Source organism: Actinomadura sp. RB99, assembly GCF_014706005.1.
In the GTDB taxonomy this organism is placed as follows: domain Bacteria; phylum Actinomycetota; class Actinomycetes; order Streptosporangiales; family Streptosporangiaceae; genus Spirillospora.
In genome coordinates this window covers 113,041-167,125 of sequence record NZ_JABMCA010000009.1, presented here as the reverse complement: position 1 = coordinate 167,125, position 54,085 = coordinate 113,041, and the positions used below count along the sequence as shown (strand labels likewise).

Genomic DNA, 54,085 nt, shown 5'->3' with positions numbered 1-54,085 from the left:
ATGTCAGTCATCTCAATCGGAGATAGGCGTGCAGGGTTCGTGCCGCCGGTGGGCTGGGGGCCTGTGGGGCTTCACGTCTGCCCGGCGCGCCGGGCGGACACGTGTTGCACACCGGGATCCGGTGGGAGTTCCTGCCCCGGGAACTGGGGTTCGGTTCGGGGATGACGTGCTGGCGGCGGCTGGGCGAATGGCACAGGCCCGGGGTGTGGGAACGTCTGCATCGGCTGCTGCTGGAGGAGCCGCATGCCGCCGGGCAGTTGGACTGGTCCAGGGCGCTGATCGACAGCTCCCACGTACGGGCTTTGAAGGGCGGCCCAAAAACGGGCCGAGCCCGGTCGACCGCGGCCGAGCGGGCTCCAAGCACCACCTGCTGATCGACGGCAACGGCACCCGCACGGGTCCGGGCTGGGCGTCCACCGCTACGTCGTCGAACGCACCATCGGCCTGCTGCACTGGTTCCGCCGCCTGCGCATCCGCTGGGAGATCCGCGACGACATCCATGAGGCCTTCATGACCATCGACGGCCGAGCCGGCGAGGAGGTGACCGGGGCGAGCCTGCTGGAGATCGGTCCGGGCCTCGCTGGCGCTGGGCTGCCGCAGGATCTGCCAGTGCTAGCACCGCAGGCGTGGCAGTGACGGACCTGACCAGGACTCCTGGTCGTCATCGGGCAGGGGCTTGCAGGTCCAGGAGGTACCAGTCGAAGCGTGTGCCGTGTTCGCGGTGCGTCGGGTCGCCGGGGGTGAATCCTGCCCGCTGCGCGACTGCGGCGGAGGCGGGATTCTCCGGTTCTACCTGGATCACCGCCTCCGCCGCGCCCTCGCTCGCCGCGTACTGGGACGCCAGCAGGACCGCGCGGGTGGCCAGGCCGCGTCCCCGCCAGGACGGGTAGAGGCCGTAGGCGATGTTCACCTGGCCGGGCGCCAGTTCTTCTCCCGCGAACCGCAGGTCGATCGTGCCTGCGAGCACCTCGTCAGCACCCGCCCGGATGCCGAACGCGCGGAGCGGTCCTGCGGTGTCCCACTGCTCCCGGCAGTGCCGGAAGTACGCTTCGATGCCCTCCCGCGTGCCGGGACCGCCGTTGAGCCACCGAACGAGTTGCTCGTCCTCCCCTGCGAGGTGCGCCTCCACATCGTCCGGCCGCAGGGGGGACAGGCTGATGATCCCGTCGGACGGCTTCACTTCGCGCATCCGATGATTCTTGACGCAAGAGCCGCGCCGCACCATCGGATTTCGCGTGACGTCCCGTGTCCGCCGTCAGGCCGTTTCAGCCGCCGCCACCGCCGCCACCGCCGCCGCCGGGCGAGACGCCGGTGATGGCCTGCATCTCCTGGCCGATCATCTCCTGGAGGGGCACGCCGTCGCGGTTGCCGAGGATGACGCCGACCCAGCCGGTGTACGGGTAGATGTCCCAGTTGGCGGCGACGCCGGGGTTGCCGCCGGCGCGCTGGTACATCCACTGGCCGCCGACGATGGAGACCGGGATCCCGTACGCCCCGAACGACGCCGCTTGGTGGGGGATCTTGGGCGCGGTGAGCACGTCGGCCCAGGGCCGGTCCAGCAGCGTGCCGTCGCCCAGCCCTTGCGCGAACCGGACGAGATCCGGCGCGGTGACGAAGCCGCCGTCTCCGGGGGCGTCGATGAAGGCGCGACCCGGGTTCTTGCCGAGGACCTCCCGGGCGGGGCTGCTCTTGTCCAGGTTGCGCACGGCGTCCACCTGGCTGCCGTCCGCCAGCGTCATGTACGGGTGCGCGATGTGCTCGTCGGTGAGCCACTGCGGCCGGGTGTAGAACGCCGAGCCGGTCATGCCGCAGCGCTTGAAGATGTTCTCCTGGACGTAGTCCCAGTACGTCGTGCCGGCCACGGCCTCCACGATCAGCGCGGAAATGGTGACCTCCGCCTCCGCGTGGGAAGTGTCGGGAACGCCCGGGACGCCGACCGGCTTCGCCTGCCGCGCCCGGTGCTCGTAATACCGGTGCACTTCCTTCCGGCTCCGGAAGACGTGTTGCACGTTCTCCTCCGGGCTGGCCAGCCCGGAGGTGCCGGACAACAGGTGGTGGATGGTCACCTTCTCGGCGACGTCCTTCGCGAAGCCTTTCAGGTGGGTGCCGACCGTGTCCGACAGATTCAGCTTGCCTTGCTGCGCCAGCTGCAAGATGGCCACCGCGTGGAACGGCTTGCCCGCCGAGCTGAGACTGAACGCGGTGCCTTCGTGATTGCGGATCCCTTTCTCCTCGTCGGCCATGCCGTAGCTGCGGGACAGCACCGTCCGGCCCTTGTGCGACAACAGGACCACGCCAGAGAACTTGCCCTCGGCGGCCAGCTTCGCCACGTACCGGTCGTAGGCGCCGCCGGGGCGGGTGGCCGGTGGGATGCCGGGGCCGGTCGAGGCCGGAAGGCGCTGTCCCGCGGCCACGGCATGCCCGGACGGGGAACCCACCAGCGACGCGCCGGCCGTCACGACGCCGGCGGCCGCCAACCCGCCGCCCCACCCGAGCAGCCGCCGCCGATCGACGCCACGCACGGAATCCGAGTCCATGATCACGGTCCTTTCCTGATCGATGAATCGACCGTTACGGGACCACCGGCGGGCACTATCGGTAACCGGTAGTGCCCGCCAATGCGGCCCCCGTGGCTCAAGTGAAGACGGAAGCCTGTTGTGGCGGCGTATGCGATTTTCGATACGCTCGCGATACACGGATCAGTGGTTCTGGGCCTTGAGCTGCTTGTTCTCCTTTTCGATGTAGGGGATCTGCTTGCTCCAGGGGACGATCCGCCCGGGCAGCGTGTCCGTCCAGCCGGACGCCGTCTGCGAGGGCCCGACGGGGACGCCGCCGTCCCCGAATCCGGCCCATCCCTCGACGCGGAACTGCGCGCTCTTCGGGTCGACGACGATCGTCTCGGTGCCGTCGACGCGCGTGCCGGCGTCGTTCATGTACGAGATCCTCAGCCGGTAACCGTCCGCCGCCCTGCCGAGGTTGTCGATGTGGGGCATCGCCGCGAGGGCGCGGTAGGCCGCGGCGCGGACCTTCGGCGGGGCGGGCACCGCGAAGAGCATCGACTCCAGCAGGCTCACGGTGCGCACCGGCTGATCACAGCCGCTCCGGACCGCGCAACTCTTGAGCAGCGCGGCCTTGAGCCCGTCGGGGTCGGTCGGCAGCCGCTGGACCCCCGCGAAGTCGAGGGTGCTGGTCCTGATCAGCGGACGCTTCTCGACGCGGCTGACCAGGCCGGGCGCGACGCTGAGCCAGGTGGCACCGTCGCGCCGCGTCCACGACTCGGAGACCTGGGTGACCTCGCCCAGCTTCTCGACCGATTTCGTGTGCCAGTACGTGCCGGAGCTCGCGGGCTTGGACTCCGCGGTGGTCGCGGCGGCGAGCATGACCTGACGTCCGGACAGGACCGGCTCCTTCTTCGCGTCCGGCGCCGACAGGTCGGAGACGACCACGGCCGCCGCCGCCGCTGCCGCGGCCGTGAGCCCGACTCCGGCGGCGATCCAGCGCTTCCTGCGCCTGGGCTTGGCGGGGCCGCCGCGCATCGTGTTCTGGAGCCGGTGGCGGCTGCGGTTCACGGTGTCGGTGGACGGTTCGGGCCCGGCCAGCGCGGCGCCGAGCATCGTCAGTTCATCCATGGAATGCCTCCGGCCGGATTGCGTCGTGGAGCTTCTTGCGGGCGCGGGAAAGCCGGGAGCCCACCGTGCCCTGGGGGATCCCCAGCGCGTCCGCGACCTCGTCGTAGCTGAGTTCGGCCAGCGCGACGAGGAGCACCACGTCGCGTTCACCGGGGGAGAGCGAGGCGAGCGCCTTGGCCAGCTGGGGCCGCATGCGCGAGGCGGCGGTCTCGGTGACGACGCGGTCCTCGTGGCTGCCGACCGTGGGGGCGTCGCCCGCGCTACGCGCCAGCGCCCGGTAGCGGCGCGCCTCCTTGCGGCGGTGCTGCGCGACGAGGTTCGTGGCGATCCCGAACAGCCAGGCGCGGAGGCTGCCGCGCCGCGGATCGAACCTGTCGCGCTTCCCGAACGCCAGGCAGAAGGTCTCGGCGGCGATGTCCTCGGCGGTCTGGGCGTCCAGACGGCCGGCGACGTACCGGTAGACGTCCCGGAAGTACCGGTCGTGGACGTCGGTGAACCGCTCCGGGTCCTGCCGGAACCCCGCCACGATGTCGAGGTCGGTCGGTGACTCGCCCACCTCGGCGGTCACGTACCTGTCCTGCTCATTGCGGAACCTTTCGAGTGCTCGGCCAACGATCACCCGTACTTCGCCGAACCCCGGCCCCGTCTTCCACCCGAGCGCCGCCGGAAGCGCTGAAGGTACTCTGCCGAGCGCCCGCACCCACTCCGACCGGAGGCGCCCCGAGCCATGCATGTGCTGACTCTGCCGTTGCCGTCCGGTGACACGTGGACTCGGGCAGACTACGAGGCGCTGCCGGAAGACCTGCCGGTGCGCGTGAGCCTCGTCCACGGTGAACTCGTCGTACGCCCACGCCCTCGTCCGATCCATCAGCGCATCGCGCGGCGGTTGGCGACGCGCATCGAGGACGCGGCTCCCGACGCCTGGCAGGTCGACACCGACGTGGACATCCTTCTCGACGACGACGAGGTGGAGCCGGTCGAGATCGCTCCCGGCATCGTGGTGTACTCCGCCGCCCATGACGTCTACGAACGTCCGATCCCGGCCGGGTTGGTGGTTCTCGTCGCCGAGGTCGTGTCGCCGTCCACCAGGCGCAAGGACCGGCGGACGCAGCCCGCTTTGTACGCGGAGGCGGGGATCCGGCACTACTGGCGTGTGGAGACCGACCAGACCGCGCCGGCGTTCGCCGTGTACACGTACGAGTTGGACGATGCCACCGGCGGGTACGTCGCGACCGGTGTGCATCATGACCGGATCACCCTCGCCGTGCCGGTCGCTCTCGACATCGAGCTCAAGGCCGTCCGCGAGCGGTGACCGCCCGGCCGTCCGCTGAGTACGTCGCCAGATAGACAAACATGTTTGTTTATTGTTGCTCGCGGCTCTAGTGTCGCCGCTCCGGCGTGTCCAGGATCGGGTTCGGGCGCTTCTGGGAGAGGGCGTGATCTGGTTGGCGAGTCGGTTGAAAGTCCTGGGCGCGGTGGTTGTGCTCGTTCTCGGTTTGGGGGCCGGGCCTGCGCGGGCCGCCTCGGCGACGTACTACCTGGCGCTGGGCGACTCGGGGGCCGTGGGTGTGCAGGCGGGGCGGGGGCCGACGGACGAGGGTTACACCGACGACCTGCACGCCGCCCTCAAAGCGCGGCGGCCCGGCCTGCGGCTGGTGAAGCTGGGATGCCCCGGCGAGACGACCACCACCATGCTCCGCGGCGGGATCTGCGCCTACGCCGCCGGTTCCCAGATGAACGCCGCGCTCGACTTCCTCAAGCGGCACCGCGGGCGCGTCCGGTACGTCACCTTGAGCATCGGGGTCAACAACACCGGCTGCCTGCTGGAAGGGGACGTGGCCTGCGGTCTCAAGGGCGTCGGGAGCCTGCTCGGCGAGCTGCCGCGGATCACCGGTGGGCTGCGGGCGGCGGGAGGCGGTACCCCGGTCTACGCCTCGATGACCTACTACGACCCGGGCCTGGCGTCCTGGGTGAAGGGCGACCGGGTCACCGCGATCGCCTCGGTGCCGCTGCTCGACGCGTTCAACGGCGTGCAGCGGGCGGCGGCGCTGGCGAGCGGCTTCAAGGTGGCCGACGTCAGCACCGCCTTCGCCGCGCACGACTTCGCCACCGAGGTCACGGTGGCGCCGTACGGGACCGTCCCGCTGAACGTGGCACGGATCTGCGCCTGGACCTCCCAGTGCACCGCCGGCGACGGGCACGCCAACGCGGCCGGGTACCGGACGATCGCCGGGGCGTTCCTGCGGGCCGTGTCCTGACCCTGCGGTCATTTGCCGCGGGCGCCGTCGATGCGTTCGCGCAGGAGGTCCGCGTGCCCGTTGTGCTGGGCGTACTCCTCGATCATGTGGATGAGCACCCAGCGCAGCGAGACCGTCCCGCGCCAGGCGTCCCGTCCCTCGACGTCGAGGTGGGGCGCGGCGGCCGCGAAGGCGTCGGCGAAGGCGACCTCGTCGCGCCAGGCGTCCCAGGCGGCGGCGATCACGCCGGGGTCCGGGACGGCGCCGTCGAAGTCGCCGTCCGGGTCGTCGGCGGACGAGAAGCGCGGCGGCGCGTCGTGCCCGGCCAGCACCTGCCGGAACCAGCGGCGCTCGACGTCGGCGAGGTGCCGGACGAGCCCGAGCAGCGACAGCGTCGACGGCTCGGCGGCCCGCAGCGCCAGCTCCTCGCCCAGACCGGCGCATTTCAGCTCCAGCGTCGCCCGCTGCGACCCGAGGACGTCGAGGAGCATGCGGCGCTCGTCGCCGACGGCCGGGAAGGCGAACCTGCTGCCGCCGCCGTCGGCCACGAAGAACTCGGCCCTTCTGGACCGCGTGATGTCGCTCACGCCGCCGCCTCGACGCGGCGGCGGGCGAGGGCGTCGGCGGCCTCGGCGGGGGTCCGGCCGAGACGGGACGCGGTGTCGAGCAGGCCGGTGACGGTGTCCTCGATGGCGGCGACGCGCGCCCGCGCCTCGTCGGGGCCGAGGCGGTGCAGCTCCGAGGTGACCGCGTGGATCACCCCGCCCGCGCCGGCGACGTAGTCGGGCACCCACAGGATCCCGCGCCGGTGCAGCAGGTCGGCGACGCCGGGGGCGGTGAGCTGGTTGTTCGCGGGTCCGACGACGGCCCGGCAGCGCAGCCGCGGCACGGTCCGCTCGGACAGGACGCCGCCGAGGGCGGCGGGGACGAGGACGTCGACGTCCGCGCCGAGGATCTCGCCGGGATCGGCCCAGGCGGCGCCGAGCGCTTCGGCCGCCCGCCGCCGGTCGGGGTCGATGTCGGCGACCGTGAGCTCGGCGCCCTCCGCCGCGAGCAGCCCAGCGAGGTGCGCGCCGACGCGGCCGAAGCCGATCAGGCCGAAGCGGCGGCCCGCCAGGCTCCGGGTGCCGTACAGGTGGCGGGTGGCGGCGCGCAGCGCGGCGAGCGTCCCGTCCGCGGTGTGCGGGGACGAGTCGCCGCTGCCGCCCGCCTCGGCGGGGCGGCAGAAGACGTGCGGCGTGATCTCGCCGATCACCGCCATGTCGGCGGGCGACGTGCCGACGTCGGGCCCGCCCGAGTACGCCCCGTCCAGCGCGGCGATCGCGTCGCCGACGTCGTGCAGCGCGTCGCGCCGCCGGGACGCGTCGAGCTCCGTCCCCTCGGGGAGGGCGACGACGGTCTTCCCGCCGCCGCTGGACAGCCCGGCCGCCGCCAACTTCGCGGTCATCGCGGCCGACAGCCGGAGGGCGTCGGCGAGGCCGTCCCGCCAGCCGGGGTACCGCCACATCCGCACGCCGCCGGCGGCCGGGCCGAGCGCCGTCGAGTGGACGGCGATGATCACGGGCAGTCCCGTGCGCGGGCCGGTCCGGATGACCACCTGTTCGTGCTCGAACATCGCTCTCCCTCCGAACGCACACCTTCTTCACAGAGAATCGGGCAACTGGCCGAGCCTGACCAGATGCACCGAACGATTGTTTGAAATCAGTGTTACGTTCCCGGGCATGGACGAACTTGATTCGGAGATCGTGCGGCTTCTCCAGACGGATGCGCGGCAGTCCAACCGGGAGCTCGCCCGCAGGCTCGGGATCGCGCCCTCGACGTGCCTGGAGCGGGTCCGCGCGCTCACCCGCCGGGGCGTGATCCGCGGCTACCACGCCGACATCGACCCGGCCGCGCTCAACCGCCGCGTCCAGGCGCTGGTGTCGATCCAGGTGCGGCCGCTGAGCCGCACCGCGATCGACGCGTTCAAGGAGTTCGCGGGCGGGCTGCCGGAGGTGCTCCGCGTGTTCGTCCTGTCCGGCGACGACGACTTCCTGCTGCACGTCGCCGTCCAGGACCTCGACCACCTGCACGCCTTCCTCGTCGACCGGCTCGCCGGCCGCCGCGAGATCACCGGCTTCCGGTCGTCGATGATCTTCGAGCAGGTCGCCGACCGCACCCCGGCCCGCCTGCCGTCCCCGCCCGCCTGACCCTCCGGGGCTCGGACCTGCGGCCGCGTTCGCGCCGTCCTCGACGCGTTCCTCAGGGCGTGGGGGCGGTGAGGTAGCGCTGGATCGTGGGTCCGAGCCAGTCCACGATCTCCTCCCGGCCGAGCGCCACGCTCGCCGGGAACCGCAGCACGTAGCGGGTCAGCGCGAGCCCCAGGACGGTCGAGGCGCACAGGGCCGCCCGCGCCGGCGCCTGGTCCGGTTCCGGGCCCACCTGGCGGGCCAGCGGGATCAGCTGGTCGCGCACCACGAACTGCATGCGCTCGGCGGCGGCGGGGTCGGTGGCGCCGACCCGCAGCAGCGCGGTGAGCCCCTCGTTCTCCTCCCACAGGGTGAGGAAGTGGCGCACCAGCGTGCGGCCGAGATCCTCGCGGGGTTCGACGGGCAGGCCGGGCAGCCCGGGGTCGATCGAGACGGCCGCCGCGAACAGGGCCGCCTTGTTGCCGTAGTAGCGCATCACCATCGACGGGTCGATCTTCGCGTCGCGCGCGATGGCCCGGATGGTCGCCTTCTCGTAGCCGTCCTCCGCGAACCGCACCCGGGCGGCGGCGAGGATCGCGGCGCGGGTGGCGTCGGAACGCCGTGCGGCCTGCTGGTTCTCCGTGACGCCGGTCATGCCAACAAGTGTAGGCCAACGGCTGTTGACAATCCAAGGCGGCTCGATCTACGTTTGCCAACACACGTTGGCCAACAAGCGTTGGCGGAGTCGCGTGGCACGACGACCGACCGCGAGAGGGAGTACCGAAGATGGCCGAGCTGAAGAGCCTGGACCCGAGCACGCCGATGTTCGCCCAGTTCGCCGAGAAGACCGGACCCATCGTCCTGGCCAACACGTTTCTCGTCCCGAAGGAGAGGACCGAGGCGTTCCTGCCGCTCTTCCGGAGGCAGGCCGAATTCATGAAGGCTCAGCCGGGATTCGTCTCCCTGCAGATGCACAAGGGAACGGCGGACAGCCGACTTCTGATGAACGTCGCGGTCTGGGAGTCGACCGAGGCGCTCGCCGCCGCGTTCGGCAGCCCGGAGTTCCAGCGCATGGCCGCCGAGTTCCCCGACGACATCGTGTCCTACCCGCACATCTTCGAGCAGATCGACGTCTGACACGGCCGCAGTGATCGGAGTCCCTTATGACCGTGGAACTGAACCACACCATCGTCCCCGCCCGTGACCCGGAAGCTTCGGCGCGGTTCCTGGCCGGAATTCTCGGCCTGACCGTCGATCCGCCGCTGGCGCACTTCACGCCGGTCACGCTGGCCAACCAGGTCACCCTCGACTACGACCGGCTGGACGACTTCGAGCCGCACCACTACGCGTTCCTGCTCGGCGAGCAGGAGTTCGACGCCGCCCTCGCCCGCATCCGGCACGGCGGGATCGCCCACTACGGCGATCCCGCATGCCAGGAGATCGGGCAGGTCTATCACGGCAAGCACGTCAAGGGCCGCAGGGGCACCTACTTCCGCGACCCCGACGGGCATCTCATGGAGATCCTCACCCCGGGCGGCGCCGGATCGTAAGGCCGACGGCGCCCCGCCCCGCCTTGCACCGCCCCGCTTCGCACCGCCCCGCTTCGCACCGCCCCCGTTCCGAACGTCGAAGGAGAAGCGCCATGTCGCTGAAGAACGTCAACACCGTCCTGGTCACCGCCTGCGCCCTGTTCGTCCTCTACCTCGGGCTGTCCTTCATCCTGGCCCCGGCCGCGTCCACCCAGGGCGTCGGCCTGCCGAGATGGCCCGCCGGGAACGGGGACGGCTTCCTGGTCATGAAGGGCACCCGCGAGTTCGCGATGGGCCTGGTCATCGGCGTCCTGCTGCTGACGGGCCACCGCCGCGCCCTGGGCTGGGTCCTGCTGATGGAGGCCGTCGCCCCGTTCGGCGACATGATCAACGTGCTGGCCCACCGCGGCTCCACCGCCGCCGCGTTCGGCATCCACGGCCTGACCTCGGCGCTGATCGCGATGACCGGTCTGCTGATCCTCCGCGAGACCCGCAAGGTCGCGGACGGCCGGCGGTCCTCCACGGCGGCGGGCACGGCGTCGGCGTCCGGTTCCTCACCGCTCCGCGCAGCGAACTGATCAGGGTTTCGCCCGGCCTCACCACCGCCCCGGGCAGCAATGTTCGCCTCCGGCTCTCGCCGGAGGCGAACCCTTTCGCTGCGGCGGCGAACCCCCGGGGCCGGACGTCAGCGCTGGCGGGCGGGGCGGACGACGATCTCGTTGACGTCCACGTCCGGCGGCTGCGCCAGGGAGTAGGAGACGGCGGCGGCGATGGCGTCCGGCTCGATGGCGTGCGCGCGGTATTCCCGCATGGCCTCCGCGGCGCCGGGCTCGGTGATGGTGTCGGCGAGTTCGGACGTCACGACGCCGGGCGAGACCGTCGTGACCCGGATCGACGGGTCGGACTCCTGGCGCAGCCCCTCGGTGATCGCCCAGGCGGCGTACTTCGTCCCGGAATAGACGGCGCTGGTGGGAACGACCTGGTGGGCGCCGATGCTCGCGACGGTCACGAAATGCCCCGACCCCTGGGCGGTGAAGACGGGCAGGGCGGCGGCGATGCCGTGCAGCAGGCCGCGGACGTTGACGTCGATCATCCGGTCCCACTCGTCCACGAGCAGGGAGTCGAGCCGCGACAGCGGCATCACCCCGGCGTTGGCGACGAGGACGTCCACGCGGCCGAACCGGTCGCGGGCGCTCTCGACGAAGGAGCGGACGCCGTCGCGGTCCGTCACGTCCACCGGGACGGGGTGCAGGACGCCGGGGGAGCGGGCGGCGAGGTCCCGAAGCCGGCCGGTGCGGCGGGCGCCCGCGACCACGCGGTGCCCCTCGCCGGCGAGGCGGGCGGCGGTGGCCGCGCCGATGCCGCTGCTCGCTCCCGTGACGAGGACGACCTTGGATTCGTGCTGGTCAGTGCTCATGCCGGAAGCGTCGCAGCGCCCGCCGGACGGGACGAGAGGCGCGCTTCTCCCGGGAGGGGCGCACCCACGCGGACGGCCGGGGAGCCGGTGCTGGGATCATTGGCGTGAGCACTGGTGATTCGAGGGGGACGGCGTGGAACTGCTGCACTCGGGGAAGGTCCGGGACGTCTACGCGGACGGGGACGACCTGATCCTCGTCGCGTCGGACAGGGTGAGCGTGTACGACGTCGTCCTGCCGACGCTGATCCCCGACAAGGGGAAGATCCTCACCCAGCTGTCGCTGTGGTGGTTCGAGCAGCTCGCCGACGTGGTGCCGAACCACGTGATCTCGGCGACCCAGGTGCCGGACGAGTGGGCGGGCCGGGCGATCCGGTGCCGGCGGCTGACGATGCTGCCCGTCGAGTGGATCGCGCGCGGCTACCTCGCCGGGCTCGGCCTGAAGGAGTACGAGAAGGGCGGCACCGTCTCCGGGATCGCCCTGCCGGACGGGCTCGTCGAGGCGTCGAAGCTGCCCGAGCCGATCTTCACGCCGACCACGAAGGCGTCAGAGGGGCACGACGAGTTCATCACCTACGACGACGTCGTGGCCGAGATCGGCGCGGACACCGCCGCGCGGCTGAAGGACGTGACGCTGGACGTCTACAAGCGGGGCGCCGAGATCGCGGCGGAGCGCGGCATCATCATCGCGGACACGAAGCTGGAGTTCGGGCGCGCCGCCGACGGCACGCTCGTCCTCGCAGACGAGGTGCTGACGTCCGACTCGTCGCGGTTCTGGCCCGCGGACGAGTGGGAGCCGGGGCGACCGCAGCGCTCCTACGACAAGCAGTACGTCCGCGACTGGAGCAGCACGCTGGACTGGGACCGCACGCCGCCCGGCCCGGCCATCCCGCAGGACGTCGTGGACGCCACCCGCGCCCGCTACATCGAGGTCTACGAGCGCCTGACCGGCCGCCCCTGGCGTTCCTGAGGGGCGGCCGTCCCGAGGCGCGGTCCCGAGGCGGCGGCTCAGAGCAGCGCCAGCAGGTGTTCGGCCTGGTGGGCGAGGGTGCCGGGCGGGTTGCGCGGACGGTCCGGGTCGTCGGACAGCAGGGCGAGAAGCCAGAAGACCGCCAGCAGGCGCCGGCACTCGGGCAGCCGCGCGCGCTCGGACGGGGACAGCTCGAACCGGTCGAGCAGGTCACCGGGCGCCAGGACGTGCTTCGCGGAGACGTGCTCGGCGACCTCGGCGAGCTCGTAGGCGCGGTCGCCGCGTCCGGAGAACTCGAAGTCGACGAGCCGGGCGCGCGACCCGTCCCACAGGACGTTGGCGAGGTTGCCGTCGCCGGTGCCGAAGACGGGCGGCGGTTCGGCGGCGAACACGGTGTCGAGGTGCGGGCGGCCGAGCCAGCCGCGGGCCCCGTCGAGGGCGGCGGCGGTCGCCGCGTCCGGGGGCGGCGGCACCCGCTGTGACCAGGCGCGGAGGTTCGTCAACGCGTCCAGGGGATGGAGGAGCCGCGGCGGCAGGGCGGCGAGGTCCGCCGCGGGGATCGCGTTCTGGCAGGCGGACATCGCCTCGACGAGCCCCGTGAGCTGCGCGTCCGAGAGCGGCGCCGAGAGGGGCTCGCCGGGGAGCCGGGACATGGTGACGCTGGGCGGTGTCTCCGCCGGGGCGTAGCGCAGGGGCTCGGGCGCGAGCGCGGGCGCGTGCTCGGCGAGCAGGGTCAGCGCCCGCCATTCGCGTTCCGGTTGCCCCAGGTCCCACGACCGGTACCGCTTGGTGACGGTCGCCGCGCCCAGTTCGACGACGTGGGTGGTCGGCACGGAGCGGGTGGTCGGCGTGAAGCGGGCGGGAGGCATGGCGGGGAGCGTACCGGCGGGAGTGAACGCGGGGCGGGTGCGGAGACGTACTGGGCGGTGACGGGCTGCTTCCGGAACGAGGGGGGCCGTCTGCGTGGGCGTCGAGGACGTGCTCGGAACCGCCGGCCGCGTCGCCGGCCATGGCCGGTACGGGGGAGGCGGTGGTGTGGACGGGAAAGGGCTCGTGGTGCTCGGCACGGTCACGCTGCCCGGGGTCGGCAGGTCGGTGGGGTGCGCGCGGGCGTTCGTCCGGGGCCTCCTGGCGGACCTGCCGGGACGGGACGACGTGGTGATGGCCGCCAGCGAGACCGTCGCGAACGCGGTGACGCACACGGCGTCGGGCCTGGAGGGCGGGCTCGTGACGGTGACCGTCGCGGCCGCGCCGGGGGCGGTGCTGCTGGAGGTCACCGACGACGGGGCGGCGGGCACGCGGCCCTATGTGAAGGACGACCCCGGCGCGGAGACGGGCCGGGGTATGCGGATCGTCCAGGGACTCGCCGCGCGGTGGGGATACCGCGCCGACGGGACGCTGACCGTGGTGTGGGCGGAGTTCCCGGCCCCGGACGCGTGGGTCCGGGGCCGGGGTGCCGTCAGCGGCCCCGGTTGAACTGCCGGGTGGGCATCCGGCCGGTGTCGCGGCGGTTGTTCGCGAACGTCGCCGACCTGAAGTCGGTCTTGTTCTTCTTGAGCTTCTTCTTCGTGGGGAACGGAATGTTTTCAAGGTTGTTGGAGCGCATGAAGAAACCACCTCCGGGCAGGTCGGATCGCAGCCGTGAAAGGGTGAGGGAAATGGCCGGAGGCATGGCGAAGACGCTGGTCACGCGGGTACGCGTCGACCAGTGAGAATGTTCGCGGAATGTCGCCTTCGGCGCGGAGGACGGGAGCGGGCCCGGCGGGAATGCGGGCGGCTCGACCGTGCGGATATCAAAGCTCCATGCCGATGATCATGTCTGAGGCCGGGTACCGGTGTCAATCCCTTTTTTCCGATGGGAGCATGACGCGATCTGTGGGGCACGTGTCGTTGACGCCATGACGGCCGGGCCGCAGCCTGGAGCCATGCGCGTCGCGTTCGTGATCTATGACGGGTTCCAGGGGCTGGATCTCACCGGTCCGTTCGAGGTCCTGCAGGCGACCGGGCGGTACGAGTGCCTGGTCGTGGGGCCGCGGGCGGGACCGGTGACGTCCAGCAGCGGGCTGCCCGTCGTCGCCTCCCGCGGCATCGGCGATCTCCCGCCGGAGGGGTTCGACACGGTGCTGGTGGCGGGCGGGGCCGGCGTCGACCGCGCCCGCGAGGACCCGGCGCTGGTCCGCTGGGTGACGGACGCGGCGCGGGACGCCCGGCGGGTCGCGGCCGTGTGCAGCGGGGTCATCCTGCTCGCCGAGGCCGGCCTGCTCGACGGGCGGCGCGTCACGAGCCACTGGGGCCGCGAGGCGCAGCTCAGGGCCGAGTACCCGGCGCTGCGCGTCGACTGCGACCCGATCTTCGTCCGGGACGGGCGGATCTGGACGTCCGCGGGCGTCACCGCGGGCATGGACCTCGCGCTCGCGCTCGTCGAGGACGACCACGGGCGGGAGGCCGCGCACGCGGTCGCCCGGGAGCTGGTGATGTTCCTGCGGCGGCCGGGCAGCCAGTCGCAGTTCAGCGTGCCGCTGTGGTCGGCGCAGCCGGCGTCCGACCCGATCCGGGTGGCGGTGACGGCCGTGCAGACCGATCCGGGCGCCCGGCACAGCATCGCCGACCTGGCCGAATGCTCGGGGCTGAGCCCGCGGCACCTGCAGCGCCGGTTCACCGCCGAGATGGGGGTGCCGCCATCGGTGTACGTGGAGCGGGTGCGGATCGAGGCTGCGCGGCGGGCGCTGGCCGAGGGCGACGAGCCGGTGGAGACGCTGGCGCGGCGGCTCGGGTTCGGCACGGGTGAGACGCTGCGGCGCGCGTTCCACCGGCGGGTCGGCGTGGCGCCGTCCGACTACCGGGACCGATTCCGAGGGACGAAGGAGTACGCATGACGACCTACGGGCTGCTGGTGTTCGAGGACGCCGAGGAACTGGACTTCGTGGGGCCGTGGGAGGTGTTCACGGCGTCGGCCGCGCAGCGCGACAAGGGCGACAGGGCGGTCCTGGTCGCGGAGCGGCCCGGGCCGGTGCGCTGCGCGAAGGGCATGAGGGTCGTGCCGGACTGCACGTTCGACGACCATCCGGAGCTGGACGTCCTGCTGGTGCCGGGCGGCAGGGGCGCCCGCGTGACGCAGATCGGCAACGCGGCGCTGACGGGCTGGATCGCGAAGACCGCCGAGCGGGCCGACTGGGTGGCGAGCGTGTGCACCGGCTCGTTCCTCCTGCACGAGGCGGGTGTCGCGAGGGGACGCCGGGTCGCGACGCACTGGGCGTCCGAGGACAAGCTGGAGGCGCGCGGTGACGTGACGGTCGTCCGGGACGCGCGCTACGTCGTGGACGGCGACCTGGTCACGAGCCAAGGCGTGTCGGCCGGTATCGACATGGCGTTGTGGCTGATCGGCCGCATCCATGGGCGCGACCACGCGCGCACGGTGCGCCGCTACATCCAGTACGAGCCGGCCCCGCCGTACATGGCCGACGAGCCGCTCTAGGGCTGCTCCGGGGCCGCTCCAAGGCTGCTCCAGGGCTGCTCCGGGCGCGGCGCCGGTCCCGAATCGGGACCGAACATTCCGCCATACCGGTGATGATCTTCGCTTATCGGCATAATCACGCGAATGGCGATGGCGCTTCCGGTGCGGATCCGTGGTGACGGCGTGCGCGTCGCGGTCGAGACCGACCCCGCGCACGCCCCGCTGCGCGACTTCCTGCTCAACGACCTGGGCGAGGACGTCGCCGCGATCCTCCGCGCCAAGGGCCGGCTGAGCGCCGGGCCGGCCGGACCCGGCGGGCCCCACCCCTGGCAGGAGCTGTACCGCTTCCACCGGCTCGACTACGACGGCGCGGTCGTGCACCTGCGCGACGTCGGCGGCTGGTCGTCCTGCGACCTCGACCCGGGCGTCCTGCTGCGCTGCCTGGAGGAGTACCTGGAGCAGGTCGGGGCGGTGCGGCACCGGCAGATGCTCGAAGGCGTGCTCCAGTCCGGCACGGAGCGGTTCGTCCCGGACCGGGAGCTGCCCGTCGCGTTCCGCGTCGACGGGCCAGGCGAGGTCGCGTGCCTCCCGGCGCCGGGCAACGAGCCCCTCGCCGGGCTGCTCGGCGACGCCGAGTTCGTCCTCGGGCTGGACTGGATGCTCGCCGAGCTCGGCCGTCCGGGCGCCGCCGTGACCTGGCCGGGACGGGTGTTCCGGGTCGGCGTCGCGGACGGCCTCGCCACCATCGAGGGCGAGGGCGGCGCCTACCTGTGCCTGGACGGCGAGACGTTCCGGCAGGTCGTCGCGGTGTTCCGGCAGGCGCACGCGGACTCGCACCGGGCGCACCGCGCCGCCGCGCCCGGCCGCGACGAGCCCGTGGCGGCGGTGCTCGCGCTCGGCGGGACGTCCCGCCGGACGCGCGGCTGGGCGCTGGTCCGGACGCCCCGCGCCACGCTGGAGGACGTCGCCGGCCTCACCCCGCACCCCGACGCCTGCCTCCCGCACGGCGTCCTCGGCACCGGCTCGGGCGCGTGCTGGGCCGACCTCGCCGTGCTGGACGAGGCGGGCGGGCGGCTGCGCGGCGGCACCAAGACCTTCATGCCGCGCGGCATCGACGCGGACCGGCTGGTCCCGGACCTGCGGGACGCGCTGACCCGCGCCCGGTTCCTCGCGTCCGTGCCGGGCGCGTGGGCGTCGTTCGTCGCGGGCGTCCCCGTGCACGGCTACGTCGACCCGGACGCGGTGGTGCGGCTGCCGTGCGCGCCGGTGGAGGCGGAGGGCGTCGCGCAGCACGTCCGGGTGTTCTTCCCCGAACTGGTCGAATCGGGCGTGGACCTGGAGGGGGCGGCCTCGCGCGCCGCCGGGACCGCCCGCGCGGTGAGCGGCGCGCCGCACGTCCTGACGGCGTTCCTCCTGCACGACGTGCAGTGCCACCGGCACCACCTCGACGTCGTCCGCGCGGCGCGTCCCGGCTGGGAGCACACGGGGAACGCCTGCCACCTGCGGCTGGACGTCCGGACGGTCCGGCTGGAGCACCTCTGGCTGGACGGCCACGCCTGCGAGCTGCCGACCGGCGAGTTCGCGCGCGTCCTGGAAGAGTACGAACGCCTCGCCGCCCTCTGACCCCGCCCCCACGGGGGGCATGGGACGGTGAGGGTTCCCCTTCCTCGGAGGTTGCGCATGTCGTTGGCGGGCCGGCTGGCCGACCGTCTCCTCGGGCCGCCCGGGGCCGATGCCGTGGCGGTGGACGTCGGCATCGCCCGCGACCTGCGGGTTCCCATGCCGGACGGCGTGGTGCTGGTCGCCGATCTGTACCGTCCGCGCGGCGCGGGGCCGCTGCCCGCCGTGCTCGTCCGGACCCCGTACGGCAAGCGGCAGGCGCTCGTCCGGCTGTTCGCCGGGGTCCTCGCGCGGCGCGGCTTCCAGGTCGTCATACAGAATGTACGTGGGATACACGGGTCGGGCGGCGAGTTCCACGCGTTCCACGACGAGCGGGACGACGGCCTCGCGACGCTGGCGTGGGTGCGGGCCCAGCCGTGGTGCGACGGGCGCGTCGCGACCGCCGGCGCGAGCTACCTCGGCTACACGCAATGGGCGATCGCACCGTACGCCGACCCGCCCCTGGAGGCGATGGGGCTCGGCATCACCGCGTCCGAGTTCGTCAGCTCGTTCTACCCGGGCGGCGCGCTCGCCCTGCACAACACGCTGGTGTGGTCGTCGCTGATGGGGACGCGCGACGCTCGGAAGCGCCCGCTGCACAACCGGCGCGTCAGGCACGCCATGCGGCACCTCCCGGTCGGCGAGTCCGACATCGCCGCGATAGGGCGGGCCGAGTCGTTCCTACGCGAGGTCACCGGCAACGCCGAGAACGTCGCGTTCTGGCGGGAGACCGACCACAGCGCGGGCGTCGCCGCGACCACCTCGCCCGCGAGCATGGTGACGGGCTGGTGGGACCTGTTCCTGCGCGGCCAGCTCCGCGACTTCGCCGCCCTGCACGCCGCCGGACGGCAGGTCCGCATCACCATCGGCCCCTGGGGACACGACGCCAGGGCGCTGCGCGCCGTCCTCGCCGACCAGGTCTCCTGGCTGAACGCGCACCTCCACGGCGACGCGGCGGAACTGCGGCGCGCACCCGTCCGGCTCTACCTGCAGAAGGCCGGCCGCTGGCTCGACTTCCAGCAGTGGCCCCCGCCGGAGACCACGCCGACGCCGCTGTACCTCTCCCACGGCCTGACCTGGGACGAGCCGTCCGGCCCGCTCGACCCGGCGGCGTTCACCTACGACCCGCTCGACCCGACGCCGTCCACCGGCGGGCCGCTGCTGTCGCCCGGACGGGGCGGGCAGCGCGACAACGGGCGGATCGAGGCGCGCGGCGACGTCGCCGTGCTGACCGGCGCCCGCCTCGACCGCCGCCTCGACCTGATCGGCCCGGTGTCGGCGGCGTTCCACGTCCGGACGGACACCGGGCACGCCGACCTGTTCGTCCGGCTCTGCGACGTCGGCCCGGACGGCGCCTCCCGCAACGTCACCGACGGCATGCTCCGCATCGACGCCGCGCCGGGCGAGACCGTCCGGGCGGAGATCGAGATGCACCCGACCGGCTACCGGTTCCGGCGCGGGCACCGGCTGCGCGTCATGCTCGCGGGCGGCGCGTTCCCGCGCTTCGCCCGCAACCACGGACGCGGCGAGCCCGCCGGGCGGGCCGTCGCGTCGCGCCGCGTCCGGATCGAGGTGCTGCGCGGCGCGGACCACCCGTCGGCGCTCCACCTGCCCGTCTGGGCACCCTGACCCCGCCCGGCCCGGCCTGCTCCGCCCGGCTCACTCCGCCTCGGCGGCGGCGCGCAGCGCCTCGTACTCCTTGAGGACCTTCTTGCGCGCGCGGGCCGACAGGCGGTCGATGTAGACCTTGCCTTCGAGATGGTCGGTCTCGTGCTGCAGGCAGCGCGCGAGCAGGCCCGTCCCCTCGACCGTCACAGGGTTCCCCTTGACGTCGAAGCCGCGCACGGTGGCGCGGTCGGGACGGGCGACGCGCGCGTGCGGCCCCGGCACCGACAGGCACCCCTCCTCGTCGTCGTCGAGCCGACGGTCCGCGAGGTCCGGCAGCTCCAGCACCGGGTTCACGACCGTCCCCTTGTGCCGCTCGCCGTCCTCGTCCGGGCAGTCGTAGACGAAGATCCGCAGGTCGACGCCGATCTGGTTGCCGGCGAGGCCCACGCCCTCCGCCGCGTACATGCTGGCGAACATGTCGTCGGCCAGTTCCGCCAGCGCCGCGTCGAACTCCTGCACCGGCCGGCACGCCCGGTGCAGGACCGGCGTCCCGACCAGCGTGATCGGCCGCACCCGTCCCGCCATCCGATCTCCCTTCGCGCTCGGTGACCATCCTGTCCCATCCTCCCCGCGCCCCGCGCGGCGGGACGGCGGCGCCACTTCTTTTCGCGCGACCGTGCAGAAATACCGGCACCGGACCCGGTGTGATTTTGATCAAATGGTGGAGGTCGCATAGCACGGGAAAGGACGTCGGCAGTGGCGGGCGAGCGCACCGAGCGCGGGTCCGAGCGGGACCGGGAGCACGTCCGGATCGTCCTGCTCGGCCGGGTCGGCGTGGAACGGGCCGGCCGCCGCACGCTGCCCAGCTCCGGGATCGCCCGCGCGCTGCTCGGCGCGCTCGCCCTCGCCGGGCTCGCCGGGCTGTCCGGCCTCGGCGACGACACGCTCAAGTCGCTGCTGTGGGGTGCCCGCGAGACCGTCATCTCCGACTCCACGCTGGCCGTCGCCGTCTACCGGCTGCGCCGCTGGCTCACCGAGGCCGCGGGGCCGGGCGTCGAGGTCGTCCGCACCACCAACGGGTACGCGCTGGAGCTGCCGGACGCCGACATCGACGCGGCGGTGTTCCGGCGCGCGGTCGCCGACGCGGGCATGCTGCCTCCCGACCGGCGCGCGGGCGCGCTGGAGCGCGCGCTCGGGCTGTGGCGGGGCCGCGCGCTGGAGGACGTGTCGCCCGACTCCGTCGACCAGGCCGCCGTCGACCGGCTGGAACGCGAGCGGGTCGAGGCGACGATGGAGCACGCCCGGACGGTCCTCGCGGCGGGCGCGCCCGAGCGCGCGCTGCCGCACCTGAGCCCGCTGGTGCGCGCCCACCCGCTCGACGAGCAGCTGCTCACGGTCTGGATCGAGGTGCTCGCGTCGTGCGGGCGGCAGGCCGAGGCGCTGGAGGCGTACGAGGAGGCGCGGGTCCGGCTGCTCGACCAGCTCGGCGTCGACCCGGGGCCCGAGCTGCGCGGTGTCCACGTCCGCGTGCTGCGCCAGGAGACCGCCGCCGGTCCGGCCTCCGCCGCCTCGAACGCCGCCGCGCCGGGCCGCGCCGAACCGAGGGACGGCGACGACAAGGACGCCGGCACCGACCGGGACGGCGGTAACCGGGACGGCGGCGACAGGGACGGCGGCGAGAAAGACGGCGGCGACCGCTTCCGCCCGGAGCGGCCGAGCCAGCTCCCGCCCGCCGTGCCCGACTTCACCGGCCGCGGCGACCAGATCGACAGCATGCTCGCGCTGCTGTCCGCCGGGGACGGCGACGAGCCCGTCTCGGTGTCGGCCGTCGCCGGGATGGGCGGGATCGGCAAGACGGCCCTCGCCGTGCACATCGCGCACCGCACCCGCGACGCCTTCCCCGACGGCCAGCTCTTCGTGGACCTGCGCGGCGCCGAACGCGATCCCGCCGACCCCGCCGAGGTGCTCGGCCGTTTCCTGCGCGCGCTCGGCGTCAACGCCGCCGCCGTCCCGGAGAACCCGGGCGAGCGCGCCGCGCTGTACCGCAGCATCCTCGCCGACCGGCGCATCCTCGTCGTGCTCGACAACGCCGCCGACGAGACGCAGGTCGAGCCGCTGCTGCCCGGCGGCCGGCTGTCCCGCGCCGTCATCACCAGCCGCACCCGGCTCACCGCGCTGCCCGGCGCCCGGCTCATCGAGCTGGACGTGCTGACCCCCGCGCAGGCCGTCGACCTGCTCGTGCGCATCGTCGGCGCGGACCGGATCGCGGCGGAGCCGGAGTCCGCCGCCGAGCTCGCCCGGATGTGCGGCCACCTGCCGCTCGCGCTGCGCGTCGCCGGCGCCCGCCTCGCCGCGAAGGCGCACTGGAGCATCGCCGGGTTCGTCCGCCGGATGCGCGAGCAGGGCCGGCTGGACGAGCTGACGCAGCGCGGCCTCAGCGTCCGCACCACCCTGCACCTCAGCTACCAGGGCCTGGGCGCGGACGCGCGGCGGCTGTACCGGCTGCTCGGCCTGCTCGACGCGCCCGACTTCGCCTGCTGGACCGCGGCCGCGCTGCTGGACCGGCCGCCCGCCGAGGTCGCCGAGCTGCTGGAGACGCTCGTCGACGCGCAGCTGCTGGACGCCCAGCTCCTCGATGCTCAGCTCCGCGAGGCCGAGCTCCTCGACGAACAGGGCCGGTCCGCGGTGCCCGGCGCCGTCCGCTACCGGTTCCATGACCTCGTCCGCGACCACGCCCGCGAGCTGTGCCACGACGAGGACGGGCCGGAGACGCGCACCGCCGCGCTGCGCCGCGCCCTCGGCGGCCTGCTGGCGCTCACCGACCGGGTCGTCGAGCTGGTCACCGGCGGCGGCGACGCCCTGGCGGCGGGCCCGGCCGTCCGGTACCCGCTGGACGAGGCGATCGTGCGGAACACGCTGGCGCACGCCCCCGACTGGTTCGAGGCCGAGCGGTTCGGGCTCACCACCGCCGTGCGGCAGGCCGCCCGGCTCGGTGAGGAAGGGCTGGCCTGGGAGATCGCGGTCCGGTCGGCCATCCTGTTCCAGCCCGCGCACTACACCGACGACTGGCAGCAGGTCATCGCGGACGCGCTGCCCGTCGTCCGGGCGGCGGGCGACCTGCGCGGCGAGGCGGCGCTGCTGGAGCGCACGACGGACCTGGCGTGCGCGCGCCGCGACTACGACCGGGCGCTGCGGTCCGTCCGGGAGGCGCTGCGGCTGTTCGAGGAGACGGGGAACCCGCACGGCACCGCCCTCTCGCTCCGCCAGCTCGCGACCGTGCACCGGATGACGGGCCGGTTCGGCGACGCCGAGGCCGACGGCCGCCGGGCCCGCGAGCTGTTCCGGCGCGTCGGCGACGTCGCGGGCGAGTCGCACGCCGTCCTGGTGATCGGCTGCGCCCAGTACGAGCGCGGCGTCGCCCAAGACGCGCTCGGCGTTCTCACCATGGCGCGGGACCTGGCGCGCCAAGCCCGCTACACCGGCGTCGAGCTCCAGGCGGTGTACTGGATCGGGCAGGCGCTGCTCGCGCTCGGCCGTCCCGGCGAGGCCCGGCCGCTGTTCGAGCACATCCACGAGGCGGGCACCGCGGCGGGCAGCCGGCTCGTCGGCATGTACGCCGCGCACGGCCTCGGCTGCACCGCCTTCGCGCTCGGCCATACGGCGGAGGCCGAGCAGTCGCTGCGGCTGGCGCTGCGGCTCGCCGAGGAGCGCGCCGACCCGCTGATGCGCGCGCGCATCATGTACGTGCTCGGCGACCTCTACTGGGACCGCGGTGACCTCGCCGCGGCGAGGCGGCTGCTCGAACGCGCCCTGAAGCTGGCCACCGAGGTGTCGGTGCCGCTCTGGCGGGCCAAATGCCTCTTCCTGCTGGGCGCCCTCCTTCAGGTGTCCGGCGATCAGGCGGCGGGCGATCAGGTGACGGGCGGGGACGCCGGCGGCGGGGCGGATCCGCGCCGCGAGGCGCTGGAGATCTTCGACGCGCTCGGCGTCCCGACCGAGGACGGGACGGCCGCGCACCTGCTGTGGTGATCGCGCGCCACCGGCCGGCGCCGCCACGGGCCACACCGCCACCGGCCACACCGCGATCGGCCCGCGCCGCAGCGGGCCCACCCCCGTGCGGCCCGTCGCGGTCGATCTCCACGCGGCCACGGTAGGGCGGGCCGATTACAACTCGCTTACACCTCGGCCCGCGCCCGAACCGATCGTCCGCGGCCGGAGTCCGTGCGCGGGAGAAGAGGACGCTCCACTGCGGAGTGTGAGCCGTTCGTCGCAGACGGTGCGCCGTTCGTCGACGGGAGGGGTTGAAGCGTCGAACGGCGGCCAAGGGGCTCGCTACCGTCTTCTCATCCGCAGGGCGCCCCGCGCCGAAGCCGCTTCGGGGGGAGCGGCCGTCCCCAGTGCGCGTATGGGCCGGCCCGCGGAACGGGGGGAGAGGGGTCACTCTGGGGGGAGTGGCCCCTCTCCGTTTATAACTTCGCTATAAGCGCCCCGGCTTCAAGGCGTCGCCGCTTAAGCAGCGCCCGGCGGCAGGGCGGCCCAGAATTCTGGCACCGCGGAGACCCACCCGCCGCGGCTCCGGCTAGTGAAGGGCACGCCCCCCGATGAACAGGACATTCGCCCGTTCGGTCCGGCTCCTCTCCGTCGCGTCCGTCCTCGCCGCCGGTGCGGCGCTGGCTCCGCCCGCGAGCGCCGCGGCCCCGGCGAGACCCGCGACCACCACGGCCACCGAACGCACCGCCATCGTCGGACGCGCCGCCGACAATCCGTACCAGCGCGGCCCCGCGCCGACCGAGGCGAGCATCACCGCGGAGAAGGGCCCGTTCGCCATCGAGACGATCCCCGTCCCGGCGGGCAGCGGCACCGGCTTCAACAAGGGCACCGTCTACGCGCCGACCGACACGAGCCAGGGCACGTTCGGCGCCATCGTCGTCTCGCCCGGCTTCGTCTCCCCGGAGGCGTGGATCTCCTGGTACGGGCCCCGGCTGGCGTCGCAGGGCTTCGTCGTCATGACCCTGGAGACCAACAGCCTCCTCGACGTCCCCGCCTCGCGCGGCGACCAGCTTCTCGCCGCCCTCGACTGGCTGACCGGCAAGAGCGGCGTCAAGAACCGCATCGACGCGACCCGCACCGCCGTCATGGGCCACTCGATGGGCGGCGGCGGGACGCTGGAGGCCGCCAACAAGCGGCCGTCCCTCAAGGCCGACATCCCGCTCGCGCCGTGGGACACCAATTACAGCTTCCCGAACATCAGGACCCCGACCCTCATCATGGGCGCGGACAACGACTTCATCGCGCCCGCGTCGTCGATGGCGGAGTCGTACTACAACAACGTCAAGACGGCGCCGGAAAAGGCGTACCTGCTGCTGAAGAACGCCGGCCACATGACCTTCGTGTCACCGAACACCACCATCGCGAAGTACTCCATCGCGTGGATGAAGCGGTTCGTCGACAACGACGCCCGCTACGACCAGTTCCTGTGCCCGGCGCCGAAGCCGGACGGCGCCATCGCGAAGTACCTGGACACCTGCCCCAACGGCTGACCCCGCCCGGGACGGTGGCGGCGCCCCCGCGCGAGACCTGGGGGCGCCGCCACCGTTCCCCGTTTCACGCGGGGGACAGCCGCCGGTCCCCGGAGTCAAGGCGGACGAGGTGGTGCAGCAGGAGCAGCAGCTCGATCCGCCGGTCCGGGTCCAGCATGGCGCCGCCGACGGTCTCCTCCAGCCGCCGGATCCGGTACCGGACGGTCTGCTCGTGCACGAGGAGCCGCTCCGCCGCCGCCACCGCGTTGTCGCGGCACTCCATGTAGGTCAGCAGCGTCCGCGACAGCGCGTCCCTGCGGTGCGGCGCCAGCGCCATCAGCGGCCCGAGCCGGGCGCCGAGCGCCACGTCCAGCAGCTCCTCGCTCTGCGCCGCGACCAGCGTCGGCAGGTGGTCCAGGCAGCGCAGCGGCTCCTTGCCCGGCAGGACGCCGCGCTCGATCAGCGCGAGACCGCGCCGGGCCCAGCGCAGCGACAGCGCGGCCCGCGCCGGCGGGACGGTCGGCCCGATCGCCGCCGCCCGCGTCCCCCGCACCGCCGCGGGCAGCCGGTCCCGGCCGGGGCCGTCCGGGTCCGGGCAGATCAGGTAGGGGTCCGCGGCGTCCCAGTCGGCGAGGAACGCGGGCGGCAGCACCGGGGCGGGCCCGCCGGGCGCCGGGCGGAACGCGACGACCGCGAGCGTGCGCGGCACCTGCCAGCCGGCGTCCCCGGCCAGCTCCCCGATCGCCTCGTCGCTGGCCGGCGGGTCCATGACCAGCAGGTCGCGCAGCCGCCGCCGGAACCGCTCCCGCTCGCCCGCCAGCTCGCCCTGCGCCCGCGCGTACCCCTGCCCGGCCGCGCAGGCGATCCGCTCCAGGAACACGAACAGCGCCTCGGTGATCGTCCCGAGGACGTCCAGCGACCAGCCGAGCCGCCGCGCGTCCTTGATGAACCGGCGGCACGCGACCTGCCCGCCGACCCGGATCGCGGTCTGGAGCCCGTCGAGGCCGCGGCCCGTGCGCGCCTCGTACGCGCCGATGCCCTCGAAGATGCCGGTGACCGCGGCCCAGTCCATGTCGGGACGGCCGATCGAGTCCACGAACTGGTGGACCGTCTGCTCGACGGCCCACCGCATCCGGCGCCCGTAGCGGCTGTCCGGCGGGCGCGCGTACTCGGGGACGAGCCCCTGGATCTCGCCGACCATCTCGGTCGCGGCGGCCTCCAGGTACGGCCGCAGCGGCTCGGCGATGCCGGCGGGCACCCGGGAGAGCGGGAACTCCGCGGCGGCGGGACGGGCGGACCGGCTCAAGACACCCTCCTGGAACTCGCGACCCCCGATGCCACTGGGGCTCCCAGCGTCCGCCGCCCGGTCCCGCGGCGCTAGGCAGGACCGAGAGGGATCCGGCCGCCGCGATTGTCAGCGCCCTGACAGTCTCCGGGCCGGATCGGCGGCGGCGTCGATGACCGTGAGGAGTTCGCGGAGGGTTTCGCGCTGGGCGTCCGACAGCGGGGAGAGCACCTCGCGGGCGGCCTCGCGGCGGGTGCCGGCGATGCGCGCGCGGACCGCGCGGCCCTCGTCCGTCGGGCGGACGAGCAGGGACCGGCGGTTGGCCGGGTCGGGCTCGCGGGTGACGAGGCCGTCCTCCTCCAGAGCGTCCACCAGCGTGGTCGCGGAGCGGGGGACGATGTCGAGGCGCCGGGCGAGGTCGGTCATCCGCAGCGGGCCGTCGGTGCCGACGATCACCCGGAGCGCGCGCGACTGGGCGGGGGTGAGGCCGAGCGGCGCGAGCCGCTCCACCTGGTGCCGGCGTATCCGCTTGGCCGCCTTCAGGAACAGGTCGGCCAGATCGTTCTCCATGCATCCGAGCCTAGCTCATAGTTGTGCGGAAATAATTATGAGCTAACCTCAGTTACGTTGAGGGTCGTCCCCCGGAAGGAGCCGCCCATGGCGAAGGACCCCACCACGAACTCCACCGCGAACCCCGCCACCGACACCGCCACCGACACCGCCGCGAACGCCGCCGCGAACGCCGCCGCGAAGGCCGCCGCGAAGGCCGCCGCGAAGGCCGCCGCGAAGGCCGCCGCGAAGGCCGCCGCCGGCACCGCGCGTTCCGACCGCGCACGCATCCTGCGCCTGTTCGTCCCGTACCGCGCCCGGCTGGCCGGCGTCGCGCTGCTCGTCGGCCTGTCCGCGCTCGTCTCGCTGGCCTCGCCGTTCATGCTGCGCCACATCCTGGACGTCGCGCTGCCGCAGGGCCGCACCGGGCTGCTGTCCCTGCTCGCCCTCGGCATGATCGCGATCTCGGTCGCGACCAGCGTGTTCTCCGTCCTGCAGACCTACATCTCCACCGGCGTCGGGCAGCGCGTCATGCACGACCTGCGCACCGCCGTCTACGCGCACCTGCAGCGGATGCCGCTGGCGTTCTTCACCCGGACCCGCACCGGCGAGGTGCAGTCCCGGATCGCCAACGACATCGGCGGCATGCAGTCCACGGTCACCACCACCGTGACCTCGCTCGTCTCCAACTTCACCGCCGTGACCGCGACCGCCATCGCGATGCTCGCGCTGGACTGGCGGCTCACCCTCGTCACGATGGTCACGCTGCCGTTCTTCGTGTGGATCAGCCGCCGCGTCGGCAACGAGCGCCGCCGGATCACCTCCCGGCGGCAGCGGCAGCTCGCCGCGATGTCGGCGATCGTGGAGGAGTCGCTGTCGGTCAGCGGCATCCTGCTCGGCCGCACCATGGGCCGCTCGCCCGCGCTCACCGACCGGTTCGCCGGCGAGTCCCGCGACCTCGCCGACCTGGAGATCCGCGCGAGCATGGCCGGACGGTGGCGGCAGTCCACGATCCAGATCGTCATGTCGGCGATGCCCGCGCTCACGTACTGGGCCGCCGGGCTCACCGTCTCGCGGGGCCACCCGCTCGTGTCGATCGGCACCCTCGTCGCGTTCACCACCCTGCAGACCAGCCTGTTCCGGCCGACCGTCCAGCTGCTCCAGACCTCGGTGGACGTGCAGAGCTCCATGTCGCTGTTCCGGCGGATCTTCGAGTACCTCGACCTGGAACCCGGCCTGGAGGAGCCCGCCGCGCCGCGCCCGCTGCCCCGGGCCCGCGGCCACGTCCGCTTCGAGGACGTCGGCTTCGCCTACGACGCGGACTCCACCGCGCTCACCGGCATCGACCTGGACGTCCCCGCCGGCTCGTCCCTCGCCGTCGTCGGCGAGACCGGCTCCGGCAAGACCACCCTCAGCTACCTGGTGCCGCGGCTCTACGACGCCACGTCCGGGCGCGTCACCATCGACGGCGTGGACGTCCGGGACCTGTCGTTCGCCGACCTGTCCGCCGCCGTCGGCGTCGTCTCCCAGGAGACGTACCTGTTCCACGCGTCCGTCGCCGACAACCTGCGGTTCGCCAAGCCCGACGCGACCGACGCCGAGCTGCACGCCGCCGCCCGCGCCGCGCAGATCCACGACCACATCAGCGGCCTGCCCGACGGCTACGACACCGTCGTCGGCGAGCGCGGCTACCGGTTCTCCGGCGGCGAGAAGCAGCGCCTCGCCATCGCCCGGACGATCCTGCGCAACCCGCCGATCCTCGTCCTGGACGAGGCGACCAGCGCGCTCGACACCCAGACCGAGCACGCCGTCCAGCAGGCCATCGACGCGCTCGCCGAGGGGCGCACCACCATCACCATCGCGCACCGGCTCTCGACCGTCCGGGACGCGGACCAGATCGTCGTCCTCGACCACGGGCGCGTCGCCGAGCGCGGCACCCACGCCGAGCTGCTCGCGGCGGGCGGCCTCTACACCGCGCTGGTCTCCCGCGACGAGGACCTGACCCCCGCCGCCTGACCGGCCGGGCGCCCGGCGGGCCTCGGCGGCGTCCGGCGCGGCCACGGCGGCGCGCGCGCCGGAAAAGGCGATCTTCCCGGCCCCCGCCAACCGGAATTCTTGGCAAAGGAATCCCCGCGCCGGTCAAAAGGAACCGGATCACCGGCAATGGCGAGAAGATCGATGAGGCCGATGGGACGGTTCCGGCGGACTGTCGCGATGACCCTTTTTCCTTGATCGCGCGCGAAAAACTTGACGCGTCGGAGGTCGACTTCCGCGGCACGCTGCGAAATGGTCTCCGGCATGGATTCCCGAATTCGAACCTCCACCGCCGCCGGCCCCACCGGATGGCTGCTCACCTTTCTCTCCGCGCGGGAGCAGGGCCTGCGCCCCCACAGCGGCCTCGCGGCGGGTCCCGCGGAATGGCTGCTGGTCTTCCTTGAGGTCGAGCGGACCGAACTCGCCGCCCGGCAGCGCCCCGCCCCCGTCCCGTCCCGCCCCGGCGGCCGGTCCGAGGAGCACCCGTTCGGCCGCATGAACGCCCGCAGCGCATAGAGACGAAGGTCATGATCATCGAGATGTTCCTCGCCGCCCTGATCGGCGGCGCGATCGGAGTCGCCGAACTCGTCGCCCGCTACCGCGACAAGCCCGTGGCGGCGCTGCTGTCGCCGGGCGGCCTGCTGTTCGCCCTCGTCAACACCGGCGCGTCCGTGGTCGCGCTGATCGCCGTCACCGCCGCCGGGTGGCGGTTCGGGCTGCCCTACACGATGCCGCCGACCGCGCTGCTGGTCGTCCACGTGATCGCCGCCGGGCTCGGCTCCGCCGCCCTCCTGCGCATGTCGTTCGCCCCGGCGCAGACGGTGTCGCCGGGCACCGGGCCGATCGCGCTGCTCAACGGGATCCTGCGGATCGCCGACGGCGAGCTGGAGCGCAAGCGCGCCCTCAGCCGGCTCTCCCACAACGACCTCGCGGACCTGTCGTTCGAGCGCGACCACGCCGCGCTCGCCGAGCTCTGCTGCCACCTGCTGCGCGAGTTCGACCTGGCCGAGGCGCAGCGCCTCGGCGGCCTCGCCGCCGAGCTCAGCGCCCGCGACGACCTGACCGACGCCGACAAGCTGGACTGCTGGGGCCTGGAGCTGACCCGGCTGGTCGGCGAGCGCGCGCTGCGGCAGGCGGCCCGCCGGCTGCGCGACCGCCCGCACGAGGAGCCGGACGCCGCCGAGGACGAGCGGCTCGCCCCGGTCGCGGCCGAACCGGACCCGCCGGCCGAGCCCGCGTCGGTCCCGCCGCCCCGCCCGCCGCTCGGCAAGACCTCCCGGCTCGCGCCGCACGCGAACGGCCGGATCGAACGCAAATCGTTCAGCGATGTCTGACGCTCCGTGAGAACCGGTGTGCCCCGCCACGGGGCACACCGGTATTTCATTGCCCGCGCTATTTCGCCCGGGCGGCCGCCGGCGCCGTTTCGCCCTGCTCTTCCAGAACCGCGGCGATGCGGTGCAGCGCCTCCGCCATCGAGATCATCGCCTGCACCTGCGCGGCCGCCATGAGATTCGCCGGCGACGGATCCGCGGCCTGCGCCTCCGCCGCCGCGTCGCACGCTTGCTGGCTCCACCAATGCACCCGCCGATCCTATTCGAACCGACCATTCCGCACCGGCCGCCGCGCGGTCGCAACCGAAAGGCCCGCATTCCGTGAGCGCCCGTCCGCCCGCCCCGCGTCCCGGCCGGCCGAACGTCCCGCCGCCGCCCTGGACCGGCAAGCCGCTCCGCCGCCTCACCGCGGCCGAGCTCGCCGAGGCCCTGGAGTACCTGGAGCGGCACCGTCCCGACGACGACGTCCTCGGCCGCGCGCTGGCCGGCGAGTTCGCCCGCCGCACCGCCGCCGAGCACCACGCCTTCCACTTCGACTGACCCCGCTCGGCCTCCCGGGGCCGGCCTCCCGGTCAGGCCGCCTCCCGGGCGGGGACGGGCTCGGGGCGCGCTGGTGCGGCGCGTCGGGCGAGGAGCGGGACGCACAGGAAGATGGACGTCCCCATGACGGCGAAGTACGGCGCCGTCCCGGCGTCCAGCAGGAACCCGCCCGCGAGCGGCCCGAGGAAGAACCCGAGCTGCCGCACCTCCGACAGCCCGAAGTAGGCGCCCTTGAGCTCGTCGGACGCCATCTCGTGGACGGCCATGTCCGGCATCGGGAGCAGGATGCCCTCGCCGGCCGTCCAGAACACGATGCCCGCGTACAGCCAGGCGAGGCCGGCCGGGCTCGCCCAGAAGCAGCCGAACGCCAGCGTGAAGCCCGACGCGCCCGCCCAGACCATCGTGGCGCGGCTGAGGCGCCCGGACACGCGGTCGATGGGGAGCTGGAACAGCAGCGCCAGGACGGCGTTGGTGATGAACAGCGCGGCGAAGTAGCCCTCGGCGCCGACCACCGCGAGCAGGCGCCGGTCCCGGAGGGTCGCGCGGAGCGCCTCCCGCGCGGACGGGGCGGAGGCGTCGCCGTCCCCGGCGGGCGGCCGCAGCGCCGCAAGCTCCCGGTTCCGCAGCAGCACCAGCAGCAGGTAGGCGGCGTAGAAGGCGGCCGGGACGGCGAAGAACGCGACCGCGCCGGCGTGGTAGAGGGCGCCGCCGATCGCGGGCCCGACGATCGCTCCGGCGCACAGCGTCATGTACCGGATCCGGAAGATCCGCCCCTCCGCGTCGGCGGCGTGGGACAGCAGCTTCTTCGCGCCCGGCTCCACCATTAGCCGCGCCGCGCCCAGCGCCAGGAACAGCAGCACGATCGCCGCCGGGTCGCTCACCGCGGCCAGCAGCCCGTACACGGCCACGTGGAGGACGAGGCCGACCCGCATCAGCGGCACCGCGCCGAGGCGGTCGACGAGCACGCCGCCCGCGAGGCCGCCGAACGCCGCGGTGAGCGCGACCGCGCCGACCACCGCGCCGACGGCCGGCTTGCCGAGCCCGGTGTGCTCGCTCAGGTAGAGGGGCGCGAACGGCATGGCGGCGAAGAAGGCGACCGAGTTCAGCAGCGCGCCGCCTTCCAGCAGCCGCTGCGCCGGCGTCAGCCGCCACAGTGGCGTCCGGGCGCTCATGGCTCCGATTGTGCGGCGGGGGTCCGACATTTCCCGGCTCTCGGCCGCCGGTGACGGGGTAGGACGGGCTCATGGGACGTGATGTGAGGGTGCGCCGCGTCTACGACGGCGCCGCCGACGGGGACGGGGAGCGGGTCCTGGTGGACCGCGTGTGGCCGCGCGGCCTGTCGAAGGAGGAAGCCCGCCTCTCTCGGTGGGAGAAGGACGTCGCTCCGTCGACCGAGCTGCGCAAGTGGTACGGGCACGACGTGGAGAGGTTCGAGGAGTTCCGGCGGCGCTACGGCGCCGAGCTGGAGGACCCCGAGCGCGCCGCGGCCCTCGACCGGCTGCGCGGCGACGCTGACCCGGGCCCGCTGACGCTGCTCACCGCCACCAAGGACGTCGAGCACAGTCAGGCGGCCGTGCTCGCGGAGATCCTCGGCTCCTGACGCCCCGCCCACGGGCCACTACTTGCCGGTAACTGAGTATCCGCGCCCATGCGCACGGACGGGCCGGTGCGGCATCGTGGCGGGCATGAGCGAACGCGCCTTCCTCCCCGGCCCCGCCCTCGGCCGCCGCCTGGTCACCGCGGCCCGCGCCGTCCTGGGGGCGCAGGCGGCGCTGCTCGTCGCCGCCGGGACGGCGATGGTCGCGTACGGGGAGAGGGCCACCGGCGCCGAGGCCCGCGTGGGCGCCGCGATGATGTTCCTGGCCGTCTACCCGTTCGCGCTCGCGGTCGCGGCGGTCGCGCTGGCCGCCGCGTTCCGCGGCCGGCGCGCGAGCACGCGCGGCTGGGCCGCCGGGTACGAGGCGTTCCTCCTGCTCGTCACCGGGCCGTTCGTCAACCACCCGTCCCCGGGCATCGCCGCCCTCGGCCTCTGCTCCATCCTGACCACCGCGTTCGTCATCGCCGTCATGGCGTCCCCCGCCGCCGCCGCGCGCTTCCCGGTCCGGGCGGCGGAGGCTTTGCCGGCCGCGGATGATCATTTGAACGCGGCCGGGTAGGCGGGAGGGAAGCAATGATCGTCGCGGGAGGGGACCCCATGCCGTACGGATCGGCCGCCACCGGCGGAACGCTCGCCTACACCGGATTCGCGATGGGCCATGTCTGGCTCGCCGCGGTCGGCCTCGGCCTGGTCCTGGTCGGCGCGGTGCTCGTGAGATTCGGGTTCCGGCGCGGGCGCGGGCCGCTTGAACACTGAGTTCCGGTCGCCGCGGGCGCGGTACGCGCCACCGCGGACCCGGATCGCGCTGGCGGCGCTGCCGCTGGCCGGGTTCGCCGCCTGGGCGGTGAGCCATCTCGTCGCCAGCGTCACCACCTTCCGGACCCCGCTCGGGGCGACCTGCGTGGCCTGGGGCGTGTCGTTCCTCGCCCTGTGGTGGCTCCCGGTCTCCTGGCTGGAACGGCCGTTCAAGGCGTCCGAGGAGCAGCGGGACGCCCTCGACGAGCTGACCGTGACCGTCCAGGTGCCCGTCTACAACGAGGACCCGGCCGCGTTGCGCGCCTGCCTGCGCTCGGTGCTGGAGCAGAGCCGGCGGGTGGACCGCGTCCGGGTCGTCAACGACGGATCCGCCGACGCCGCCGGCGAGCCCGTCACCTTCGACGACGTGCGCCGCGACTTCGAGGCGGCCGCGTCCGCGCTCGGGATCGGCACGTCCTGGGAGTACACCCCCAACCGGGGCAAGCGGTTCGCGCAGATGCACGCCCTGGCCGGGGACGGCGCCGACGTCTTCGTCACGCTCGACAGCGACTCCGTCCTCGACCGGCACGCCGTCCGGGAGGGCCTGCTGCCGTTCGCGGACCCGCGCGTGCAGTCGGTGGGCGGGCACGTCCTCGTCCTCAACCGGACGGCGAGCCTGCTGACCCGCATGACGTGCGTGCTGTACCTGCCGTTCACGCGCGGCGTGCGCAGCGCCCAGTCGGTGCTGCGGCGGGTGACCATCAACTCCGGGACGCTGGCGTTCTACCGGGGCGACGTGGTGCGCCGCGCCGCCGGCGTGTACGAGCACGAGCGGTTCGCCCGCCGGCCGATGCAGATGAACGACGACTCGATGCTCACCTTCTATGCGCTGCTGGACGGCGACACCGTCCACCAGCCCAGCGCGATCGCGTTCACGCTGGTCCCGCAACGGCTGGACCACTACCTGAAGCAGCAGCTCCGCTGGATGCGCGGGACCACCGTCCGGCACCTGTGGTGGCTGCGGTACATGCCGGTGACCGGCGCCGTGTTCTGGATGACGGTGAGCGAGTACCTGCACCTGGTGCTGGCGCTGCTGCTGCCGCCGGTCCTGCTCCTCGACCCCTACTACCGGGCGCACCTCGGCCCGGTGGCGTCCTCGGGCGTGCAGGTGGGGATCGTCCTGAGCTACCTGTCGGCCCTGCGCATCTTCGTCGTCCAGCGCAGCGACGAGCCGGCGTGGGCGCGCGCGGTGCTGTTCGCCTGCACGCCGCTGATCGCGCTGTGGCGGCTGTTCGTCCTGCGGCCGCTGTACCTGTACGCGATGTGCACGTGCCGCAGGGTCGGCGACTGGGGGACGCGCGGTTCCGTCGAGGTCGCGCTGGCCGCACCGCGGCGGACCTGACTCCGCCGCGGCGTCAGCGGGCGGCGAGGCCGAGGGCGCGGAACGTGACGCGCTGGTCGAACCAGAGCAGCCCCACGGTCGCGGCGGCCATGCCCGCGGCGAACGCGAGGTGCGCGGCGGTGCCGGTCACGTCCGCGCCGGCCACGCCGAGGACGAGGTGCAGCCCGGCCCGCAGCGCGATCAGCCCGAACGCGATCAGACGGGTGCGGCCGTTCTTCAGCATCGCCTTGACCAGCTTGATCCGGCGGCGCAGCACCGTCAGGCCGACGACGGCGTTCACCGCCGCGATCGCGACGACGGCCATCCACGCCGAGTGCCATACGTGGCAGATGTCGTACGCCGCGCCCAGCACGCCCTCGAAGGCGAAGAACCAGACCGGCAGCGGCCTGACCGCGTCCAGCCCGTCCGGCCGGGCGGGCTGGACGGCCTGGACGGGCTCGGCGGCGGCCCGCCGGCGGGTGGAGATGGCTTGCATGTCCGCTCCTTCGGGTGCCCTGTCCTGCTGACGACCCGATCGTGCAGCGCGGGGCGGCACCGGCGGCAGAGCCGTTCCTCGCAGGTTCGACCGGGACAAATGTCCTGGTGCGCCGGTGCCGTAGGGCCGCGTGAGCATGGAGGAGCCGATGCGGCGCCCCTCCCGCACCACTACCTCAGCCGGCGGTCGGACCGACGATCAGGACCCGGCCGGTCGATCGATCTCTCCCCGCCGATCATCGCCACCGAGCAGCGCCATGGCCATCTGCTGGATCGAGCGGGTGAAACGGCGGGGGTCGTCGGGCGGTGTCACCAGTCGGATCAGGTCGCCGTCGAAGACGGCGAGCACCCCATGAGCCAGGAAGTCCGCGTCGAGGTCGGGGCGCGCTTCCGCGAACAGCGTGCTGAGATGGCGGTGCCAGAACCGGTAGCTGGGATCGTCGTACTTGTCCTCGGCGCAGGCTTGCTCGTGTGCGGTCAGCAGGACGGCGTTGCCTTCGGCGATCGCACCGAGTTCGTCGAGGAAGGCGAGCAGCCGTTTCCGGGCGGGTGCTCCGGGCCCCAGAGGCGGCGGTCCGTTCCTGATCGCGTCACGTAGCTCGCGGGACCGTTCCTCTAGCAGTGCCTGCAACAGCCCGGCGCGGTTGCCGAAGCGACGGAAAACGGTGCCCTTCCCAACCCCGGCAAGGGCGGCAACGCGATCGAGCGAAACATGCTCCCCGCCGCCTTCGGCCAGAAGCCGCTCGGTCGCCTGGAGCACAGCGCGGCGGTTGCGGGCCGCGTCGGCGCGTTCGGCGCGCTGTTGGGCCATCGGTGCTCCCACTGAGACGGACTGTCGGTCCGGATATGCTACCGTACGCTAACCGGACCATCAGTCCGGATGAAGCCGCCAACGGAGGAGACTCTGATGGACATGCCCGCGCTCGTCGTCGATCCCGACGCTCCCGGCTCCCTGCGTCTCGGGACGGCCGCCGAACCGCACCCCGCGCCCGACCAGTTGGTGCTCGATGTGCGGCACATTTCGCTCAACCGCGGCGAGGTGGCGTTCGCCGGACGGCTTCCAGCCGGAACGGTGCACGGTTACGACGCCGCCGGTGTCGTCGTCAGCGCCGCAGCGGACGGCACCGGACCGGCCGCAGGCGCCAGAGTGGCGGCGTTCGGCGCCGGAGCATGGGCCCAGCGGATGGTCGTGGAGACCAGCGCGGTGGCCGAAGTCCCCGCCGAGGTCGACCTGGCCGACGCCGCCGCACTGCCGATGGCCGGTCTCAGCGCGCTGCGCACGCTGCGCTCTCGCCCGATCCTGGGCCGGCGGGTGCTGATCACCGGTGCGGCCGGCGGCGTCGGTCGGTATGCCGTCCAACTGGCGGCCCTCGGCGGTGCGCACGTCATCGCCTCGGTAGGGTCGGTGGCCCGCGGCGAGGGCCTGCGCGAACTCGGGGCCGACGAGGTCGTGGTCGGGCTGGAGGGCATCGACCGGCCGGTCGATCTCATCCTGGACACCGTCGGCGGGCAACAACTGACCGCGGCCTGGCAACTCCTCGCCCCGGGCGGTGACGTGCAGAGCATCGGCTGGGCATCCGATGAACCGGCGGTGTTCGCGCCGCACTCGCTGTTCTCCCTCGGCCCGGCCAAGACGATCAGCACGTTCGGCGACGTTCACGAGGTCGGCCCCGACCTGGCCACACTGCTGGGATTCGTGGCGGCCGGGAGGCTCTCCCCGGAGGTCGACTGGCGTGGTGGTTGGGAACGCGTCACCGAGGCGGCCCGAGCACTGCTGGACCGGCGCATCGCCGGCAAGGCGGTGCTGGACGTAGCACCGGCGGCCGCCGACTGACCGATGGACGCAGCCGGGCGGTGCCCCCGCGAGGGAACCGGGCCGGTCAGCTCGCGCTGGCGAGCGCGGTGGCGTGCGCCGTGACGAGGCCGCGCAGCGCCCCCTCGCTTGCCTCGTCCGCCGGAGTGAGGACGAAGAGCCGCTGGTCGGAGCCGTCCAGCGCGGCGAGCATGTCGTAGTCGAGCGTCATCAGGCCCGCCGTCTCGTGCCGCAGGCGCTTCCTGCCCCGGGACCGCTCGTGGACGTGCTGGTCGTCCCACCAGGCCGCGAAGTCGCGGCTCGCCGCGCGCAGCTCCCCGACCACCTCGGCCAGCCGCGGGTCGTCGGGATACCGGGCCTGGTTGACGCGCAGGTTGCCGACCATCTCGCGGGCGAACGCCGCCCAGTCGACGTTGGTCTCGCGGACCTCCGGCACCAGGAACAGCATGCGGGCCGTGTTGTCCATCTCGTCCTGGCCGAACTTCCGGCCGAACAGCGCGGCCGCCGCCGCGTTGCGGGCCAGGATGTCGAACCGGAAGTCCATCACGTAGGCGGGCAGCAGCGGCATCCCGTCGAGGACGGCGCGCAGGCTCCCGCTGAGCGGCGCCGGGACGTGCGGAGGCGGCGGCGCCTCACCGCGCGCGATCAGATGCAGGTGGACGCGCTCGGCCGGGGACAGCTGCAGCGCGGCCGCGATGCCGTCCAGGACGGCGGAACCGGGCGTCCCGACCCGCCCCTGCTCCAGCCGGACGTACCAGTCGATGCTCACGGCCGCGAGCTCGGCGACCTCCTGGCGGCGCAGGCCGGGCGTGCGGCGCCGGCCCAGGTCGGGGAGCCCCACGTCCGCCGGGCGGACCCGTTCCCGCGCGGCCCGCAGGAAGGCCGCCAGTTCGCCGCGTCGTGCCGTCATCCCCCTAGCATCGCGCACGCCCGGCGCGGTGAGCGTGGCACTCCGCGTACCAGGATGCGGACGACCTGTACCGGCCTCCGGGACGCCGGGATCGTTGCGGCCATGAGGAAACGAACCTTCACCGCATTGACCGGCACCGCCCTGGCCGTCGCCGCCACCGCCGCCACCGTGACCGCGGCGTCCGCCCAGACCGCCCCCGCCTTCGGATACCACAAGGTGCGCGACGGGATCCCGAAGCAGGCCGGCCGCTTCCGCGTGACCAGCCCCGACCTGGCCCGCGGGACGTTCCCCGCCGCGTCGTACGCCGACTCGTTCGGCTGCACGGGCGGGAACGTCCCGCCCCGCCTGTCCTGGTCCGGCGCCCCCGCCGGGACGCGGAGCTTCGCCGTCACCATGTTCGACCGGGACGCCCCGACCGGCAGCGGCTTCTGGCACTGGTCGGTGCGCGGCCTGCCCGCCACGGCGACGTCCGTCCCGGCCGGTGCCGTCGCGGGCGTCAACGACGCCGGGACCGCCTCCTACCTGGGCCCCTGCCCGTCCGTCGGGGACCGGCCGCACCGCTACGAGATCACCGTGCTGGCCCTGGACGTCGCGGACGCCGGCGTCCCCGCCGCCGCGAGCCCGGCGCTGGCGTCCTTCACCATGGGCTCCCACGTGATCGCCACCGCCCGCGTCACCGCGACCGCCGCCCGGTGACCGGCGGACGTCCGCCCAGGTCCCGGCTACTTGACGCTCAACCGCAAGTAGCCGAGACTGGGCGGACCCCGCACGGAAGGGCCCCATGGACGCGACACGGACGCGCGGCGCGTCGACCGAGACCCACACCGCGCTCTACCGGCAGCTCGCCGGCGAGATCGAAGCGCGGTTCCTCGCCCCGCTCGACGCGCTGCTCGACGGCGCCGCGCTCCCGGACGGCACCGAGCCGCTCACGGCGCTGCGCCGCCGCCTCGACGCGGACGCGCAGATGTGGGCGGCGCAGATCCTCGGCCCCGACCCGGCCCTCGCCCGGTCCGCCGCGGCCCGCGTGCTGGCGGTCGTCCAGCCGTTCGACCCGGACCCGTCCTGGTGGCGGACGCCGTTCGGGCGGGCCGTCGTGCGGCTGATCGGGCACCCCGGCCGCGCCTCGGTCAGCCGCTCCGTCGCCGGCGCCATGCTCGGCATCACCCGCCAGGGCGTCCAGGACCTGGTCAACCGGGGCAAGCTCGCCCGCCACCCGGACGGCGGCGTCTCCGTCGCCTCCATCCGCGACCGCGCCGCCCGGTGAACCCGCTCGAGATCCTCGACGCGGAGGCGCGGCGTGCACCGTCCCCCCGCCTGCACGCGTTCCCGCTGCCCGCCGAGTGGGGCGTGACGCTGCACCTGCTGGACGAGTCCGTCCACCCGACCGGGAGCCTGAAGCATCGGACGGCGCGCGCGCTGTTCCGCCACGGCCTGCGCACCGGCTGGATCCGGAGCGGCACCACCGTCGTCGAGGCGACCGGCGGCAACGCGGCCGTCGCCGAGGCGTACTTCGCGCGCCTGCTCGGCCTCCCGTTCGTCGCCGTCATGCCTCGCCGGTCCGCCCCCGAGAAGATCGAGCGCGTCCGGAGCCACGGGGGCACCTGCCACCTCGTGCATCCCCCGCTCGCCATTTACGACGAGGCCCGCCAATACGCGGACGACCGCGGCGGCGTCTACCTCGACTACCTCGCCAACAGCGCCCGGGCCGTCTCCGCCGCCGAGGACGACGTCGGCCGCGCCCTCCTCGACCGCGTCACCCCGGAATGGGTGGTCGTCGGGGCGGGCAGCGGCGCGACCTCGACGGCCATCGGCCGCGAGATCCGCCGCCGCGGCCTTGCCACCCGGCTCGCCATAGCCGACCCCGAGAACTCCGCCTACTTCCCCGGATGGGCGTCGGGCGCCGACGACTACGCGACCGGAATGCCGTCCCGCATCGAAGGGATCGGCCGCCCCCGGATGGAGCCCGGTTTCACTCCGTCGCTGGTGGACCTGGTCATCCCGGTCCCCGACGCCGCGAGCGTCGCCGCGATGCGCGTCCTCCGCGAAGTGACGGGCCTCCGCGCGGGACCGTCCACCGGGACCGCCCTCTGGGGCGCTTTCCACCTGGCCGCGAAAATGCGCCGCGAAGGCCGGCGGGGCGCCATCGCCACCCTGATCTGTGACGACGGCGCCCTTTACGAGAACACCTACGACAACGACGCCTGGCTCGCCGCCAAAGCTCTGAACCCCGCGCCGCACCAAGCCGCCTACCCCCACTTCCTCAAGACCGCCGAACTCCCCCCACCCGAATGACCGAGACCGCCCGGAAACCGCCGTGCCCATGCGCCATGATCCGACCATGACTTGGGGCATCGGCGGAATCCCGCGCCCAGGCGTCCGGCCGTCGGCCAAACCCGTCCTGTACCTGGACATCGACGGCGTCCTGAACCCCGAGGCGCCCAGCCGTCCGGAGGAATTCACCGAGCACCGCATCGGCAGGATGACCGTTCGCCTTTCGAGCCGGCACGCCGAATGGCTGGCCGAGTTGCGGGAGCGCTACGAGCTGGTCTGGGCGAGCACCTGGGAGGAGCACGCCAACACCTACATCGGACCGCTCCTCGGGCTGCCCGAACTGCCGTACGTGGCGCTGTCGGCCTACAGGTACCGGCCCGACGACCCCAGGCTGCCGGTGACGCAGCTTCCGAGGATGCGGAAATGGGCGCCGATCCTCCGCCACGCCGACGGGCGGCGCTTCGCCTGGGTGGACGACGTCATCCCGTTCAGGGCGCGGCGCCAGGCGTGGCCGCATCGCGGCATCCGCCTGGTTCCCGTCGCGCCCGCTGACGGCCTCCGGCGACGGCATGTGGACGCCCTGCTCACCTGGGCGGGCAAGGGCGCTGAACGGCGCCAGGCGGGGCCGTGACGGTGCTCGGGGGCGCGGCGGGAATACTCACTCTTCCGGCATTGTGGACATAAGCCGCTGGTTGGCATGGAATGGAGGCCATCGCCGTCGAGGGTGAACGGAGACGTCCATGCCCGGGATCACGCAGCGTTCGACGAGGGAACCGGCCGTGAAGACGCGGTTCCTGTCCCATGGAACGCTCAAGATCACCGATGTCGCGGCCAGCCGCCGGTTCTACGAGGAGGTCCTCGGGCTGGAGGTCGTCCAGCCGATGAAGGCGGCGCTCTATATTCGCCTCGGTGGCGACCACACCTATGTGTGCGTGGAATCGAAACCGGACCGGCCGGATATGCCGCTGCTCTATCACAATGGACTGGACGTGGGCAGCGACGAGGAGGTCGACGAGGCGTACCGGGCCATCCGCGAGGTGGCGGACGAGTACGGCGTCAAGGAGCTGAATAAGCCGGTGCGGCAGCACGGCGTGTACTCGTTCTACCTCAAGGACCTCGACGGGAACTGGTGGGAGATCGGGCATCTGCCTCCCGGCGGGTACCGGTTCCGCTTCGCCGACCCGCGCAACGACCTCACCGGGCGCACGGACCTGACGGCCGCGGAGATCAAGGACGTGTTCGTCAACCCCCGCATGGAGGAGTGACCGCTCAGCGGGTGCGGGCGACCTCGGCGGCGACGGCGCGGAAGGCGGGCAGGGTCTCGCTCTCGTCCGGGTTGAGGAACGTGCTCTTGACGATCACGACGCGGTACTTCGTCGAGACGTAGATGAGCTGGCCGCCGAGGCCGCTGGCGTAATAGCCGTCCTGGCCGTCGATCCACCAGCCGAGGCCGTAGGACGGGTTGACGCCGGACGGCGTGCCCACCTGGGACACCCAGGACGCCGGGACGACGCCGCGCCCGCCGTCCAGCATGAGCTTGCCCATGCGGGCGAAGTCGCGGTCGGTGGCGTAGATGCAGCAGTAGCCGAGGGCGTCGCCGTGCGAGTCGTTGCCGACGTACGCGGTGCCGGCCATGCCGCCCGGGCCCCAGATCTTCTCCTGGAGGTACCGGTAGTACGGCTCCCCGGTGGCCCGCTGGAGGACGAGGGCGAGCACGGCGGTGTTGAGGCTCGTGTAGTTGAACTGGGTGCCCTGGTCGACGGCCTTGGTGCGGGTCGCGGCGAACTGGAGGGTGCTGTAGAGGCCGAGGCTGACGCCGACGTGCAGCGGGACGTCGTCGACGGTCTCGTTCCACCCGATCCCGGACGCCATGCGGAGCAGGTTGCGGATCGTCACGGACCCGTAGGCGGTGTTCGCGAGTTCGGGGACGTAGGCGCCGGCGGTGTCGTCGATGGAGCGGATCCTGCCTTCGCCGAGGGCGACGCCGATGGCGTCGGCGGTGTAGGACTTGGCCATCGACCAGGACTGGAACAGCGAGTCCTTGGAGTAGCCGGGCGCGTACCACTCGTCGAGGATCCGGGTGCCGTCGAGGACGAGGAAGCCCTGCGCGGCGCGGTTCAGGTAGTCCCGCACGGTGTGCGTCTGGCCGTTGTAGGTGTAGGTGACCTTGCCGAGGTCGCGGGGGTCGCTGGTCAGCTCGACCGGGTGGGTGGACGGGGTGAGCCGGTCGAAGTTCGGCAGGTCCGCGGCTTCGAGGGCGGCCGCGGTGGTCGGAGAGACCGGCGGTCCGGGCGGTCCGGGCGCGGCGAGGGCGGGCGCGGCGGTGAGGCCGAGGGCGAGGGCGGCGGCGAGCGCGAGGGCGGCGGGCCTGCGGCGCATGGGGGCTCCCGGGGGTGGGACGGTCGGGCATGCGACGTCGAATCGAATAGCGATCGTTTCGGATTCGGTCTACCGCGACGGTAATCCGGCCCGCCGGTCCCGGCTATGGCCAACGGTGACAAACCGTGACGTGGAATGCGCAGGACGGGTAAGGGGAGCGGATGCCCGAGCTTCCTGACGTCGAGGGGTTCCGCCGGGTGCTGGCCGAGCACGCCGGCGCCCGGATCCGGTCCGTGGAGGTACGCGACGCCGGGGTGCTGCGCGGGGTGAGCGAGGGGCGGCTGGAGCGCGAGCTGCGCGGACACCGGTTCGACCGACCGCGCAGGCAGGGCAAATGGCTCATCGCGCCCGCCGAGGGTCCAGTACTCATCCTGCATTTCGGCATGACCGGATCGCTGTCGTGGCATTCGGCGGGGGAGCCCGAGCACCGGCACGACCGGGTCCTATGGCGGTTGGACGGCGGCGAGCTGCGCTTCCGCGACATGCGCAAGCTGCAGGGCGTCCGCCTCGCCCGGGACGAGCGGGACGCCGAGCGCCTGCTCGCCGACCTCGGACCGGACGCGCTGGACCTGTCCCGGAGCGACCTCGCCGGGCGCCTCGGAGGGCGGCGCGGGCGGCTCAAGTCCGCGCTGACCGACCAGTCGCTGATCGCCGGGCTCGGGAACCTGCTGGCCGACGAGATCTGCTGGCTCGCCCGGATCAACCCGCTGCGGCAGGTCCGCGACCTCGACGAGGACGACATCGGGACCCTGCACAGGGCCATGCGGCGCGTCCTGCGCGAGTCGATCAAGGCGGAGCGGGTGCCGCCCCGCCGGACGTGGCTGACCGGGGCCCGCGACGATCCCGCGGGCAGGTGCCCGCGCTGCGGGACCCCGCTGTCGCGGCGGCGCGTGTCCGGCCGGACGACCGTGTGGTGCGGGCACTGCCAGCCTTCATGACCGGCGCGGCTGACCGGCGCGGCTGACCGGCCTGGCTGACCGGCCTGGCGACCGGCCCCGGCTGACCTGCGCGGATGAGCGGGCGGATGGGTGGCCGGAGGGTCCCAGTGGCCTTACCTGCCGGGGCGGCTGTGGTCGGGTGTGCCGAGTTCGACTAACTTATTGCGAGTAGGTCGCAACTGCGGCTTCTGTGCGTCGTTGAGCGTGAGTGGGTGGGCATGCACATTCCGGACGGATACCTCAGTCCGCAGACCTGCGCGGTGGGCTACGTCATCGCCGTGCCGGCCTGGGCGGTCGCGGTCCGCCGCGTGCAGCGCGTGGTCCGCAACCGGCACGTGCCGACGCTGGCCGTGCTGGCCGCCGTCAGCTTCCTGGTGATGATGTTCAACATCCCGATCCCGGACGGCACCACGGCGCACGCGATCGGCGCGACGATCATCGCGATCCTGCTGGGGCCGTGGGCGGCGGTGCTCGCGGTCAGCGTGGCGCTGGGCTTCCAGGCCCTGCTGTTCGGCGACGGCGGCGTCCTCGCGTTCGGCTTCAACTGCGCGAACATGGCCGTCCTCGCGCCGTTCGTCGGGTACGGGGTGTACAAGCTGATCGCCGGACGGTCCGAGCTGACCGCGCCGCGCCGGGCCCTCGCCGCGGCCGCCGGCGGGTACGCGGGGATCAACGCGGCGGCGTTCGCGGCGGCGATCGAGTTCGGCGTCCAGCCCGACCTGTTCCACAACTCGGCGGGCGCGCCGCTGTACGCGCCGTACCACCTGGACCAGACGATCCCCGCGATGATGCTGGCTCACCTGACCATCGCGGGCATCGCCGAGGGCATCCTGACCGGCGGCGTCGTGGCGTACCTCCAGCGCGCCAACGTCCCGCTGCTGCGCGTCAACCACGCGGGCGTCGCCGTGCCCGGCGAGAAGGACACCACCGGGTCCGGCGGAAGGAACACCGGGCGGCGCCGCGTCCGGCCGATGCACGTCGCGCTCGGCGCGGTCGCGGTCATGGCGGTCCTCACCCCGCTCGGCCTCCTCGCGCCCGGCGGCGCGTTCGGCGAGGACGCCCCCGAGGACCTCGACCTGCACAAATACGGGCTGTCCGCGGTGCCGAGCGGGCTGAACAAGTACAACGGCTTCTGGCACCACGCGCTGTTCAACGGCTACGACTTCACCTCGGACGCGCATCCGACGCTCGGCTACATCGTCTCCGCCGTCGTCGGCATCGCGATCGTCGGCGCCGCGATCTTCCTGATCACGATGGCGGTCCGGTGGGCCGCCGGGCGGCGCGGCGCGTCCCAGGAGGCCGCGACGGGCGAGGCGCGGTCATGAGCGAGCAGGCCGTCTCCGAGCGGGTGCAGGTCCCGCAGTGGCTGCTGCAGGGCGAGCTGGCGATGTGCCCGTGCGGGTGCGTCGGCAAGCGCAAGAAGGGCAGCTACCTGCGCAAGACGCTGAACGGCGGCGCGGGACTGCTGCGCCAGGTGATGTTCAGCGACGACACCGCCCGACAGGACGGGCTGCTCCAGCGGATCGACCCGCGGGTGAAGTTCGTCTCGGTCATCGTGCTGCTGGTCGCGGCCGGGCTGGCCCGCAACATCCCGACGCTCCTCGCCGTGTACGCGGTGACGCTGGCGCTCGCCGCCGCGTCGAGGCTGCCGGTCGGGTTCTTCATCAAGCGGGTCTGGCTGTTCGTGCCGATCTTCACGGGGATCGTGGTGCTGCCCGCGACCCTGTCCGTCGTGACGCACGGGGACGTGGTGCTGACGCTGTGGCACTGGCACGGCCGCGCCGAGGGGTTCACCAGCCAGGGCCTGACGTCCGCGGGGCTGGTCGTCAGCCGGGTCGCGGTGTCGATCTCGCTGGTGGTGCTGCTGACCCTCACCACGCCGTGGGTGCGGCTGCTGGCGGCACTGCGCTCGGTCGGCGTCCCGCGGATCTTCATCCTGATCATCGGGATGGCGTACCGGTACATCTTCCTGCTGCTCAACACCGTCACGGACATGTACCAGGCCCGGACGTCCCGTACCATCGGGGCGGCCAAGCACGACGGCGGCGCCCGCGCCTTCCTCGGCGCCAGCGGCGGCGCGCTGTTCGGCAAGGCGAACCAACTGTCGGAAGAGGTGCACCAGGCGATGACGGCGCGCGGCTACCGCGGCGACGCCAAGACCCTCCAGTCGTTCCGGCTGGCCGGCCTCGACATCGCCGCCGCCCTCTGCTGTGCCGCGCTCGCCGCGGCGATTCTCATCGGGGACCGTCTCCTTGGAAGCTGAACCGCACGCCGCACCGCAGGCCACGAGCGCCACAGGCACCACAGGCACCACAGGCACCACAGGCACCACAGGCACCACAGGCACCACAGGCACCACGGACGTCACGTTCGAGTGCCGTGACGTCAGTTACTCCTATCTCGACCGCTACCCGGCGCTGGACAAGGTGTCGCTGACGGTCCGGCCCGGCGAGCGCGTCGCGCTGCTCGGCGCCAACGGCTGCGGCAAGTCGACGCTGCTCAAGCTGCTGGACGGGCTGGTCTTCCCGAGTTCCGGCGAGTTCACCGCGTTCGGCCACCCGGTCACCGAGGACACCCTGGAGGACGAGCAGTTCTCGCAGGCGTTCCGGTCCCGCGTCGGGTTCGTGTTCCAGAACTCCGACGCGCAGGTGTTCTCCCCGAACGTCCGCGAGGAGATCGCGTTCGGCCCGCTCCAGCTCGGGCTCGCCCCGGACGAGGCGTCCGCGCGCGTCGACGAGGTGCTCGCGATGCTGGACATCGCGGCGCTGGCCGACCGGGCGCCGTTCCAGCTGTCCGGCGGGCAGAAGAAGCGCGTCGCGATCGCGTCCGTGCTGGCCACGAACCCCGAGGTGCTGCTGTTCGACGAGCCGACCGCGGCCCTCGACCCCCGCTCCCAGTACTGGCTCACCGACCTGATCGAGCAGCTCGGCGCCGCCGGCAAGACGATCGTGCACGCCACCCACGACCTGGACGTGCTGCCCCGCATCGCCGACCGGTGCGTGGTCTTCTCCGAGGAGCACCGGATCGTCGCCGAGGGCGCCCCGGAGGAGGTCCTCGCCGATCGCGACCTGCTGCTGTCGGTCAACCTCGTCCACCCCGGCTCCCGCCTCCCCTAGCCCGCCACCCGCTCCCACCTGGGGTTTCCGGCGGATGCGCGCGGGCACGGTCCACTCGTTGCCATCGTGGGACCAAGCACGGGGACGGGAGGCTCGCAATGACGGCGTGGTACGGATCCGGCGGGATGGACCCGTTCGAGGAGATGCTCGCCCGGTTCTTCGGGACCCGGGCGCATCGGCGGCCGACCGAGCGGATCAACCTCGCCCGGCTGATGAGCGAGCCTGCGCGCGAGCTCGTCCGGGACGCGGCGACGCAGGCGGCGCGGTGGGGCAGCCGCGACCTCGACGCCGACCACCTGCTGTGGGCGGCGACGCGGCAGCAGGGCACCCGGCACTGGCTGGAACGCGCGGGCGCCGACCCGGACGCGATCCAGCACGAGATCGAGAACCACGCGTACCGGGGGGAGCCGCGCGACGTCCAGCCCGAGCTGACACCGGCCGCCAAGCGGGCGCTGCTGGACTCCCACCAGGTGTCGCGCGCGCTCGGGTCGTCCTACATCGGCCCCGAGCACCTGCTGTTCGCGCTGGCGCTCGACCGCGGGTCCAGCGCGGGACGCATCCTGGACGCGGCGCACGTCACGCCGGACTCGCTGAAGTCCGCGGCCGGGGGCGGCGGGCAGCCGCCCGCGAACGGGGGCGGCGAGGGCCGGACCGACACCCCGACGCTGGACGAGTTCGGCCGCGACCTGACCGCGCTGGCCCGGGAGGGCCGGATCGACCCGGTGATCGGCCGGGACGAGGAGATCGAGGAGACGGTCGAGGTCCTGTCGCGGCGCACCAAGAACAACCCGGTGCTGATCGGCGACCCGGGCGTCGGCAAGACCGCGATCGCGGAGGGCCTCGCGCAGCGGATCGTGGACGACGACATCCCGGAGACGCTGCGGAACAAGCGGATCGTCCAGCTCGACCTGTCCGGCGTCGTCGCGGGCACCCGGTACCGGGGCGACTTCGAGGAGCGGCTGAAGAAGGTCGTCGACGAAATCCGGGAGCACGCCGACGAGCTGGTGGTGTTCATCGACGAGATCCACACGCTCGTCGGGGCGGGCGGCGCCGAGGGCGCGATGACCGCCGGGAACATGCTGAAGCCGGCGCTGGCGCGCGGCGAGCTGCACGTGGTCGGCGCGACGACGGTGGACGAGTACCGCCGCAACATCGAGAAGGACGCGGCGCTGGAGCGCCGGTTCCAGCCGATCATGGTGCCGGAGCCGTCCGTCGACGACAGCATCGAGATCCTGCGCGGGCTGCGGGACCGGTACGAGGCGCACCACCAGGTCCGCTACACCGACGAGTCGCTGGTCGCGGCCGTCGACCTGTCCAGCCGGTACCTGACGGACCGGTTCCTGCCGGACAAGGCGATCGACCTGATCGACCAGGCGGGCGCGCGGGTGCGGCTGCGGTCCGGGACCCGCGACGGCGGCCGCCGCGAGCTGGAGGACCGGCTCGACCGGCGGCGCCGCGAGAAGGACCAGGCCGTCGCCGACGAGGACTACGAGAAGGCGAAGGAGCTCCGCGACGAGATCGGCCGGCTGCAGAGCGACCTCGCCGGGATGCGCGACGACCACGAGCCGGTCGGCGTCCCCGAGGTGACGACCGAGGACATCGCGGAGGTCGTGTCGCGGATCTCCGGCGTCCCGGTGACGCAGCTGACGGAGGCGGAGCGGGAGCGGCTGTCGCGCCTCGAGGAGCACCTGCACGAGCGCGTCATCGGCCAGGAGGACGCGGTCGCGGCGGTCGCGCGGGCCGTCCGGCGGTCCCGCGCCGGGATGGGCGACCCGGACCGCCCGATCGGCGGGTTCCTGTTCCTCGGCCCGACCGGCGTCGGCAAGACGGAGCTGGCGAAGGCCCTCGCCGAGGCGCTGTTCGGCAGCCAGGACCGGATGATCCGGTTCGACATGAGCGAGTTCCAGGAGCGGCACACCGTCAGCCGGCTGATGGGCGCGCCGCCCGGATACGTCGGCTACGAGGAGGCGGGGCAGCTCACCGACGCGGTGCGGCGGCAGCCGTACTCGGTGATCCTGCTGGACGAGATCGAGAAGGCGCACCAGGACGTGTTCAACGTGCTGCTGCAGCTGCTCGACGACGGCCGGCTCACCGACGCGCAGGGCCGCACCGTCGACTTCCGCAACACCGTGGTGATCATGACGAGCAACCTCGGCTCCGACCTGATCACCGGGCGGACCGAGATCGGGTTCGGCGGCCGGGAGGGCGAGGACACCGTGCTGCGCGACCGGATCATGCGGCGGCTGCGCGAGTCGTTCCGGCCGGAGTTCCTCAACCGGATCGACGAGATCATCGTGTTCCAGCGGCTGGAGGCGGGCCAGCTGCGGCAGATCACCGACCTGCTGCTGGACGAGACGCGCCGCCGGCTGCGCGCGCAGGGCGTGACCGTGTCGTTCACGCCGGAGGCGGTCGACTGGATCGCCGAGCGCGGCCACCAGCCGGAGTTCGGCGCGCGCCCGCTGCGCCGCACCATCCAGCGGGAGGTGGACGACCAGCTCTCCGACCTGCTGCTGTCCGGGGACCTCGCGCACGGCCGGCACGTGGAGGTGTCCGCGGCGCCCGGCGGGCTCCAGTTCGACGTGTCCACGTCGGCGACGCCGTCGGACCGGGCCGTCACGTCCCGCTGACGCGCGGCCGCCCGCCGGCCGGTGCCTCCGCCCCGGCGGCGCCCGCGCTTCCCTGACGGCGGCGGCCGGTGCCTCCGTGACGGCGGGCGTCGGGGCGGTCTTCCTTCCGGGCGACGGTTCCCTTGCGGCGCGGGCCTGAAGCGGTCGGTGCCGGGCCATCATGACGGGGCCCGGCACCGGGCATATAGGGCACATGCCGACGCGAGGAGGGCGTGTGCGAGCGCGAAGGAGCCTCAGGCCGGCGTACGCGCTGACCCTCGCCGCCGCAGCGGGCGGTGTCCTGTGCGCCTGCGGAGGCGGAGGCGGAGGCTCGGGCGCCTCACCGACCCCGACCAGGACGACCGCGCCCCTGCCCCCGGCGACATCGCCGCCGACGTCGTCGCAGCCCTCGTCTGCGCCCACGGCGTCCACGCCGCCGGGGACCCCAGGGGCGGCCGGGGGCGGCTCGGGCCGCTGCCGCACGGACGGGCTGAAGGTCCGCATCAGCACGGCGGGCCCGGCGGCCGGGCAGCGCTTCGCGTTCCTCACCCTGACGAACACGTCCGGTTCGGCCTGCCGCGTCCGCGGCTACGTCGGGATGCTGCTGCTCACGGCGTCCGACCACCCGATCCCGACGAACCTGGAGCGGCTCTCCCCGCCCGGCCCGCAGACCATCGTCCTCCGGCCGAGGGGTAGTGCCTACGCGCGCCTGCAATGGACTATCGTCCCGGGGGCGCGCGAGCCCGCGCACGGCGCCTGCGCCCCCACGCCAGGGCTGGCCTGGATCACCCCGCCGGACGAGCGCGCGCATCTCGTCGTCGCCTGGAACCAGGGGGTGGTCTGCGGCGGTGGCCACGTCTCGACGACCCCGCTGCGCCCCGGCCCGGCGCCTCGCTGACGGCGAACTATTGCATAATGCAATGGATCCGGCTGGGGGAGGAGACCGGGAGTGCCGCGACGCAACGCCGTCCCGTACGGGTACCGCCGCATCGACGACGCGCAGGGGAACTACGTGACCCAGCTCCCCGTCGAGCCGCAGGCGAGCGTCGTCCGCGAGATCATCAGCCGCGCGGCCCAGGGCCAGGCGATCGCCGGGATCCTGCGCGAGCTGGAGGCGCGGGGCGTGCCGGCGCCGCGCGGCGGCCCCCGCTGGTCCTGGACGGTCGTGCACGACATCGCCCGCAACCCCGCCTACATCGGACGGCCCGCCGGCGGCGCCGACCCGGACGACCTCGACCGCGTGCACTGGACGCCGCTGGTCCCCGACCAGCTGTTCTTCACCGCGCAGCGCGCCCTCGCGCCGCCGCCGGGCGGTTCGCCGGACCGGTACCAGCTGATCGGCCTCCTGCTCTTCGCCCTCGCGCCCTGCCGCGAACTCCTCGCCGGCTACCTGCCGCCCGTCGGCTGACGGAATACGCCCAGGGTGTATTCGAAATTCGGACGCGCGCCGGCGGGCGTCCGGCCGATGCGCATGGGCAGCGGATTTACCGGGCGCTAACCGATAACAGGCCGCGGCGTGCGGTCGCCTCTTTCCGAGAAAGCGAGTCCGAGTGCCGCCGCGTGACCAGACGACACCCCGCCGGGCCGGCGCGGCCCGTCCGAAGGGCGCGATGGCGGCCACGCTCGCCGCCGTGGGGTTCCTCGAACAGCTGCCGGACGGCGCGTACCGGCTTGCGCCGAAGGTGTTCACGCTTGGCTTCTCCGCGTTGCGCAGCCTCACCTCGTGCAGCTCGCCGAGGGGCCGCCGCGCCGGCTCGTCGAGGCGACCGGGCAGACGGCGAACCTGAGGACCCGATGACCCGCAAGCACCCGTTCCGGCCCGCCGACCTCGACGGCGACCGGCTCGCCCTCTACCGCTCCATCATCGAGGGCCGCCGCGCGCAGGGCCCCCGCCTGTTCGACCTGGTCTCGGACAACGGCGTGCTGCTCGGGCCGTTCAACGAGTTCCTGCTGCGCCCGGCGCTCGGCGACGCCCTCCAGCGGGTCGGCGCGGCCGTCCGCTACGCGGGCTCGCTCGGCGGCCGGGCCCGCGAGATGGCCGTCCTCGTCGTCGCCGCCCACTGGGACAGCGCCTTCGAGCGGACCGCCCACGAGGCCGTCGGACGGGCCGCCGGGCTCACCGCGCGGAGCTCGCCGCGATCGCCGCCGGCGCGCCGCTGGACCTCGACGACCCGGCCGAGGCCGCCGTGCTCCGCCTCACCGGGACCCTCGTCACCGGCGACGTGGACGACGCGACCTGGGCGGCCTGCGTGCCGCCGCTGGACCGCGAGACCGTCTTCGAGCTGACCACCCTCGTCGGGTACTACGCCGCCCTCGCCCTCCAGATGCGCGTCTTCCGCGTCTGACGCCCGCCGCGTCGCGCACACTGGTCCTCCACGCGGGCGCGACGGAAGGCGGGACGGCATGGGAGCAGCGGGCGGCCGCCGATGAGCGCGCGGCCCCGGACCGCGGCCCTGTCGCCGTGGCGGTTCATCGTCGTTTTCGGTGTCGTCTCCCTGCTCATGGACGTCGTGTACGAGGGCGCCCGGTCGATCACCGGGCCGCTGCTGGCCTCGCTCGGCGCGTCCGCCGCGGTCGTCGGCGCCGTCACCGGTGCGGGCGAGGCCGCGGCGCTCGGCCTGCGGCTGGTGTCGGGCCCGCTCGCCGACCGCACCCGCCGGTTCTGGGCGCTCACCATCGCCGGATACGCGCTGACGGCGGTGTCCGTGCCGCTGCTCGGCCTGGCCGGCGTCCTGTGGGCCGCGTGCGTCCTCGTCGTCGCGGAACGCGTCGGCAAGGCCGTCCGGTCCCCGGCCAAGGACACGCTGCTGTCGCACGCCACCGCCACCACCGGCCGGGGCCGCGGGTTCGCCGTGCACGAGGCCCTCGACCAGATCGGCGCGTTCGTCGGCCCGCTCACCGTGGCGGGCGTCCTCGCGGCCACAGCCGGGGACTACACGCCCGCGCTGGGCGTGCTGGCCGTCCCGGGCGTCGCCGCGATGGCGATACTGCTCTGGCTCCGCGCCCGCGTCCCCGCCCCCGCCGACTACGAGCCTGCCGCCCGCGAGGACGCGGCTCCGCAGGGGCGGGACGCCGCCGTCCCGGCACTGCCGCGCACCTTCTTCGTCTACGCGGCGTTCACGGCCGTCACGATGACGGGGTTCGCGACCTTCGGGGTGCTGTCGTTCCACCTCGTCCAGCGGCACCTGCTGCCCGCCGACCTCGTACCGGTCGTGTACGCCGGGGCCATGGCCGCCGACGCCGTGTCCGCGCTGGCCAACGGCTGGCTCTACGACCGCGTCGGCCCGCGCGCGCTCGCCGTCCTGCCCGTCCTGTCGGCCGCCGTGCCCGTCCTGGCGTTCACCCGGTCGCTGACCCTGGCCGTCGTGGGCTCGCTGGTGTGGGGCGCCGCCGTCGGGATCCAGGAGTCCACGCTGCGGGCGGTCGTCGCCGACCTCGTCCCGTCGCGGCGGCGGGCCACCGCCTACGGGATCTTCGCCGGCGTCCTCGGCGTGGCCGCCCTGGCGGGCGGCGCGCTCACCGGCGCCCTCTATGACCAATCGGTCACCCTGCTGGTCGCGGTGGTCGTCGCGATCCAGGCCGCCGCCCTCGTCCTCCTCGCCGTCCTGCGCGGGCGGACCGTTCCGCGATGAGTACCCGCCCCACCTGCGGGAAGGACCTGCGCGAGCGAGCCCCGGCCAGGGGCCGCCGCTGACGGTCGCGCGCCGAGCGGAAAGGACCTGCCATGCCGTCAGATCCCGAACCCGCGCCCCGCGAGGCCCCCGGGACGGACGAGCACGCGGCCCCGCCCGTCCCCCCGGACGCCGATCCCATGGTCGTCGTCGACCAGCTGCACGTCACCTACCGGGTGCTCGGCGCCGAGGCCGACACCGGCACCTCGCGCGTCCGCCGCCTGCTGCACCGCAGCCGGCCCCGCCCCCGCGAGGTCCACGCCCTCCGCGGTGTCTCGTTCGTGCTGCGCCGCGGCGAGGCGGTCGGCATCGTCGGCACCAACGGCTCCGGCAAGACCACCCTGCTGCGCAGCATCGCCGGCCTCCTGCCCGGCGACCGCGGGCAGGTGTTCACCTGCGGCCAGCCCGTCCTCCTCGGCGTGAACGCCGCGCTCATGAACGACCTCACCGGCGAGCGCAACATCGTCCTCGGCTGCCTCGCCATGGGCATGCCGCTGAGCGAGGTGCGGGAGAAGTACGACGACGTCGTGGAGTTCTCCGGGCTCGGCAAGTTCGTCGACATGCCGATGAGGACCTACTCGACCGGCATGGCGCAGCGCCTCCGGTTCGCCATCGCCACCGCGCAGACCAGTGAGATCCTCATGATCGACGAGGCCCTCGCCACCGGCGACGCCCGCTTCCGCCGGCGCAGCGAGGACCGGCTGAAGGAGATGCGCGAGCAGGCCGCCACCGTCGTCCTCGTCAGCCACAGCCTCGGCACCATCGAGGAGACCTGCGACCGCACGATCTGGCTCGACCACGGCCGGATCCGCATGGACGGCCCGTCCGCCGAGGTAGTGGCCGCCTACCGAGACGAACACGAGTGAGACGGCCGTACCGCCCGCACTGTTGGAGCCCCTTCATCGCAGGTCGGAGTGGCGTTCCTGGCCGCCGCCATTGCGGCGGGCGGGCGAGCGGGCGGGCGTTGTGCGAGCGGACAGGCGTTGTGCGAGCGGACGGGCGTTGTGCGAGCGGACAGGCGGGCGTTGGGCGATCGGGGCGCGGGGGGTTGGGCGATGGGCGGGCGGGCGTTGGGGCGCTGGGCGTTGGGGCGAGAAGGGTTCCGAGTGGCGAGGAGATGGGAGACGGGAGATGGGGAGATCGGCAAGAGGGGTGTTCGGGTGGTGGGGTGGCGCTTGCGTACGGGGCCGCCCCTCCAAAGTCAAGGGCGCCTTCGGCGTCGCTTCGCGATGGACTTCGTCCACCCTTGACTTTGGAGCCTCTGCGGCCCCTGAGGCAGCGTTAGGGGCAGGCTCCGCCTGCCCCGCCCCGGGTCGCGCCACCCCACCACCCCCTTCCGTACCGTCACGCCGGACCAAGCCGTAGTGACGTGGGGCGGCTGGCTTCATCGGGCAAGAGATCGCGACGGGATGTCGAGGCGGCCATGACGGCTCCGACTACGTAGGAAAGCGTCCCCGACAGCCTTCGAAGGAGCTCCGATGTCCCGTGACAGCAGCAAGTCGGCCCGTGTCGTCACCGTCGCCGCAGGTGTCGAGACCACCGACCAGGCCACGCCCGTCCGCGACGACCGCCACGAAGCGCTCGAGGTTCTCATCGGCAAGTGGATCAACGAAGGCCGCACGGTCGCCACTGCGGACGCCCCGTCGGTTCCGATCCTCACCAGCGATGTGTACGAGTGGGCTCCCGGCGGGTTCTTCATCGTGCACTCGGCCTACGGAAAGATCGGCGACACGTCCGTGGGAGGCGTCGAGATCATCGGCGTTGACGGCGAGGCCTACAGCTCCACGTTCTATGACAGCTTCGGCAACGTCCACGTCTCCCGGCTCGAGATCGAGGGGGACGTCCTCAGGTGGACCGGTGACCGAACGCGATGCACCGCAACGATGACCGACGGCGGACTCACCCAAGTCGCCCGTCACGAGTCCAGCGCCGACGGCGTGACCTGGACGGCATCGATGAACGTGACCCTGCGCAAGGTCGCCTGACCGATCCCGCACCAGCGGCACCGGGGGAGGGGAGCGGCCATGGCCAGGCCATGGCGGCGACAGCCGCGACGGCTCGCCAGCCGCCGTCGTGGCTGTTATGCCGCCCAGTCGAGGGCGGGGTTATCGAGTGGTGGGCGGCCGATGCTGCCCGGCGGCCCGGCCCCGGTCGCTGATCCTCTGGCGTCGGGTGGCGGGAGCAGCCGGTAGACGTACCGCCCGTCCCGATCCTTGGTGATCTGGATCTGATCGGGGCGACTGTGCT

60 protein-coding genes and 1 pseudogene (1 of these 61 cut by a window edge) are annotated in these 54,085 nt (G+C 73.4%); 41 read left to right on the top strand and 20 right to left on the bottom strand.

The genetic code is table 11. The annotated features are described in order from the left end of the window. Positions 1-101: 101 nt before the first annotated feature. Positions 102-513 (top strand): annotated as a pseudogene (locus amrb99_RS50950) (transposase); the annotation flags it as partial. Then, positions 511-636, top strand: coding sequence for a hypothetical protein (locus amrb99_RS53090; protein ID WP_347256645.1), 126 nt, complete (start codon positions 511-513; stop codon positions 634-636). The pseudogene amrb99_RS50950 and the gene amrb99_RS53090, both read left to right, overlap by 3 nt. Positions 637-661: 25 nt before the next feature. On the opposite strand, the gene amrb99_RS11715 is transcribed toward amrb99_RS53090, so the two are convergent. From amrb99_RS11715 to amrb99_RS11700, 4 genes are all read right to left on the bottom strand, one after another. After that, positions 662-1,189 (bottom strand): GNAT family N-acetyltransferase, encoded by a 528-nt coding sequence (locus tag amrb99_RS11715; protein ID WP_190855847.1) that lies wholly within the window; start codon positions 1,187-1,189, stop codon positions 662-664. A gap of 76 nt (positions 1,190-1,265) precedes the next feature. Continuing rightward, positions 1,266-2,696 (bottom strand): serine hydrolase domain-containing protein, encoded by a 1,431-nt coding sequence (locus tag amrb99_RS11710; RefSeq protein ID WP_206699914.1) that lies wholly within the window; start codon positions 2,694-2,696, stop codon positions 1,266-1,268. A gap of 3 nt (positions 2,697-2,699) precedes the next feature. Further along, on the bottom strand, positions 2,700-3,629 hold the full coding sequence (locus amrb99_RS11705) for a CU044_5270 family protein (protein ID WP_190855844.1): 930 nt from the start codon (positions 3,627-3,629) through the stop codon (positions 2,700-2,702). Beyond that, entirely contained in the window at positions 3,622-4,197 is a 576-nt protein-coding gene (locus tag amrb99_RS11700) for an RNA polymerase sigma factor (protein WP_347256637.1), read from the bottom strand. Before amrb99_RS11700 ends, amrb99_RS11705 begins: the two co-directional genes overlap by 8 nt. 159 nt (positions 4,198-4,356) lie before the next feature. Here amrb99_RS11700 and amrb99_RS11695 point away from each other — a divergent pair, with 159 nt between their 5' ends. Both amrb99_RS11695 and amrb99_RS11690 read left to right on the top strand, forming a co-directional pair. After that, positions 4,357-4,941 carry a Uma2 family endonuclease gene (locus tag amrb99_RS11695; RefSeq protein WP_190855837.1) on the top strand — a complete coding sequence of 195 codons (585 nt, stop codon included), beginning with the start codon at positions 4,357-4,359 and terminating at the stop codon, positions 4,939-4,941. 184 nt (positions 4,942-5,125) lie between these two features. Beyond that, positions 5,126-5,887, top strand: coding sequence for an SGNH/GDSL hydrolase family protein (locus amrb99_RS11690; RefSeq protein ID WP_241755464.1), 762 nt, complete (start codon positions 5,126-5,128; stop codon positions 5,885-5,887). 8 nt (positions 5,888-5,895) lie between these two features. Here the strand turns inward: amrb99_RS11690 and amrb99_RS11685 are convergent, their stop codons facing one another. Continuing rightward, the gene (locus tag amrb99_RS11685) at positions 5,896-6,453 is read right to left on the bottom strand and encodes a DinB family protein (RefSeq protein ID WP_347256636.1); all 558 of its coding nucleotides are present in this window, start codon (positions 6,451-6,453) and stop codon (positions 5,896-5,898) included. Further along, positions 6,450-7,481, bottom strand: coding sequence for a Glu/Leu/Phe/Val dehydrogenase family protein (locus amrb99_RS11680; RefSeq protein ID WP_190855834.1), 1,032 nt, complete (start codon positions 7,479-7,481; stop codon positions 6,450-6,452). Before amrb99_RS11680 ends, amrb99_RS11685 begins: the two co-directional genes overlap by 4 nt. Before the next feature lie 106 nt (positions 7,482-7,587). Between amrb99_RS11680 and amrb99_RS11675 the strand changes: the two genes are divergently transcribed. Further along, positions 7,588-8,055: an Lrp/AsnC family transcriptional regulator gene (locus amrb99_RS11675; protein WP_190855830.1), complete on the top strand. Its 468-nt coding sequence runs from the start codon at positions 7,588-7,590 to the stop codon at positions 8,053-8,055. A 52-nt stretch (positions 8,056-8,107) separates the two neighbouring features. Here amrb99_RS11675 and amrb99_RS11670 read toward each other — a convergent pair whose 3' ends face one another. Then, complete coding sequence (locus tag amrb99_RS11670) at positions 8,108-8,689, bottom strand: TetR family transcriptional regulator (protein WP_190855827.1); 582 nt, start codon at positions 8,687-8,689, stop codon at positions 8,108-8,110. Between the two features lie 131 nt (positions 8,690-8,820). Between amrb99_RS11670 and amrb99_RS11665 the strand changes: the two genes are divergently transcribed. The 3 genes from amrb99_RS11665 to amrb99_RS11655 all read left to right on the top strand — a co-directional run bounded on the left by amrb99_RS11665 (position 8,821) and on the right by amrb99_RS11655 (position 10,141). Next, the gene (locus amrb99_RS11665) at positions 8,821-9,171 is read left to right on the top strand and encodes an antibiotic biosynthesis monooxygenase family protein (RefSeq protein WP_190855824.1); all 351 of its coding nucleotides are present in this window, start codon (positions 8,821-8,823) and stop codon (positions 9,169-9,171) included. Between the two features lie 26 nt (positions 9,172-9,197). After that, positions 9,198-9,584 (top strand): VOC family protein, encoded by a 387-nt coding sequence (locus amrb99_RS11660; RefSeq protein ID WP_190855821.1) that lies wholly within the window; start codon positions 9,198-9,200, stop codon positions 9,582-9,584. A 92-nt stretch (positions 9,585-9,676) separates the two neighbouring features. Next, the gene (locus amrb99_RS11655; RefSeq protein WP_190855818.1) at positions 9,677-10,141 is read left to right on the top strand and encodes a DUF4267 domain-containing protein; all 465 of its coding nucleotides are present in this window, start codon (positions 9,677-9,679) and stop codon (positions 10,139-10,141) included. Positions 10,142-10,248: 107 nt separating this feature from the next. Here amrb99_RS11655 and amrb99_RS11650 read toward each other — a convergent pair whose 3' ends face one another. Then, the gene (locus tag amrb99_RS11650) at positions 10,249-10,980 is read right to left on the bottom strand and encodes an SDR family oxidoreductase (protein ID WP_190855816.1); all 732 of its coding nucleotides are present in this window, start codon (positions 10,978-10,980) and stop codon (positions 10,249-10,251) included. A 133-nt stretch (positions 10,981-11,113) separates the two neighbouring features. Here amrb99_RS11650 and amrb99_RS11645 point away from each other — a divergent pair, with 133 nt between their 5' ends. Next, positions 11,114-11,947, top strand: coding sequence for a phosphoribosylaminoimidazolesuccinocarboxamide synthase (locus amrb99_RS11645; protein WP_190855813.1), 834 nt, complete (start codon positions 11,114-11,116; stop codon positions 11,945-11,947). A 38-nt stretch (positions 11,948-11,985) separates the two neighbouring features. Here amrb99_RS11645 and amrb99_RS11640 read toward each other — a convergent pair whose 3' ends face one another. Continuing rightward, positions 11,986-12,816: an aminoglycoside phosphotransferase family protein gene (locus amrb99_RS11640; RefSeq protein WP_190855810.1), complete on the bottom strand. Its 831-nt coding sequence runs from the start codon at positions 12,814-12,816 to the stop codon at positions 11,986-11,988. A gap of 94 nt (positions 12,817-12,910) precedes the next feature. Here amrb99_RS11640 and amrb99_RS50945 point away from each other — a divergent pair, with 94 nt between their 5' ends. Continuing rightward, positions 12,911-13,423 carry an ATP-binding protein gene (locus tag amrb99_RS50945; protein ID WP_190855807.1) on the top strand — a complete coding sequence of 171 codons (513 nt, stop codon included), beginning with the start codon at positions 12,911-12,913 and terminating at the stop codon, positions 13,421-13,423. Here amrb99_RS50945 and amrb99_RS11630 read toward each other — a convergent pair. Next, positions 13,407-13,637, bottom strand: coding sequence for a hypothetical protein (locus tag amrb99_RS11630; RefSeq protein ID WP_190855804.1), 231 nt, complete (start codon positions 13,635-13,637; stop codon positions 13,407-13,409). The two genes, amrb99_RS50945 and amrb99_RS11630, sit on opposite strands and share 17 nt — an antisense overlap. Before the next feature lie 235 nt (positions 13,638-13,872). Between amrb99_RS11630 and amrb99_RS11625 the strand changes: the two genes are divergently transcribed. The 4 genes from amrb99_RS11625 to amrb99_RS11610 all read left to right on the top strand — a co-directional run bounded on the left by amrb99_RS11625 (position 13,873) and on the right by amrb99_RS11610 (position 18,689). Beyond that, entirely contained in the window at positions 13,873-14,823 is a 951-nt protein-coding gene (locus tag amrb99_RS11625; RefSeq protein ID WP_190855802.1) for a DJ-1/PfpI family protein, read from the top strand. Then, positions 14,820-15,422, top strand: coding sequence for a DJ-1/PfpI family protein (locus amrb99_RS11620; RefSeq protein ID WP_190855799.1), 603 nt, complete (start codon positions 14,820-14,822; stop codon positions 15,420-15,422). Before amrb99_RS11625 ends, amrb99_RS11620 begins: the two co-directional genes overlap by 4 nt. A 123-nt stretch (positions 15,423-15,545) precedes the next feature. Continuing rightward, positions 15,546-17,024, top strand: a complete 1,479-nt coding sequence (locus amrb99_RS11615; protein WP_190855796.1) for a hypothetical protein — start codon at positions 15,546-15,548, stop codon at positions 17,022-17,024. A 57-nt stretch (positions 17,025-17,081) separates the two neighbouring features. Next, on the top strand, positions 17,082-18,689 hold the full coding sequence (locus amrb99_RS11610) for a CocE/NonD family hydrolase (RefSeq protein WP_190855794.1): 1,608 nt from the start codon (positions 17,082-17,084) through the stop codon (positions 18,687-18,689). Positions 18,690-18,719: 30 nt separating this feature from the next. Here amrb99_RS11610 and def read toward each other — a convergent pair whose 3' ends face one another. Next, a complete protein-coding gene (gene def / locus amrb99_RS11605; protein ID WP_190855792.1) occupies positions 18,720-19,253 on the bottom strand; it encodes a peptide deformylase in 534 nt (177 codons plus the stop codon). Between the two features lie 171 nt (positions 19,254-19,424). Between def and amrb99_RS11600 the strand changes: the two genes are divergently transcribed. Then, positions 19,425-22,697, top strand: coding sequence for a BTAD domain-containing putative transcriptional regulator (locus amrb99_RS11600; RefSeq protein WP_190855789.1), 3,273 nt, complete (start codon positions 19,425-19,427; stop codon positions 22,695-22,697). Between the two features lie 572 nt (positions 22,698-23,269). Then, a complete protein-coding gene (locus amrb99_RS11595; protein WP_190855787.1) occupies positions 23,270-24,208 on the top strand; it encodes an alpha/beta hydrolase in 939 nt (312 codons plus the stop codon). A 64-nt stretch (positions 24,209-24,272) separates the two neighbouring features. Here the strand turns inward: amrb99_RS11595 and amrb99_RS11590 are convergent, their stop codons facing one another. Continuing rightward, on the bottom strand, positions 24,273-25,493 hold the full coding sequence (locus tag amrb99_RS11590) for a helix-turn-helix domain-containing protein (RefSeq protein ID WP_241755463.1): 1,221 nt from the start codon (positions 25,491-25,493) through the stop codon (positions 24,273-24,275). A 108-nt stretch (positions 25,494-25,601) separates the two neighbouring features. Further along, positions 25,602-26,042 (bottom strand): MarR family transcriptional regulator, encoded by a 441-nt coding sequence (locus amrb99_RS11585; protein WP_190855784.1) that lies wholly within the window; start codon positions 26,040-26,042, stop codon positions 25,602-25,604. An 87-nt stretch (positions 26,043-26,129) separates the two neighbouring features. Between amrb99_RS11585 and amrb99_RS11580 the strand changes: the two genes are divergently transcribed. The 3 genes from amrb99_RS11580 (at position 26,130) to amrb99_RS11570 (ending at position 29,389) form a co-directional block, all read left to right on the top strand. Further along, on the top strand, positions 26,130-28,037 hold the full coding sequence (locus amrb99_RS11580) for an ABC transporter ATP-binding protein (RefSeq protein WP_190855781.1): 1,908 nt from the start codon (positions 26,130-26,132) through the stop codon (positions 28,035-28,037). Between the two features lie 282 nt (positions 28,038-28,319). After that, positions 28,320-28,571 carry a hypothetical protein gene (locus amrb99_RS11575; RefSeq protein ID WP_190855778.1) on the top strand — a complete coding sequence of 84 codons (252 nt, stop codon included), beginning with the start codon at positions 28,320-28,322 and terminating at the stop codon, positions 28,569-28,571. A gap of 11 nt (positions 28,572-28,582) precedes the next feature. Continuing rightward, on the top strand, positions 28,583-29,389 hold the full coding sequence (locus amrb99_RS11570; protein WP_190855776.1) for a hypothetical protein: 807 nt from the start codon (positions 28,583-28,585) through the stop codon (positions 29,387-29,389). Positions 29,390-29,447: 58 nt separating this feature from the next. Here the strand turns inward: amrb99_RS11570 and amrb99_RS11565 are convergent, their stop codons facing one another. Then, entirely contained in the window at positions 29,448-29,636 is a 189-nt protein-coding gene (locus amrb99_RS11565; RefSeq protein ID WP_190855774.1) for a hypothetical protein, read from the bottom strand. A 71-nt stretch (positions 29,637-29,707) separates the two neighbouring features. Between amrb99_RS11565 and amrb99_RS11560 the strand changes: the two genes are divergently transcribed. Next, positions 29,708-29,926 carry a hypothetical protein gene (locus amrb99_RS11560; RefSeq protein ID WP_190855771.1) on the top strand — a complete coding sequence of 73 codons (219 nt, stop codon included), beginning with the start codon at positions 29,708-29,710 and terminating at the stop codon, positions 29,924-29,926. A gap of 32 nt (positions 29,927-29,958) precedes the next feature. On the opposite strand, the gene amrb99_RS11555 is transcribed toward amrb99_RS11560, so the two are convergent. Beyond that, complete coding sequence (locus amrb99_RS11555) at positions 29,959-31,098, bottom strand: MFS transporter (protein ID WP_190855768.1); 1,140 nt, start codon at positions 31,096-31,098, stop codon at positions 29,959-29,961. Between the two features lie 71 nt (positions 31,099-31,169). Here amrb99_RS11555 and amrb99_RS11550 point away from each other — a divergent pair, with 71 nt between their 5' ends. The 4 genes from amrb99_RS11550 (at position 31,170) to amrb99_RS11535 (ending at position 33,660) form a co-directional block, all read left to right on the top strand. After that, positions 31,170-31,526: a DUF488 family protein gene (locus amrb99_RS11550; protein WP_190855766.1), complete on the top strand. Its 357-nt coding sequence runs from the start codon at positions 31,170-31,172 to the stop codon at positions 31,524-31,526. Between the two features lie 85 nt (positions 31,527-31,611). Then, positions 31,612-32,082: a hypothetical protein gene (locus tag amrb99_RS11545; RefSeq protein ID WP_190855764.1), complete on the top strand. Its 471-nt coding sequence runs from the start codon at positions 31,612-31,614 to the stop codon at positions 32,080-32,082. Positions 32,083-32,120: 38 nt separating this feature from the next. Continuing rightward, positions 32,121-32,279 carry an LPXTG cell wall anchor domain-containing protein gene (locus amrb99_RS11540; RefSeq protein WP_190855761.1) on the top strand — a complete coding sequence of 53 codons (159 nt, stop codon included), beginning with the start codon at positions 32,121-32,123 and terminating at the stop codon, positions 32,277-32,279. After that, positions 32,269-33,660, top strand: coding sequence for a glycosyltransferase (locus amrb99_RS11535; RefSeq protein ID WP_190855759.1), 1,392 nt, complete (start codon positions 32,269-32,271; stop codon positions 33,658-33,660). The genes amrb99_RS11540 and amrb99_RS11535 overlap by 11 nt, the downstream gene beginning before the upstream one ends. A 13-nt stretch (positions 33,661-33,673) precedes the next feature. Here the strand turns inward: amrb99_RS11535 and amrb99_RS11530 are convergent, their stop codons facing one another. Beyond that, entirely contained in the window at positions 33,674-34,135 is a 462-nt protein-coding gene (locus amrb99_RS11530; protein WP_206699913.1) for a hypothetical protein, read from the bottom strand. 198 nt (positions 34,136-34,333) lie between these two features. Next, complete coding sequence (locus tag amrb99_RS11525) at positions 34,334-34,945, bottom strand: TetR/AcrR family transcriptional regulator (protein ID WP_190855758.1); 612 nt, start codon at positions 34,943-34,945, stop codon at positions 34,334-34,336. Between the two features lie 96 nt (positions 34,946-35,041). Here amrb99_RS11525 and amrb99_RS11520 point away from each other — a divergent pair, with 96 nt between their 5' ends. Then, positions 35,042-35,968, top strand: coding sequence for a zinc-binding dehydrogenase (locus amrb99_RS11520; RefSeq protein WP_241755462.1), 927 nt, complete (start codon positions 35,042-35,044; stop codon positions 35,966-35,968). 46 nt (positions 35,969-36,014) lie between these two features. Here the strand turns inward: amrb99_RS11520 and amrb99_RS11515 are convergent, their stop codons facing one another. Continuing rightward, positions 36,015-36,857 (bottom strand): helix-turn-helix transcriptional regulator, encoded by an 843-nt coding sequence (locus amrb99_RS11515; RefSeq protein WP_190855755.1) that lies wholly within the window; start codon positions 36,855-36,857, stop codon positions 36,015-36,017. Between the two features lie 102 nt (positions 36,858-36,959). Here amrb99_RS11515 and amrb99_RS11510 point away from each other — a divergent pair, with 102 nt between their 5' ends. From amrb99_RS11510 to amrb99_RS11490, 5 genes are all read left to right on the top strand, one after another. Beyond that, positions 36,960-37,553 carry a YbhB/YbcL family Raf kinase inhibitor-like protein gene (locus amrb99_RS11510; RefSeq protein ID WP_190855753.1) on the top strand — a complete coding sequence of 198 codons (594 nt, stop codon included), beginning with the start codon at positions 36,960-36,962 and terminating at the stop codon, positions 37,551-37,553. Positions 37,554-37,638: 85 nt separating this feature from the next. Next, a complete protein-coding gene (locus amrb99_RS11505; protein ID WP_190855751.1) occupies positions 37,639-38,121 on the top strand; it encodes a hypothetical protein in 483 nt (160 codons plus the stop codon). Then, positions 38,118-39,149, top strand: coding sequence for a pyridoxal-phosphate dependent enzyme (locus tag amrb99_RS11500; RefSeq protein WP_190855749.1), 1,032 nt, complete (start codon positions 38,118-38,120; stop codon positions 39,147-39,149). Before amrb99_RS11505 ends, amrb99_RS11500 begins: the two co-directional genes overlap by 4 nt. A 46-nt stretch (positions 39,150-39,195) precedes the next feature. Next, positions 39,196-39,759, top strand: a complete 564-nt coding sequence (locus amrb99_RS11495; protein ID WP_190855746.1) for an HAD domain-containing protein — start codon at positions 39,196-39,198, stop codon at positions 39,757-39,759. Positions 39,760-39,868: 109 nt separating this feature from the next. Beyond that, positions 39,869-40,393 carry a VOC family protein gene (locus amrb99_RS11490; protein ID WP_190855745.1) on the top strand — a complete coding sequence of 175 codons (525 nt, stop codon included), beginning with the start codon at positions 39,869-39,871 and terminating at the stop codon, positions 40,391-40,393. 4 nt (positions 40,394-40,397) lie between these two features. On the opposite strand, the gene amrb99_RS11485 is transcribed toward amrb99_RS11490, so the two are convergent. Continuing rightward, positions 40,398-41,507 carry a serine hydrolase gene (locus amrb99_RS11485; RefSeq protein WP_190855742.1) on the bottom strand — a complete coding sequence of 370 codons (1,110 nt, stop codon included), beginning with the start codon at positions 41,505-41,507 and terminating at the stop codon, positions 40,398-40,400. A gap of 161 nt (positions 41,508-41,668) precedes the next feature. Between amrb99_RS11485 and amrb99_RS11480 the strand changes: the two genes are divergently transcribed. The 11 genes from amrb99_RS11480 (at position 41,669) to amrb99_RS11430 (ending at position 53,823) form a co-directional block, all read left to right on the top strand. Then, a complete protein-coding gene (locus amrb99_RS11480; protein WP_190855740.1) occupies positions 41,669-42,445 on the top strand; it encodes an Fpg/Nei family DNA glycosylase in 777 nt (258 codons plus the stop codon). A 218-nt stretch (positions 42,446-42,663) separates the two neighbouring features. Next, the gene (gene cbiM / locus amrb99_RS11475) at positions 42,664-43,770 is read left to right on the top strand and encodes a cobalt transporter CbiM (RefSeq protein ID WP_190855954.1); all 1,107 of its coding nucleotides are present in this window, start codon (positions 42,664-42,666) and stop codon (positions 43,768-43,770) included. Beyond that, positions 43,767-44,708, top strand: coding sequence for a cobalt ECF transporter T component CbiQ (gene cbiQ, locus amrb99_RS11470; RefSeq protein WP_190855738.1), 942 nt, complete (start codon positions 43,767-43,769; stop codon positions 44,706-44,708). The genes cbiM and cbiQ overlap by 4 nt, the downstream gene beginning before the upstream one ends. Then, positions 44,698-45,561 (top strand): ABC transporter ATP-binding protein, encoded by an 864-nt coding sequence (locus tag amrb99_RS11465; protein WP_190855736.1) that lies wholly within the window; start codon positions 44,698-44,700, stop codon positions 45,559-45,561. Before cbiQ ends, amrb99_RS11465 begins: the two co-directional genes overlap by 11 nt. Before the next feature lie 98 nt (positions 45,562-45,659). Continuing rightward, entirely contained in the window at positions 45,660-48,188 is a 2,529-nt protein-coding gene (locus amrb99_RS11460) for an ATP-dependent Clp protease ATP-binding subunit (RefSeq protein ID WP_190855733.1), read from the top strand. Positions 48,189-48,402: 214 nt separating this feature from the next. After that, entirely contained in the window at positions 48,403-49,065 is a 663-nt protein-coding gene (locus amrb99_RS11455; RefSeq protein WP_190855730.1) for a DUF4232 domain-containing protein, read from the top strand. Between the two features lie 51 nt (positions 49,066-49,116). Next, entirely contained in the window at positions 49,117-49,575 is a 459-nt protein-coding gene (locus amrb99_RS11450; protein WP_190855728.1) for a recombinase family protein, read from the top strand. A gap of 386 nt (positions 49,576-49,961) precedes the next feature. Then, positions 49,962-50,453 carry a hypothetical protein gene (locus tag amrb99_RS11445; protein ID WP_206699911.1) on the top strand — a complete coding sequence of 164 codons (492 nt, stop codon included), beginning with the start codon at positions 49,962-49,964 and terminating at the stop codon, positions 50,451-50,453. 140 nt (positions 50,454-50,593) lie between these two features. Next, a complete protein-coding gene (locus amrb99_RS11440) occupies positions 50,594-51,799 on the top strand; it encodes an MFS transporter (protein WP_190855725.1) in 1,206 nt (401 codons plus the stop codon). Between the two features lie 179 nt (positions 51,800-51,978). Further along, the gene (locus amrb99_RS11435; protein ID WP_241755481.1) at positions 51,979-52,704 is read left to right on the top strand and encodes an ABC transporter ATP-binding protein; all 726 of its coding nucleotides are present in this window, start codon (positions 51,979-51,981) and stop codon (positions 52,702-52,704) included. A gap of 612 nt (positions 52,705-53,316) precedes the next feature. Then, positions 53,317-53,823 carry a DUF1579 family protein gene (locus amrb99_RS11430; RefSeq protein WP_190855720.1) on the top strand — a complete coding sequence of 169 codons (507 nt, stop codon included), beginning with the start codon at positions 53,317-53,319 and terminating at the stop codon, positions 53,821-53,823. Between the two features lie 95 nt (positions 53,824-53,918). On the opposite strand, the gene amrb99_RS11425 is transcribed toward amrb99_RS11430, so the two are convergent. Beyond that, a protein-coding gene (locus amrb99_RS11425) for an HNH endonuclease signature motif containing protein (protein ID WP_190855718.1) crosses the window boundary here: on the bottom strand, positions 53,919-54,085 show its 3' portion. 1,117 nt of this gene lie beyond the right edge of the window; only the last 167 of its 1,284 coding nucleotides appear in the window; its start codon lies off the right edge, out of view; its stop codon occupies positions 53,919-53,921.

Coding starts and splice junctions, on each gene's coding strand:
- amrb99_RS11610 (WP_190855794.1), top strand. CDS start 17,082: ATGTCGTTGGCGGGCCGGCTGGCCGACCGTCTCCTCGGGCCGCCCGGG.
- amrb99_RS11570 (WP_190855776.1), top strand. CDS start 28,583: ATGATCATCGAGATGTTCCTCGCCGCCCTGATCGGCGGCGCGATCGGA.
- amrb99_RS11625 (WP_190855802.1), top strand. CDS start 13,873: ATGCGCGTCGCGTTCGTGATCTATGACGGGTTCCAGGGGCTGGATCTC.
- amrb99_RS11520 (WP_241755462.1), top strand. CDS start 35,042: ATGGACATGCCCGCGCTCGTCGTCGATCCCGACGCTCCCGGCTCCCTG.
- amrb99_RS11665 (WP_190855824.1), top strand. CDS start 8,821: ATGGCCGAGCTGAAGAGCCTGGACCCGAGCACGCCGATGTTCGCCCAG.
- amrb99_RS11495 (WP_190855746.1), top strand. CDS start 39,196: ATGACTTGGGGCATCGGCGGAATCCCGCGCCCAGGCGTCCGGCCGTCG.
- amrb99_RS11575 (WP_190855778.1), top strand. CDS start 28,320: ATGGATTCCCGAATTCGAACCTCCACCGCCGCCGGCCCCACCGGATGG.
- amrb99_RS11595 (WP_190855787.1), top strand. CDS start 23,270: ATGAACAGGACATTCGCCCGTTCGGTCCGGCTCCTCTCCGTCGCGTCC.
- amrb99_RS11675 (WP_190855830.1), top strand. CDS start 7,588: ATGGACGAACTTGATTCGGAGATCGTGCGGCTTCTCCAGACGGATGCG.
- amrb99_RS11655 (WP_190855818.1), top strand. CDS start 9,677: ATGTCGCTGAAGAACGTCAACACCGTCCTGGTCACCGCCTGCGCCCTG.
- amrb99_RS11680 (WP_190855834.1), bottom strand. CDS start 7,481: ATGTTCGAGCACGAACAGGTGGTCATCCGGACCGGCCCGCGCACGGGA.
- amrb99_RS11530 (WP_206699913.1), bottom strand. CDS start 34,135: ATGCAAGCCATCTCCACCCGCCGGCGGGCCGCCGCCGAGCCCGTCCAG.
- amrb99_RS11515 (WP_190855755.1), bottom strand. CDS start 36,857: ATGACGGCACGACGCGGCGAACTGGCGGCCTTCCTGCGGGCCGCGCGG.
- amrb99_RS11670 (WP_190855827.1), bottom strand. CDS start 8,689: ATGACCGGCGTCACGGAGAACCAGCAGGCCGCACGGCGTTCCGACGCC.
- cbiQ (WP_190855738.1), top strand. CDS start 43,767: ATGAGCGAGCAGGCCGTCTCCGAGCGGGTGCAGGTCCCGCAGTGGCTG.
- amrb99_RS11555 (WP_190855768.1), bottom strand. CDS start 31,098: ATGAGCGCCCGGACGCCACTGTGGCGGCTGACGCCGGCGCAGCGGCTG.
- amrb99_RS11510 (WP_190855753.1), top strand. CDS start 36,960: ATGAGGAAACGAACCTTCACCGCATTGACCGGCACCGCCCTGGCCGTC.
- cbiM (WP_190855954.1), top strand. CDS start 42,664: ATGCACATTCCGGACGGATACCTCAGTCCGCAGACCTGCGCGGTGGGC.
- def (WP_190855792.1), bottom strand. CDS start 19,253: ATGGCGGGACGGGTGCGGCCGATCACGCTGGTCGGGACGCCGGTCCTG.
- amrb99_RS11540 (WP_190855761.1), top strand. CDS start 32,121: ATGCCGTACGGATCGGCCGCCACCGGCGGAACGCTCGCCTACACCGGA.
- amrb99_RS11440 (WP_190855725.1), top strand. CDS start 50,594: ATGAGCGCGCGGCCCCGGACCGCGGCCCTGTCGCCGTGGCGGTTCATC.
- amrb99_RS11460 (WP_190855733.1), top strand. CDS start 45,660: ATGACGGCGTGGTACGGATCCGGCGGGATGGACCCGTTCGAGGAGATG.
- amrb99_RS11650 (WP_190855816.1), bottom strand. CDS start 10,980: ATGAGCACTGACCAGCACGAATCCAAGGTCGTCCTCGTCACGGGAGCG.
- amrb99_RS11430 (WP_190855720.1), top strand. CDS start 53,317: ATGTCCCGTGACAGCAGCAAGTCGGCCCGTGTCGTCACCGTCGCCGCA.
- amrb99_RS11480 (WP_190855740.1), top strand. CDS start 41,669: ATGCCCGAGCTTCCTGACGTCGAGGGGTTCCGCCGGGTGCTGGCCGAG.
- amrb99_RS11485 (WP_190855742.1), bottom strand. CDS start 41,507: ATGCGCCGCAGGCCCGCCGCCCTCGCGCTCGCCGCCGCCCTCGCCCTC.
- amrb99_RS11490 (WP_190855745.1), top strand. CDS start 39,869: ATGCCCGGGATCACGCAGCGTTCGACGAGGGAACCGGCCGTGAAGACG.
- amrb99_RS11695 (WP_190855837.1), top strand. CDS start 4,357: ATGCATGTGCTGACTCTGCCGTTGCCGTCCGGTGACACGTGGACTCGG.
- amrb99_RS11615 (WP_190855796.1), top strand. CDS start 15,546: ATGGCGATGGCGCTTCCGGTGCGGATCCGTGGTGACGGCGTGCGCGTC.
- amrb99_RS11580 (WP_190855781.1), top strand. CDS start 26,130: ATGGCGAAGGACCCCACCACGAACTCCACCGCGAACCCCGCCACCGAC.
- amrb99_RS11545 (WP_190855764.1), top strand. CDS start 31,612: ATGAGCGAACGCGCCTTCCTCCCCGGCCCCGCCCTCGGCCGCCGCCTG.
- amrb99_RS11660 (WP_190855821.1), top strand. CDS start 9,198: ATGACCGTGGAACTGAACCACACCATCGTCCCCGCCCGTGACCCGGAA.
- amrb99_RS11715 (WP_190855847.1), bottom strand. CDS start 1,189: ATGCGCGAAGTGAAGCCGTCCGACGGGATCATCAGCCTGTCCCCCCTG.
- amrb99_RS11505 (WP_190855751.1), top strand. CDS start 37,639: ATGGACGCGACACGGACGCGCGGCGCGTCGACCGAGACCCACACCGCG.
- amrb99_RS11640 (WP_190855810.1), bottom strand. CDS start 12,816: ATGCCTCCCGCCCGCTTCACGCCGACCACCCGCTCCGTGCCGACCACC.
- amrb99_RS11525 (WP_190855758.1), bottom strand. CDS start 34,945: ATGGCCCAACAGCGCGCCGAACGCGCCGACGCGGCCCGCAACCGCCGC.
- amrb99_RS11620 (WP_190855799.1), top strand. CDS start 14,820: ATGACGACCTACGGGCTGCTGGTGTTCGAGGACGCCGAGGAACTGGAC.
- amrb99_RS11585 (WP_190855784.1), bottom strand. CDS start 26,042: ATGGAGAACGATCTGGCCGACCTGTTCCTGAAGGCGGCCAAGCGGATA.
- amrb99_RS11445 (WP_206699911.1), top strand. CDS start 49,962: ATGACCCGCAAGCACCCGTTCCGGCCCGCCGACCTCGACGGCGACCGG.
- amrb99_RS11550 (WP_190855766.1), top strand. CDS start 31,170: ATGGGACGTGATGTGAGGGTGCGCCGCGTCTACGACGGCGCCGCCGAC.
- amrb99_RS11705 (WP_190855844.1), bottom strand. CDS start 3,629: ATGGATGAACTGACGATGCTCGGCGCCGCGCTGGCCGGGCCCGAACCG.
- amrb99_RS53090 (WP_347256645.1), top strand. CDS start 511: ATGACCATCGACGGCCGAGCCGGCGAGGAGGTGACCGGGGCGAGCCTG.
- amrb99_RS11435 (WP_241755481.1), top strand. CDS start 51,979: ATGGTCGTCGTCGACCAGCTGCACGTCACCTACCGGGTGCTCGGCGCC.